Annotated in this window: 41 protein-coding genes, 1 tRNA gene and 3 pseudogenes; 18 read left to right on the forward strand and 27 right to left on the reverse strand. The window is 64.2% G+C overall.

What is annotated here, in order from left to right:
* Both VKI00_RS01495 and VKI00_RS01500 read left to right on the forward strand, forming a co-directional pair.
* Positions 1-1,030 (forward strand): cytochrome P450 (locus VKI00_RS01495; RefSeq protein WP_324434751.1); only part of this gene is annotated, 1,030 nt, incomplete at its 5' end.
* A gap of 75 nt (positions 1,031-1,105) precedes the next feature.
* Positions 1,106-2,017 carry an NAD(P)-dependent oxidoreductase gene (locus VKI00_RS01500; protein WP_324434753.1) on the forward strand — a complete coding sequence of 304 codons (912 nt, stop codon included), beginning with the start codon at positions 1,106-1,108 and terminating at the stop codon, positions 2,015-2,017.
* An 836-nt stretch (positions 2,018-2,853) separates the two neighbouring features.
* Here VKI00_RS01500 and VKI00_RS33655 read toward each other — a convergent pair.
* From VKI00_RS33655 to VKI00_RS01515, 3 genes are all read right to left on the reverse strand, one after another.
* Positions 2,854-3,234, reverse strand: a complete 381-nt coding sequence (locus tag VKI00_RS33655) for an alcohol dehydrogenase catalytic domain-containing protein (protein ID WP_414687095.1) — start codon at positions 3,232-3,234, stop codon at positions 2,854-2,856.
* A 296-nt stretch (positions 3,235-3,530) separates the two neighbouring features.
* On the reverse strand, positions 3,531-3,938 hold the full coding sequence (locus VKI00_RS01510; protein WP_324434756.1) for a PPOX class F420-dependent oxidoreductase: 408 nt from the start codon (positions 3,936-3,938) through the stop codon (positions 3,531-3,533).
* Between the two features lie 79 nt (positions 3,939-4,017).
* On the reverse strand, positions 4,018-4,584 hold the full coding sequence (locus tag VKI00_RS01515) for a PadR family transcriptional regulator (protein WP_324434757.1): 567 nt from the start codon (positions 4,582-4,584) through the stop codon (positions 4,018-4,020).
* A gap of 115 nt (positions 4,585-4,699) precedes the next feature.
* Here VKI00_RS01515 and VKI00_RS01520 point away from each other — a divergent pair, with 115 nt between their 5' ends.
* Positions 4,700-6,067, forward strand: a complete 1,368-nt coding sequence (locus tag VKI00_RS01520; protein ID WP_324434759.1) for a carotenoid oxygenase family protein — start codon at positions 4,700-4,702, stop codon at positions 6,065-6,067.
* A 112-nt stretch (positions 6,068-6,179) separates the two neighbouring features.
* Here the strand turns inward: VKI00_RS01520 and VKI00_RS01525 are convergent.
* The 4 genes from VKI00_RS01525 to pgm form a co-directional block, all read right to left on the reverse strand.
* Positions 6,180-6,252: transfer RNA gene (locus tag VKI00_RS01525), tRNA-Ala, on the reverse strand.
* 77 nt (positions 6,253-6,329) lie between these two features.
* Entirely contained in the window at positions 6,330-7,580 is a 1,251-nt protein-coding gene (locus VKI00_RS01530; protein ID WP_324434760.1) for an FAD-dependent oxidoreductase, read from the reverse strand.
* Positions 7,581-7,651: 71 nt separating this feature from the next.
* A complete protein-coding gene (locus tag VKI00_RS01535; RefSeq protein WP_324434761.1) occupies positions 7,652-8,920 on the reverse strand; it encodes an MFS transporter in 1,269 nt (422 codons plus the stop codon).
* A complete protein-coding gene (pgm, locus tag VKI00_RS01540; RefSeq protein ID WP_324434763.1) occupies positions 8,917-10,548 on the reverse strand; it encodes a phosphoglucomutase (alpha-D-glucose-1,6-bisphosphate-dependent) in 1,632 nt (543 codons plus the stop codon). The genes VKI00_RS01535 and pgm overlap by 4 nt, the downstream gene beginning before the upstream one ends.
* A gap of 101 nt (positions 10,549-10,649) precedes the next feature.
* Between pgm and crcB (VKI00_RS01545) the strand changes: the two genes are divergently transcribed.
* Complete coding sequence (gene crcB / locus VKI00_RS01545; RefSeq protein ID WP_324434764.1) at positions 10,650-11,045, forward strand: fluoride efflux transporter CrcB; 396 nt, start codon at positions 10,650-10,652, stop codon at positions 11,043-11,045.
* Entirely contained in the window at positions 11,042-11,401 is a 360-nt protein-coding gene (gene crcB, locus VKI00_RS01550; RefSeq protein WP_324434766.1) for a fluoride efflux transporter CrcB, read from the forward strand. Before crcB (VKI00_RS01545) ends, crcB (VKI00_RS01550) begins: the two co-directional genes overlap by 4 nt.
* A gap of 7 nt (positions 11,402-11,408) precedes the next feature.
* On the opposite strand, the gene VKI00_RS01555 is transcribed toward crcB (VKI00_RS01550), so the two are convergent.
* From VKI00_RS01555 to VKI00_RS01585, 7 genes are all read right to left on the reverse strand, one after another.
* Complete coding sequence (locus tag VKI00_RS01555; RefSeq protein WP_324434767.1) at positions 11,409-12,659, reverse strand: sulfite oxidase; 1,251 nt, start codon at positions 12,657-12,659, stop codon at positions 11,409-11,411.
* A 242-nt stretch (positions 12,660-12,901) separates the two neighbouring features.
* Entirely contained in the window at positions 12,902-13,252 is a 351-nt protein-coding gene (locus tag VKI00_RS01560; RefSeq protein ID WP_324434769.1) for a DUF488 domain-containing protein, read from the reverse strand.
* An 18-nt stretch (positions 13,253-13,270) separates the two neighbouring features.
* Complete coding sequence (locus tag VKI00_RS01565; RefSeq protein ID WP_324434771.1) at positions 13,271-14,227, reverse strand: LLM class flavin-dependent oxidoreductase; 957 nt, start codon at positions 14,225-14,227, stop codon at positions 13,271-13,273.
* 20 nt (positions 14,228-14,247) lie between these two features.
* Positions 14,248-14,721 (reverse strand): VOC family protein, encoded by a 474-nt coding sequence (locus VKI00_RS01570; RefSeq protein ID WP_324434772.1) that lies wholly within the window; start codon positions 14,719-14,721, stop codon positions 14,248-14,250.
* A gap of 17 nt (positions 14,722-14,738) precedes the next feature.
* Positions 14,739-15,488: an SDR family oxidoreductase gene (locus VKI00_RS01575; protein WP_324434773.1), complete on the reverse strand. Its 750-nt coding sequence runs from the start codon at positions 15,486-15,488 to the stop codon at positions 14,739-14,741.
* On the reverse strand, positions 15,485-16,723 hold the full coding sequence (locus tag VKI00_RS01580) for an MBL fold metallo-hydrolase (RefSeq protein ID WP_324434774.1): 1,239 nt from the start codon (positions 16,721-16,723) through the stop codon (positions 15,485-15,487). The genes VKI00_RS01575 and VKI00_RS01580 overlap by 4 nt, the downstream gene beginning before the upstream one ends.
* A 14-nt stretch (positions 16,724-16,737) precedes the next feature.
* Positions 16,738-18,009 carry a sulfotransferase gene (locus VKI00_RS01585; protein ID WP_324434776.1) on the reverse strand — a complete coding sequence of 424 codons (1,272 nt, stop codon included), beginning with the start codon at positions 18,007-18,009 and terminating at the stop codon, positions 16,738-16,740.
* Between the two features lie 125 nt (positions 18,010-18,134).
* Here VKI00_RS01585 and VKI00_RS01590 point away from each other — a divergent pair, with 125 nt between their 5' ends.
* Both VKI00_RS01590 and VKI00_RS01595 read left to right on the forward strand, forming a co-directional pair.
* On the forward strand, positions 18,135-18,701 hold the full coding sequence (locus VKI00_RS01590; protein WP_324434778.1) for a hemerythrin domain-containing protein: 567 nt from the start codon (positions 18,135-18,137) through the stop codon (positions 18,699-18,701).
* 26 nt (positions 18,702-18,727) lie between these two features.
* Complete coding sequence (locus VKI00_RS01595; protein ID WP_324434780.1) at positions 18,728-20,167, forward strand: protein adenylyltransferase SelO; 1,440 nt, start codon at positions 18,728-18,730, stop codon at positions 20,165-20,167.
* Here the strand turns inward: VKI00_RS01595 and VKI00_RS01600 are convergent.
* The gene (locus tag VKI00_RS01600) at positions 20,146-20,994 is read right to left on the reverse strand and encodes an oxidoreductase (protein ID WP_324434781.1); all 849 of its coding nucleotides are present in this window, start codon (positions 20,992-20,994) and stop codon (positions 20,146-20,148) included. The genes VKI00_RS01595 and VKI00_RS01600 overlap by 22 nt on opposite strands.
* 93 nt (positions 20,995-21,087) lie before the next feature.
* Between VKI00_RS01600 and VKI00_RS01605 the strand changes: the two genes are divergently transcribed.
* Entirely contained in the window at positions 21,088-21,663 is a 576-nt protein-coding gene (locus tag VKI00_RS01605) for a TetR/AcrR family transcriptional regulator (protein ID WP_324434782.1), read from the forward strand.
* Positions 21,664-21,907: 244 nt separating this feature from the next.
* Here VKI00_RS01605 and VKI00_RS01610 read toward each other — a convergent pair whose 3' ends face one another.
* Complete coding sequence (locus VKI00_RS01610; protein WP_324434784.1) at positions 21,908-23,668, reverse strand: N-acyl-D-amino-acid deacylase family protein; 1,761 nt, start codon at positions 23,666-23,668, stop codon at positions 21,908-21,910.
* A 79-nt stretch (positions 23,669-23,747) separates the two neighbouring features.
* Between VKI00_RS01610 and VKI00_RS01615 the strand changes: the two genes are divergently transcribed.
* Both VKI00_RS01615 and VKI00_RS01620 read left to right on the forward strand, forming a co-directional pair.
* Positions 23,748-25,082: an aromatic ring-hydroxylating dioxygenase subunit alpha gene (locus tag VKI00_RS01615; protein WP_324434786.1), complete on the forward strand. Its 1,335-nt coding sequence runs from the start codon at positions 23,748-23,750 to the stop codon at positions 25,080-25,082.
* Positions 25,066-25,677, forward strand: coding sequence for a TetR/AcrR family transcriptional regulator (locus VKI00_RS01620; RefSeq protein ID WP_324434787.1), 612 nt, complete (start codon positions 25,066-25,068; stop codon positions 25,675-25,677). Before VKI00_RS01615 ends, VKI00_RS01620 begins: the two co-directional genes overlap by 17 nt.
* On the opposite strand, the gene VKI00_RS01625 is transcribed toward VKI00_RS01620, so the two are convergent.
* On the reverse strand, positions 25,656-26,495 hold the full coding sequence (locus VKI00_RS01625) for a LysR substrate-binding domain-containing protein (protein WP_324434789.1): 840 nt from the start codon (positions 26,493-26,495) through the stop codon (positions 25,656-25,658). The two genes, VKI00_RS01620 and VKI00_RS01625, sit on opposite strands and share 22 nt — an antisense overlap.
* A gap of 4 nt (positions 26,496-26,499) precedes the next feature.
* Here VKI00_RS01625 and VKI00_RS01630 point away from each other — a divergent pair, with 4 nt between their 5' ends.
* Both VKI00_RS01630 and VKI00_RS01635 read left to right on the forward strand, forming a co-directional pair.
* On the forward strand, positions 26,500-26,790 hold the full coding sequence (locus VKI00_RS01630) for a hypothetical protein (RefSeq protein WP_324434791.1): 291 nt from the start codon (positions 26,500-26,502) through the stop codon (positions 26,788-26,790).
* A gap of 38 nt (positions 26,791-26,828) precedes the next feature.
* Positions 26,829-27,479: an HD domain-containing protein gene (locus VKI00_RS01635; protein WP_324434793.1), complete on the forward strand. Its 651-nt coding sequence runs from the start codon at positions 26,829-26,831 to the stop codon at positions 27,477-27,479.
* Positions 27,480-27,490: 11 nt separating this feature from the next.
* Here VKI00_RS01635 and VKI00_RS01640 read toward each other — a convergent pair whose 3' ends face one another.
* The gene (locus VKI00_RS01640; protein WP_324434795.1) at positions 27,491-28,969 is read right to left on the reverse strand and encodes a catalase; all 1,479 of its coding nucleotides are present in this window, start codon (positions 28,967-28,969) and stop codon (positions 27,491-27,493) included.
* Between the two features lie 391 nt (positions 28,970-29,360).
* Between VKI00_RS01640 and VKI00_RS01645 the strand changes: the two genes are divergently transcribed.
* Together VKI00_RS01645 and VKI00_RS01650 are read left to right on the forward strand one after the other, a co-directional pair.
* On the forward strand, positions 29,361-30,200 hold the full coding sequence (locus VKI00_RS01645) for an MBL fold metallo-hydrolase (RefSeq protein ID WP_324434797.1): 840 nt from the start codon (positions 29,361-29,363) through the stop codon (positions 30,198-30,200).
* Between the two features lie 153 nt (positions 30,201-30,353).
* Positions 30,354-32,845: pseudogene (locus tag VKI00_RS01650) on the forward strand (glycogen/starch/alpha-glucan phosphorylase).
* Between the two features lie 57 nt (positions 32,846-32,902).
* On the opposite strand, the gene VKI00_RS01655 reads toward VKI00_RS01650, so the two are convergent.
* The 3 genes from VKI00_RS01655 to glgX all read right to left on the reverse strand — a co-directional run bounded on the left by VKI00_RS01655 (position 32,903) and on the right by glgX (position 37,348).
* Positions 32,903-33,109, reverse strand: coding sequence for a long chain fatty acid-CoA synthetase Faa4p (locus tag VKI00_RS01655; RefSeq protein ID WP_324434813.1), 207 nt, complete (start codon positions 33,107-33,109; stop codon positions 32,903-32,905).
* Positions 33,110-33,252: 143 nt separating this feature from the next.
* On the reverse strand, positions 33,253-35,184 hold the full coding sequence (locus tag VKI00_RS01660; protein ID WP_324434799.1) for a potassium transporter Kup: 1,932 nt from the start codon (positions 35,182-35,184) through the stop codon (positions 33,253-33,255).
* Positions 35,185-35,215: 31 nt separating this feature from the next.
* Entirely contained in the window at positions 35,216-37,348 is a 2,133-nt protein-coding gene (glgX, locus tag VKI00_RS01665; RefSeq protein ID WP_324434800.1) for a glycogen debranching protein GlgX, read from the reverse strand.
* 176 nt (positions 37,349-37,524) lie between these two features.
* Between glgX and VKI00_RS01670 the strand changes: the two genes are divergently transcribed.
* Positions 37,525-37,998 (forward strand): hypothetical protein, encoded by a 474-nt coding sequence (locus VKI00_RS01670; protein WP_324434802.1) that lies wholly within the window; start codon positions 37,525-37,527, stop codon positions 37,996-37,998.
* On the opposite strand, the gene VKI00_RS01675 is transcribed toward VKI00_RS01670, so the two are convergent.
* From VKI00_RS01675 to VKI00_RS01695, 5 genes and pseudogenes are all read right to left on the reverse strand, one after another.
* Entirely contained in the window at positions 37,999-38,751 is a 753-nt protein-coding gene (locus VKI00_RS01675; RefSeq protein WP_324434804.1) for an SDR family oxidoreductase, read from the reverse strand.
* 62 nt (positions 38,752-38,813) lie between these two features.
* A pseudogene (locus tag VKI00_RS01680) lies at positions 38,814-39,350 on the reverse strand (carboxymuconolactone decarboxylase family protein); the annotation flags it as partial.
* 13 nt (positions 39,351-39,363) lie between these two features.
* On the reverse strand, positions 39,364-39,897 hold the full coding sequence (locus VKI00_RS01685) for a carboxymuconolactone decarboxylase family protein (protein WP_324434805.1): 534 nt from the start codon (positions 39,895-39,897) through the stop codon (positions 39,364-39,366).
* A gap of 16 nt (positions 39,898-39,913) precedes the next feature.
* Positions 39,914-40,798: a dioxygenase gene (locus tag VKI00_RS01690; protein ID WP_324434807.1), complete on the reverse strand. Its 885-nt coding sequence runs from the start codon at positions 40,796-40,798 to the stop codon at positions 39,914-39,916.
* Positions 40,799-40,839: 41 nt separating this feature from the next.
* Positions 40,840-41,811, reverse strand: a complete 972-nt coding sequence (locus VKI00_RS01695) for a zinc-binding alcohol dehydrogenase family protein (protein ID WP_324434808.1) — start codon at positions 41,809-41,811, stop codon at positions 40,840-40,842.
* Between the two features lie 124 nt (positions 41,812-41,935).
* On the opposite strand from VKI00_RS01695, the gene VKI00_RS01700 reads away from it, so the two are divergent.
* Positions 41,936-42,817: a LysR family transcriptional regulator gene (locus VKI00_RS01700; protein WP_324434810.1), complete on the forward strand. Its 882-nt coding sequence runs from the start codon at positions 41,936-41,938 to the stop codon at positions 42,815-42,817.
* Positions 42,818-42,832: 15 nt separating this feature from the next.
* Here VKI00_RS01700 and VKI00_RS01705 read toward each other — a convergent pair whose 3' ends face one another.
* Positions 42,833-43,087: a response regulator transcription factor gene (locus tag VKI00_RS01705; protein WP_324434815.1), complete on the reverse strand. Its 255-nt coding sequence runs from the start codon at positions 43,085-43,087 to the stop codon at positions 42,833-42,835.
* A 35-nt stretch (positions 43,088-43,122) separates the two neighbouring features.
* Here VKI00_RS01705 and VKI00_RS01710 point away from each other — a divergent pair.
* Both VKI00_RS01710 and VKI00_RS01715 read left to right on the forward strand, forming a co-directional pair.
* Positions 43,123-43,284, forward strand: a pseudogene (locus VKI00_RS01710) (SDR family oxidoreductase); the annotation flags it as partial.
* Positions 43,285-43,311: 27 nt separating this feature from the next.
* Positions 43,312-43,515: NAD(P)H-binding protein (locus VKI00_RS01715; RefSeq protein WP_324434811.1), on the forward strand; the 204-nt coding region annotated here is incomplete at its 3' end.

Consider the following 43,515-nt stretch of genomic DNA (forward strand, 5'->3'; position numbering starts at 1 on the left):
TGTCATCCCTCCGGGGATTCATCTCTCGGCGCACGGGGTCACGTCGGGACCGCTGTGGGACAGAGTCACCCGCAGCATCTTGAACATGGAAGGCGACGAACACCGTCGACTGCGGAGCCTCGTGTCCAAAGCTTTCACGCCGCGGGCGACGGCGGGCATGGACGACACGATCCACACCGTCGTCAACGAGCTCATCGATCGCGTCGCGGACTCGGGCCGCTGCGAATTCGTCGCGGACGTCGCACGGCCATATCCCATCCCGGTCATCTGCGCGTTGCTCGGTGCACCTCGTGAGGACTGGCAACAGTTCTCGCGGTGGGCCGAGGACATCTTTAAGATCGTGAGCTTCGACTGCGATCTCTCCGAGGAGGAGCCCTTTGTCCTGAAGGCGTGGGGTGAGTTCGACGACTACATCGACGACATGGTCGCGCGTAGGCGTCGACACCTGACCGAAGATCTGCTGTCTGAACTGATCGGCATCGAGGACGCGGGTGACCGCCTCAACGCCGGCGAGTTGCGCATGTTGGCGTTCAGCATTTTGGTGGCCGGCACCGACACCACGCGCAGCCAACTAGCCGCATCCATGCAGGTGCTTTGCGATCACCCCGAGCAGCTAGCGCTGCTGCGCGACCAGCCCGAACTGGCAATGCGCGCTGTCGAGGAAACCATGCGACATTCACCGTCGATGTGCAGCACGGTGCGAAGCGTCACCGACGACGTCGCGATCGTCGACTACACGTTCCCCGCAGGCACATTCATCTTGGTGAACACTTACGCGGCGAACCGTGATTTCGCCGTCTACGACGATCCGACGCGCTTCGACATCACCCGCGACGACCCACCACCCATCTTGACGTTTGGTGGAGGCGTGCACTACTGCCTTGGTGCCAATCTGGCGCGGCGTGAACTCGCCGAAGCGCTCAAGATCTTGGCCCAGCGCCTGCCAAACCCCCGTTGCACCGGGCCGGCGCCATGGAAGCCGCTACTCGGCATGAGTGGGCCGACAAGCTTGCCCCTGGAGTTCGGCTGATGTCCGACAAAATCGGATCGCTACGGCACTACCAAGAGACGCGACGCGCTCATGTCTGTCAAAGAGGGAGAAGCCATGCTTGAGGGTCGAAAAGTCCTAGTGACCGGCGCGACCGGTCAGATCGCTGGTCCCATCGCGGAGAACTTCGCGGAGACCAACGAGGTGTGGTGCGCCGCGAGATTCTCCGATCCGACGCGCAAAGCGCAACTCGAGGCAATAGGCGTGAAGACGGTGGCGTGGGATATGGACTCCGGCGATATGTCGGCGCTGCCTGACGACTTCACACACGTCGTGCATTCGGCGCTTCATGTGAGTCCGGACTACGACGCGTCAATCACCAACAACGCTGAAGCAACCGCTCTGCTCATGCAGCATTGCAGGAAAGCCAACGCATTTCTGCATGTTTCCAGCACGTGCGTGTACAAACGGCACGACGATCATCCCAATCACTTGTATGCCGAGACTGACCCGCTAGGTGGCCTGGCCAGTTATGCAGAGGTGTACCCGGTGATCAAGCTGACTTCCGAGGGGTCCGTCCGCGCGGCCGCCCGAATGCTCGAACTTCCGACAACGATCGCGCGGATGAATGTGGGATACAGCTGGACCGGCCACGGCGGGTTGCCCGTGATGATGTACCACACGATGAAAGCCGGCCAGCCCTGGCCGGTACCTATCGGTTACTACAACCTAGGCTCCCCGATCGGCGGCGTCGACATTGCCTTACAGGCGCACAAGCTTCTCGAAATCGCTAGCGTCCCAGCTACCGTCGTAAATTGGGGCGGCGATGACGCCGTATCGGATCGCGAGATGGGCGAGTACGTCGCCAAGTTGACAGGCATCACCTTGAACCTGGCTGAGGGCCCGATCAGCTTTGACTCCTTCCCCTCGGATAACAGTCGCCGCGAACAGCTCATCGGCAAGTGCTCGGTGCACTGGAAGGACGGGGTCCGAGACACTTTCCAGCGGCTGGGGATAGTCGACAAATAGGCCAGGGCTCGAGAAGTACGCGTAATTCTCTGCGCAAAATAGGGATTATTCTCGATGCGCGGAGGCCGCTCGCCGGTGCAGTCTGAGCAGGTTGACCGCCATTGACAAATCGTCGACGGGTATGCCAGCTTCCAGGACGCCATGGCAGCGCCAAATACAGGCGCATCTGACGCAGGCCTTGACGTGCACTTTGCGTCGCCTAAATTTACACCTTTGACCTGCGGTTTTTCCCTGGTGGAGCTAAGGGGACTCGAACCCCTGACCCCCACACTGCCAGGAGCGGGCAGACCCAGTGACCAGGCACGATCGGCCTGAAAGGATCGTGTAGGGAACGTCGCTGGGATAGCAACTGTCGTCACGGTTGTCGTCAAGGTTGTCGTCAACTCACAGTGCGAAACAGCGGCACTCCCACCGCTTCTTCATACCCGCGCTCCCGCGCTGACGATCGGATGCGTCAAGGGTGGCGAAGCCATCACGTAGTGACGTCGAAGACGCCCTTCACCCGGCCGATCGGGAAGTCAGACACTGCCGAATGAAGTAGCGCTTATCGGGCGACGTAGGAGCTGCTGGGGTTGTGGTGGTCCGCTTTGATGTGAGCTTGCATGAGCTTGTTGTCGGTGGCGAACAAGAAGTTCGGTTTCGCGCGGGCCGCATGGCCTCTTCGTCCCGAACGCTGATTCGATGTACCAGGAATGGTCAGCCAGTGTCATTGATCTGCACCGATGTGATCGTCAATGGTGTCGAGTGCCCCGTCGTATTGATTTGTCGGCTGCCTCCTTGCTGCCAATCGGCCTCCCGAGTCGACGCAGCGACGACTACGGTGGTCCCTGTTGCAGTCAGTTGTATGACTGATTCCCTTTGGACGTACAGCACCCCCCGTGCTGGTGCCCCGCATCACTCGAAGGCTCCCGATGGATACCCCGACAGACCTCGTCGTCACCGGGACGACGGTGCACACGCTCGACCCGCAGACGCCCACCGCCGAGGCGTTCGCGGTCCCTGGCGGCGTCCATACCTGGCACGTGCGGCATCGGCACGTCCTTTAGCTCTGCCGCCCGTGCGCCATTGCGCCGAAGCGTGTCGGTTGGATTGACCGCAGCCGCATCGACGCGGATGCGCAATTGGCCGGGGCCGGCATCGGGTTGCGGCAGGTCCAAGACGTGCAGCACCTCTGGGTCACCGAATTCGGTCGGGCCGACAGCTCGCACCCGCGCCACAACACTCCAGCGGGCCAGACATATTCCTGCTGGGCAAGATTCGGCACATCTTCCGCGCTTCCCGAAGGCGTAACCAACACCTTGTTAGCAATCCCAGTGTCCGGCAATGGCATTGCGGTGGCGGCAAGCTTCCCTAGAACCCGACCGCCAGCTGCAGCCGCCGACGAACGGGCCCTGCTACTGCCACGCGGCCCTTACGACTTCGGCATCAGTTTGCATAGCCAACGGCGCGCATCGGCTGAACCACCTTGCCGAATCTCAAACCGGCCGCGCGAATTTCGGAGTAATTCGGCGCTTCACCGTTGACCCGTGATCTTCTCGGGGGTGATGCGCGCGACCAGTCGGGCGGCGTCGTTGACCGATGCAGGCCAGAACGTCAGATAGTCCTGACCGGTGTACTTGCGGGACAACTCGTCGGGCAGTTCCCGGCCGGGATCGGGCGTCAAACTGACATTGCCGCGGACCTCTGCGTAGAGGTAGGGGTTATCTGGCGCGCTGATGACGAGGGTGACCCGCGGGTCCCTCATCATATTTTTGCCTTGCTGTCGATCCACTGTGGTGGAGACAAGCAGGTCGTCGCCGTCTCGCTTGACCCACACAACGGTCAAATGCGGTCGGCCGTCGGGCAAGATCGTAGCCAGCGTCGCGAAGACCCTACCGTCATCGACATATTGCTTAACATCGTCAGGAAGAGCCACAGCCACCCTCCCACAAACAGATGTCGGGCGACTCGCATTCCCAACGGCATCGACACGTCCCCCACGGGGTTGAACCGTAGCAGCCTTATAGTCCAGTCGAATTGGCAGGTAATTTCGGCGCCGGTAACCGCTTTTTGTGGCGATCGAGCCCGTCGATCACTCGGGTCGCCCACTCGGATTGCATCCGGGTGAATTGCAGCCCGTTCTCCAAGGCGGCGCGGGCGAAGAAGTCGGCGTCATCGTCCGACCAGTCCTTGGAATCGCGGATCTGCTCATAGCGAGCGTGCTCGGCGTCTGCGAAGGAGCGCAGCGACTCCAAATACTCACGCGCCTGCGCAGGAGTGAGGTCGCCAAGCAGGAACACCCGCAGAAGTTGAGCGCTGCGAAACGGCGGGTCGTCCTGCGGCGAGGTCATCCACCGATGCAGCTCCGCGCGGCCGGCATCGGTGATGGCGTACTCCTTGCGGCCGCGCGGCCCGACGTCGGACACCTTGATCAGCCCGGCGTCGGCCAGCTTGCCCAGCTCGCCATAGAGCTGACTTTGGGTGGCCGGCCAAACATTGGCCATCGACTCCTGAAACCTCTTCAGCAGGTCATACCCGCTGGCGGGGCGCTGGGCGAGCAGCCCCAACGCGGCATGTCGCAGACTCACCACGACAGCCTAACAGGTCTCTATTGACAGGTCTATATTGACATGTCATCAACGACATGTCAGCATAGACATGTCATAGCAGGAACGTTATCGATAAGCACAGTAGGAGATCACCATGACCCAGCCAGCCGAGACCGTCGTCCCGTTTTTCCGCACCGGCAGCTACGCCCCGGTCAGCGACGAATTGACCGCCTTCGACCTGCACGTGGACGGCGCCATCCCGCCCGAGCTCAACGGCTGGTACCTGCGCAACGGCCCCAACCCCCGCCAGGACACCGATCACTGGTTCACCGGCGACGGCATGATTCACGGCGTGCGCCTGGAGAATGGGCGGGCGGCCTGGTACCGCAACCGCTGGGTACGCACCGAGAGCTTCGACCAGCCCGCCCCCATGTACAACCCCGACGGCAGCCGCAACCTGCATCGAAGCGTCGCCAACACCCACGTCATCCGGCACGCCGGCAAAACACTGGCACTGGTGGAGGCAGCACTGCCTTATGAGATCACCAACGAGTTAGACACGGTGGGTGCCTACGACTTTGGCGGCAAGCTGGTCAACTCCATGACGGCCCACCCCAAGATCTGCCCCACCACCGGCGAATTACACTTCTTCGGCTACGGCAGCCTGACCGACCCGCATGTCACCTACCACCGCGCCGACGCGTCGGGGCAATTGACTATCAACCGCGGCGTCGACGTCAAGGCGCTGACCATGATGCACGACTTCGCGCTCACCGCAAAGCACGTGATCTTCATGGACCTGCCGATCGTGTTCAACCTCGACATCGCGAGAAACAGCAAGGGCGACATCCCCTTCCGGTGGGACGACAATTACGGTGCCCGGCTCGGCGTGCTGCGCCGCGACGACCCCTACGGTCCGATCCGCTGGTTCGACATCGACCCGTGCTACGTCTTTCACGTCGCCAACGCCTACGACAGAGGCAATTCGATTGTGCTGCAAGCTGTCCGGTATCCGGAACTGTGGCGTGACAACGACAAGTGGCATACCAACAGGGGCTTCGGGACCGAGGGCGTGATGTGGCGCTGGGCCATCGATCTGGACCGCGGCAGCGTCGACGAGCACCAAATCGACGATCAAGGAGTTGAGTTCCCCCGCATCGACGATCGCCTCGCCGGACTGCCTGCCCGGTATGCCATCACCGTCGGCAGCCAAGACGGCGTTGCGCCCGTGCCACGCAGCGGCAGCCTGGTCCGCTACGACCTGGACCGGGGCAGCGCCGAGGAGCATCTCTTCGACAATGACGGCACGCCGGGCGCACCCGGCGAGGCGGTGTTCGTCCCGGCCGGGCCCGGGGCCGACGAGCTCGCCGGCTGGTACCTGTCCTACGTGTACGACCCGGTGCGTAACGGCAGCGACCTGGTCATCATCGACGCATCGAACTTCACCGGTAAACCCGTTGCCCGCGTGCACCTTCCACAACGCGTACCGCACGGATTCCACGGTAACTGGATCACCGACTGACCAAGCCGGGGTGCAGCGGTAGGACAGAGTTAGGCATTCGGCCCGGTCGACCCCCTCGCCCGCGAACAAGAAACCCGCCCTCGATCAATGGTCAGGGCGGGTTTTCTGTCTGTGGAGCTAAGGGGACTCGAACCCCTGACCCCCACACTGCCAGTGTGGTGCGCTACCAGCTGCGCCATAGCCCCAGATGTTGTGCCCATCGAAGCTACACCACGGCCTGCCAGCCTTCAAAGTCGCAGGTCACGCGGCCCGGGCGATCGCGCTAGCGCAGCGGGTCGAATTCGCTCAGCCCTGGCGGCTGCTTGCCGGTGGTGATCTGCTCGGCCAACAGCCGACCGGTCGCCGGGCCCTGCTTCATGCCCCACATGCCGTGCCCACCCGCGACGAAGATCCGCTTCTCGGCCAGCTGGCCTATCAACGCACGTCCGTCTGGACTCAATGGGCGCGGGCCCACCCATATCTCGTCGCGCTCGGCCCAGCGAACCCCGTCGAGAAATTGGCTCGTCGAATCGACCATGGCGTCGACGACGGCGGCGGACGGAGGCGCCTCGGGACGACGTAGCTCCATCATGCTGGTGACCCGCAGCTTGCCGTTCAACGGCGTGCACGCTACCCGCACGTCCGGCAGATAGATCGGCCCGGAAACCGGCCGCTCCACTGGCACCGTGAAGGAGTAGCCGCGCCCGGCCTGCACCGGAACCCGGACCCAACGTCTTACCAGTCCCGGCAACCATGCACCGGTCGCGATCACCGCCACGTGAGCCGTCAACGCAGGACCACTAGTGGGTTGCACGGCGACGCCGTCGCCGGAGATCCGCACGTCGGCGACGTCCACGGTGTCCATTGCCGCACCCCGTTCGACGACTGAGCGCGCCAGTGCGTGCACGAACTTTCCGGGATCGACGAACCGCTGCCCGTTGATGTGGACACCGACGGCCACCGCGCTCGACGCCAGCGGCACTAGCTCGCGGACCTCGGCACCGCTCAATTGCGTGGCGGAGCTGGGCTGCCCGGCGTCCCGTAGCCGTTGCAGTTGCTCGAGCAGGTGTTCGGCGTCGGCGGAGGTGCGGAACAGCGCGGTGATTGGCGCATCGGTGATGGGCGCGTCTACACCGTTGGACACCAGCACGTCGTAGGCCGCCATGCACTCGTCGTTGAGCGTCAGGTTCGCCCGCACCGCTCGTTTCCACGACGACTCTCGGCAATTCGTCGCGAACCGCAGCAGGAATTTCCACAAGGCCGGGTCGATGCTCGGCGGAATCCGCACGGGTGCAGCGCGATTCGGCAGCGATCGCAGGGCGTATCGCAGCGTTCGGGGGTCGTTGAGCGGAATGCTCAGCGCCGGCGCGATCCATCCAGCGTTGCCCCAGGAGGCGCCCGCCGCAACACCTGTGCGGTCGACTACCGTCACCGAGACCCCGTGCTCTTGCAGAAACCACGCCGTCGACAATCCGACGATGCCGGCACCCACCACGATCGCTGATCGCGGTCGGATCCGACTAATGCCAACCATCAACAACCTCCCGGGCGTCGCCGTCGCTGTCCATGGTGGCGCGGATCCGCGCGCAGTGCGGTCGACGCTGCTCAGGCCAGTTCCGACGCGGTCCCGGTCTCCCATTCACTCGGCGGCGGCGTGTGACCCGCTACCCGCGTTTCCGGTGCAAACACCCAACCCACCCCGGCGGCTAGCAGCACGACCCCGCTGATCCCAAATCCCCATGCGTAGCTCAGGTGCTCGGCGATCTGAGCCACCGACAACGAACCGACGATGGCGCCCAGATCAACCATCATCTGAAACGTCGACACCGCGGTGCCCGTGCGTGCAGTACTGCCGAGGATGTCGGCGATCGCCGCCTGCTGCGGCGAGGCGAAAACGCCCGAGGTCGCGCCCGCCACGCACGCCGCAACCAGGAAGACGGGCACTGACGACGACGCGCCCAACCAGATGGTCGACACCGCGGAGGTGAGCAGCCCGCCGATCACCAGGCTGCGCCGGCCGATCCGGTCGGACAGATAGCCGCTGGGCCACACCACGAGCAGGTTGCCGAGCGCGAACATGCCCAGCACCAGACCCGTCATCCTGGGCCCGCGGCCCAACACGTCCGAGACGAAGAGCGGCACCACGGCCATTCGCAATCCGAACACCGCCCAGCCTGTCGCGAAGTTCGATGCCAGCGACGCGCGGTACGCGCGGTGCCGAAGCGCGGCACGCACCGTCACCGCCGGCTCGGCGTGCTCGGCCGGCGCGCCCAGCGTCGAGCGGCGCAAGCTGTAGGACACCACGATCGCGGTGATCAGCACCAACACCCCGTAGATCAGAAACGGTGCTTTGAGCCCCAAACCCGCGGTGAGACTGCCCACCAGTGGCCCGGCGACCGACCCGATCAGAAACGAGGTCACGAACAGCCCCGCGACCCGCCCGCGCGCGTCGGCCGGGCTGATCCGGATCATCAGACCCAACGCGGAGATGAAGAACATCGTCGACCCGATGCCGCCGATCGCCCGGTAAACCAGTAGCTGCCAATAGGTTTGAGCGAACGCGCATACCGCGGTGGAGACCGAAACGATCAGCAGCCCGGCCACGTAGACCCACCGCTCCCCCAGCCGCTGCACCAGCAACCCCGTGGGCGGGGCGGAGAAGAGCCGCATCACCGAGAAAATCGTGATCGAGAACGTCACCGCGCCCAGGCTCACCCCGAACGTCCGGGCGAAGGCCGGCAACACCGGCGACACCACACCGTAGCCAAGCGCGGCCACCGCGTTCGCCGCGATCAGCACCCAGGCTTCGCGCGGCAGCCTCGTCGATTTGCGACTCCACCCGCCGAAGCGGGCGCGTCGAGTGGCGAGGGTCACCCGATGACTTTATCCACAACCTCCTGGGCTGCCTGCTGAACCTCGGCTAAATGCTCCGGGCCGCGGAACGACTCGGCATAGATCTTGTAGACGTCTTCGGTGCCCGACGGGCGTGCGGCGAACCAGGCGTCGGCCGTCGTTATCTTCAGCCCGCCCAGCGGCGCGTCGTTGCCCGGCGCCCGGGTCAGCTTCGCGGTGATCTGCTCTCCGGCCAGCTCGGTGGCGCTGACTTCGTCGGCGGACAGCTTGGACAGCCGGGCCTTCTGCTCGCGGCCGGCGGGCGCGTCGATCCGCGCATAGGTCGGGGCGCCGTATTTCGCGGTCAGCTCCGCATAGCGCTGCGACGGCGAGACACCGGTGACGGCCAGAATCTCGGCGGCTAGCAACGCCAGGATGATGCCGTCCTTGTCGGTCGTCCACACCGAGCCGTCGCGCCGCAGGAACGACGCCCCCGCCGATTCCTCGCCGCCGAAGCCGATGGTGCCGCCGATCAGGCCGTCGACGAACCACTTGAACCCGACCGGCACCTCGATGAGCTTGCGGCCGATGCCGGCGACCACCCGGTCGATGATCGACGAACTGACCGCGGTCTTGCCGACGGCGATGCCGTCCGGCCACGACGGCCGGTGCGTGTACAGGTAGTCGATGGCCACCGCCAGATAGTGGTTCGGATTCATCAGCCCCGCATCGGGCGTGACGATGCCGTGGCGGTCGGAGTCCGCGTCGTTGCCGGTGGCGATCTGGTAGCGGTCCCGGTTGGCGATGAGCGACGCCATCGCGTCCGGGGAGCTGCAGTCCATCCGGATTTTGCCGTCGTGGTCAAGCGTCATGAACCGCCACGTCGCGTCGACCAGCGGATTGACCACGGTCAGCTCGAGGTTGTGCCGCTCGGCGATTGCGGCCCAGTAGTCGACGCTGGCCCCACCGAGCGGGTCGGCGCCGATCCGGATTCCGGCCTTGCGGATCACGTCGACATCGACGATGTTCGGCAGGTCGTCGACGTAGGCGTCCATGTAGTCATGCCGCTCGGCAGTCTGCAGCGCGCGGGCCAGCGGCACCCGCTTCACCGCCTCGCCCTTTCGCAGAATCTCGTTGGCACGCTTGGCGATTGCGTTCGTCGCGTCGGTTTCGGCCGGGCCGCCGTTGGGCGGGTTGTACTTGAAGCCGCCGTCATAGGGCGGGTTGTGCGACGGCGTCACCACGATCCCGTCGGCCAACGCGTCGGTGCGGCCGCGGTTGTAGGTCAAGATGGCGAGGCTGACCGCCGGAGTCGGCGTGTACCGGTCGGCCGAGTCGATCATGGCGACGACGTCGTTGGCGGCCAGCACCTCCAGCGCCGAGACCCAGGCCGGCTCCGACAGCCCGTGCGTGTCGCGGCCGATGAACAGCGGCCCGGTGGTGCCGTGCGCGGCGCGGTACTCGACGATGGCTTGAGTGATCGCCAGGATGTGCGCCTCGTTGAAAGCGCCGTTGAGCGCCGAGCCGCGGTGCCCCGAGGTACCGAACGCCACCTGTTGGGCGACGTCCTCGGGATCCGGTTCGATCGTGTAGTAGGCGGTGATGAGATGAGGCAGATCGACAAGGTCTTCGGGCTGGGCCGGCTGACCGGCACGGGGGTTGGCCACCATGGCTGCTAATTCTGCCTGCGCTCGCCTCCCTCTGGGCTGCGTAAGTCTGGAGTTCCGCCATACGCTGCGTAGCGCAGCGGCAAACGAAAGGAATCAAACCAGTGGCAGCCCCCGACTACCGCGAGTTGGCCGCCGTCTTCGTCGGTGGCGCGCTGGGCACCCTGGCGCGTACCGGCCTGAGCAGCCTGGTGGTCACCGATCCAACGCGCTGGCCCTGGCCGACGTTCACGGTGAACATCGTCGGCGCCTTCCTGGTGGGCTACTTCACGACGCGGTTGCTCGAGCGGTTGCCGTTGTCGAGCTACCGCCGGCCGCTGCTCGGAACCGGGTTGTGCGGCGGCTTGACAACGTTCTCGACCATGCAGGTCGAAACGCTGAAGATGATCGAACATCACTGCTACGGCCTGGCCGCCGGATACACCGTCGCCAGCATCGCGGTGGGGTTACTGGCGGTGTACCTTGCCACCGCGATGGTGCGACGGGTGCCGGTGCGATGATCGCCTGGGTCGGCGTGCTGGTCGCCGGCGGATTCGGTGCGGTGCTGCGGTTTCTCGTTGACGGCGCGGTGGCCCGACGGGCGGCGCGGTCGTTTCCGTTCGGGACGCTGGCGGTCAACATCAGCGGCGCCGCACTGCTCGGCCTGCTCGGCGGCCTGGCGTTGAGCCGGCACGCCGCATTGGTCGCCGACACGGCCTTCGTCGGTTCCTACACCACGTTCTCCACCTGGATGTTGGAAACCCAGCGGCTCGGCGAGGAGCGTCAGGTCCGTGGCGCGGTCGCCAATCTTGTCGCAAGCATGGTGTTGGGCATTGCCGCCGCGCTGCTCGGGCAGTGGGTCGCGGGTCGACTCTGAACCTGCCTCAGAGCGAGGGGAACTGGATCGGGCACTCGATCTGGTTGCCCACCGTCAAAGTGCCCTTCGGATACACGTTGACGTCGACGCACTGCGGCTTGGTGTTGTCCATCGCGTAGTAGTCGTGCACGTAGTCGTCGGGTTTCGACATGTTGCCCCGCTCGTCCTTGGCGCGACACCGCAGCGTGTACTGGCCGGGAATGACGTTTTCCCAAGTGAACGACCAGCCGACCCAGGCCCATTTGCCGACTGCGGCGTTGTCGAGCTTGGCGAACGACCAAGTATCACCGCCGTCGAGGCTGACTTCGACTTCGGTGATGCGGAGCCCGCCGGCCCAGGCGCGGCCGCGCAACTCGACGGCATCCGTCTCCTCCAGGTGGCGGATACGGCAGAGGAAGTCGGGGATTCCGGGTGGGATCATCATCGCGCGGACCTGTTGGAAGGTGGCAGGAATTCGGTTGGGGTCGTTGTCACTTGACGCGTAGCTGTACCACTTCATCTGGTTCTTGGTGAGCCGCCAGTCGATCGCTTCAATCGAGCCGAGCCATTTGACGTTGGCCATCCCCAGCCAGCCGGGGACCAGTAGCCGAAGCGGGAAACCGTGCTGCGGCGGCAACGGCAATCCATTGATCTCGTAGCACAGCAGGACGTCGTTGGCGGGGTCCATCGCGTACTCGACGGTCAGGCTGCGCTGAAAGTGCTGCACTTCCGCCCCATTTGGCGGACCCTGGATGCCCGTATCCAGCCCGGTGAACAGGATCTCCACCGCGCCATCTTCGATTCCGGCCTCCTCCAGCACCCCGCTCAGCGGCGTGCCCGTCCACTCCGCGGTCCCGATCGCGTCGTGGTTCCACGGCACGTGCGCCCACAGACGCCACCGCTGGCTCGCGCGTCCGTTGCCGCAACATTCCATCGTGGCCGGGATGGTGACCTTCGGCCGACTGCGGATGTTGTCCATGTCCAACGCGAGCGCGTTTTTCACCAGACCGTCGACGTTGAGCCGATAGGTCGACTCGTCGAGCATCGGGATGTCGTAGTGGATCAGAAGGTAATGCATCCCAATCGGGGTAATTGGATAGGCCATGCCCTCGAGTTGCATGCCGTGACAGCGGCTCTTGCCGGCAACCTCCATCACTGTGAAATTGTCCAGCCGGTCAGTGTGCGCAAAGTCGCGGTACGGAGGCACGTCGGCGTCGAGGTCGACGTGCAAGTCGAAACGCTTGGCGTTGGCGGACGGGTAGCTTGTTTCCTCGCTCATGGCTTCTCCTGAGCTCGTTGCAATCGCCTGCGGCTTAACTAGGTTCGACTATTGACGCGATTGCCGCCGTTATCCATAGCGCAAACCATAAATCGGTGGGCGCGATTCACGCTGCGAAAAGGCGCGAGACCGTACAAGCGGAAGATTCGTCGCTGGCGACAATCATTCGCGGAACCTCAAGCGCAAATTGCTCGTAGCCGAGTTTCTAGCCAGAATCTGAACGCAGATCAAAACATTGGTTGCTAGCCGAGCAGCGTTGCCAGCACCGCGGCGTGACTGCCTTCCACGTGGCGGGTGGCGGTCACCAGCGTCACGACGCCGCTCTTGGTCAGCCTGCGCAGTTCGTCGAGCGCCTGGCTGCCCTGCAACTCCTCGCGGTATCGCGCGGCGAAGTCGTCGAATCGCTCCGGCTGGTGGCTGTACCAGACGCGCAGTTCTTGGGACGGCGCAACCTCTTTCAACCAAGTGCCCACCCGCGGATCGTCTTTGCGGAATCCTCGCGGCCACAACCGGTCCACCAGCACGCGCCGCCCGTCGTCGGGGCCCGGGTCGTCATAAACTCGGGCCACGCGGATATTGCGCTTGACGCCCATCCGGCCAGGGTAGCGCCGTCAGGTGAGCGCGGGCACGACCTTGTCGACGAGCAACTGGACCGACTTCCACGCCTCGTCGACGGGCATACCGCCGACCAGTGGGTGCAGCACAACCGGTCCGTAGTCGGTGGCCCTGGCTTCCGAGCGGACCTCGGCGATGAGCTGGTCGGGGGTCAGGAAGCGGTACCGTCCCGACGCCCGCACCTCCTCCAGCGTCTGAACCCCGGGCAGGTGCATGAGCGAGCGTTGGTCTTTCGACCATCCGCCGTAAGTGACTGCCTCCCAAAGGACGTGCTCACCAAGCTCGGCCCAGGCCCGGTCCGGATCTTCGTGCAAGTAGATCATTCCGCGGTTGACCGGCCCGGGCATGATGACCAGCGGCGATATCCCGACATCGGCACACAGCTGGCGATAGTATGCGGCGACATCGGGCACATGGTCGGCCAGGCTGAGGGGAAGACGAAAACGCGCCGCCCGCTGCGCGGTGACGCGCGCGCCTCCCCCGACGTACAGCGGTGGATGCGGCCGTGTCCACGAACCTGTTGCCGACCAGACGGACAGCATCCGCTCGATCAGGCTGTCCATCAGCTTGCCGCGCTGGCTGAAATCGACTCCCAGCGTGTCATATTCGATGGTGCGGTAACCCAAGCCAATCGTGGTGTGCAGTCGGCCGCGGCTCATGTTGTCGACCAGCGCGATGTCTTCGGCCAGCCGGACCGGATTCCACAACGGCCCGAGCGCGCAGTCCACGCTGGCGATCAGCGTCGAGGTTCGCGCCAGGAACATCCCCGCCGCCATGATCGGATTGCAGCTCCACCCGTGCCCGGTCGCGTGATGCTCGTCGACGCTGATCGTGGTGATCCCCCGCGACTCGCCCCATTGCGCGAGTTCGAGTGCGGCACGGAGCAGTTCGCTCTGTGTGCGCGGGTTTCCTTGCGGCGAGGCGAAGTTGAACCGCAGCACCGTCAATAACATGTCCGACCTCCGGTCAGGCTCTAAGCCGGCGGCGCCGCCGATTGTAGGAAGGCGGGAAAGTCGGGAAACAGTGCGCGGTCGACGATCTCGATGCGGGTGCCGGACGCGTCGATGTAGTAGGCGAATAGTGCCAGATCCGGCGGAGATGTGGCGGCGGTGGCTTCGAACGTGAAGCCGTTGGCTTCCAGCATCCGGGCGGTCTCGGCAAGGTCGTCGGTGAAGTACCCGAGGTGATGAATGGAGTTGCCCGGAGCCGCGGTCCACGGGCTGTCGGGCACCTGCTGGATCAACTCCACGTGTGGACTTTGCAGCGAGTAGACGAACGTGGAGGTGAGTTCGCGGGTCCCGTTCGCGGTGCGGAACGGCAGCGTGTATGTCAGCGGGGTGATCCAGCGGTAGCCGGCCAGTGCGCTGAGGCGGGCTATCGCGGCATCGAGATCGGGCACCACGATGCCGGTGTGGTAGAGGTCCTCGGGTCGTAGTGCGAATGCCATCGTGCTCCTTTGCGATTTCAGACGCAGTCCGATGCGCCGTCGACGACGAACACCGCGCCGCTGGTGTACCTGCTTTGCTCGGTGCACAGAAAAGCCACCGTGGGTGCAATCTCCTCGACGGATCCGAAGCGCCGCAACGGGATGTGAGCCAGTTCGGACTCGACGAGTTCCTTGGCGATGTGCATCGGCGCGGTCATCGGCGTGTCGATCGTGCCGGGCGCGACGGCGTTCACCCGGATTCCCTTGCCGGCCCACTTGACGGCGAGATTCCTGGTGACGTCGATGACCCCGGCTTTCGCCGCGCCGTATCCGGGCACCAGCGGGACGGCCCGCAGCGCTGACATCGACGCCAGGTTGACCACACTCGCGCCTCCCGTGGCGGTCGACGCCCTCAGCGCGCGGTAGAGCCCGACGGTCAACCGGTACGGACCGGTCAGGTTCAACGCGACCGACGCCTCGAACCCGTCCGGCTTTGATTCATCAAGGCCGTCTGGGAAATTCGCGCCGGCGTTGTTGACCAGAACGTCGAGCCGGCCGAAGTTCTCCGCCAACGCATCCACCGAGTCGTGGTCGGTCATCCGTAACTGGCGATAGGCCATCCCGGACAGATCGACGTCGTAGTCGGTTGCGGCCGCCTTGGTTCCGGTGATGGTGACCTCTGCACCGGCGTCGCGAAACAGCACGGCGGTCGCGTAGCCGATCCCGCTGGTGCCACCCGTGATCAGCGCTTCGGTGCCGGTGAAGTCGAAGCTGACTTGCGCTGTCATGTGTTTCTCGCTATTTGTTCGGTGAGCCAGGCCCTTTCCCAGAAGTTGGTGGTGTCGGCCAAGAGCTTTTCGTGGGCCTCTCGCAGCACCGCGCGCGCCCCCGAATGGTTTGCGGGTGACAGCTCAGCGAGATGGATGGCGTGCAGCGGCCGGTCGGCGTCCAGATGTTCGCGCGCGCGATCCACCAACGCGTCGGCACCGGCCAGTTCGACCACGTCGGCGCTGACGGCGTCGAAACCCACCGGATACAGCTCGGTCGTCGACCGGTGATGGAACCAGCCCGAGTAGTTCTCCCAAATCGCCCGCACATCCCAGGCGACCTTCCCATAGCCTTGGCCCACTTCGTATTCCGCGGGCAAGGTGATCTCCCGCATCAGGGTTGCGACATCTTTGCCGGCGTTCATTCCGGCGACGGTCTGGTCGTGAAGGTACTGGATGGCGTTGCGCAGCCGGGTCAGCTCGGCGTTGATACGCTCGGCGCCCGAGATCGGTTCGAAGTGGCCGGTCACCAGCAGTTCGGGATGCAGGTCGCGAACCCGTTCCACCGACGCGATCGCGGCCAGTGCGTCGCGGTACCGGTCGCCGCGCATGGTGACCAGGTTGGGAATGTGCCCGAACAGCGGGCCGAAGGTATTCCCGCACAGGCAAATCCGCTCTCCGGGAAGCCATATCACCAGCGAGTCGTTGGTCTCGCCGCCGGGTACGGAGATCAACTCCATGCGCCGTCCGCCGACCTCGAGCGTGAGGGTGTCTTCGAAATCGAGGTCGACGGCCGGAATGCTCTGAGCCGGCAGACGCTTGGTGCCGAGACGCCGCTGGATGGCCTGGATGCCGGTTGCCAACGTGTCCTTGAAGGCGAACGCACTGCGGCTGGCCCGGTACGGGATGAGGCGTTCGTTGTCGTCTCGCCATAACGTCCAGTTCGCGTGTGCGACAACCGTTGTATCCGGGTCCCGCACGCTGTCCAAACCGCCGACATGGTCGACGTGGCCCTGGGTGAAGATGATGTAGCGCACCGGTGAGGAGTCGACAGCGTCGAAGTTGGCGCGGTGCACCGGGCCTTCGAAACCCATGCCGGTGTTGACGATCACCCGGCCGTCTCCGGTGGTCAGCAGGTAGGAATTCGATAGACCAGGCGAGCACCACAGCCCCGGGGCGATCTGCTTGGCCTTTTCGGCGGAGGCCGGGCGCATAGCGTCGGCACCCGGCCGGCTGCGATAGACCGGTTCGAACATCGCTGTTGACTCCTTCATTCGGGGCGGACGTCGAACCGGTCGAAATAGAAGTCGAACCGGGCCCGGAGTTCGTCGGGCGAGATACCGAAGTGGCGTTGCAGGTCGTAGCGGACACGGCCGTGCTTGCCGCGCGGATTGCCGTCCAGGTAACGCTGGAAGCCCGCGCGCACCTTCGGTGTCAATTCGACTCCGCCACGGCGGTAAAGCTCGTCGAGCAACGGCATTTCGTTGCCGTCGAGGTGGTGGAAGCTGATGTCGATGCTGCGTTCGGGCGGCACCAGGTCGCGGTCGCGCACGCACGCGCTGAGCAGCCGGTGCACCCGGTCACTCCAGTAGTCCAGCAGCCAGTCCGGTTCGATGCTGGTCCGGCGCAGGCGATCCGAGTAGGCCATCATCGTGATCGCCGACTGGATCACTGCGACGGGATCGCGGTGTGTGAAGGCCACCGTCGCGTCGGGAAAGGTGGCCATCAGCGGGCCGAGCTGCTCACAGTGCTGCGGACTTTTCAGCACCCAGGTCTGTGGGCCCCGCAGGAATGTCAACGCCTGCAAGACTTTCTTCAAGTAGGCGTAGTGCCGATTCTGGTCGAGGCCCAGGTAGAAGTCTCGCCAATCCGGCACGCGGGCATGCCATTCCAGAACGTAGCCGGCCAGATCCATGTCGAGGAGTTCGACTTCCTCCTCGATCGCCTCGGGGAACCGGTCGTGCATGGCGGCCACCACCGGAGCGCTCGCCATCAGCGCGTCGTGTTCGGACTTGGCTCGCGCGTAGCGGGGGTCGACACCGAAGATGTCTGGGCCCTGACCGAGCGCCGGGATCGGATCCTGGCTCTCCCAATACGGCAGCGCGCGCCGACGTGGATCGGCGGCGATGAGATTTACCAGATGAGTGGTGCCGGATCGCGGCATTCCGACGACGATGAACGGTTTCTCGATTTCGATCGACTCGATCTCGGGATACCGCGTGATGAGGTCGGCTAGCGAGAGCCGGTTGCGCAGCAGGCGAACCACTCGTTGCCGCAGCGAGGAACGGGTGAGCTGAGTCAGACCATGGTCGCCTTCGATCGCGGCCACGTGCGCGGTCAGGCGGTCCCGGAAGCCGTCGCTATCGTCCAGGTCGTCGCCCACCGAGGCCTGGTCGATGGCTTCGGCGAGCATCTGGTCGATGTCGAATTCGACGTGTCTGGCCTCGGTGAACTCCAGAATCTGACGCTGCACGTCGGTCAGCCGGGGCGACGTCAGGTCGTCGAAGTCGATGTCGTCTACGTCGCCGACCGCGGAGCCCACGCCAGCAGACTAGCGCCCAGTGGCGCGGCGTTTAGCCGCATCGTGTCGGGGTATGCCGATTAAAAAGCGGGTGCGCATCCCATCGCCCGCATTAATCAGCTTTTCCCGGTACTGGAGGTACGGAAATGGCCGACATGATTATTCAATCGCCCGACGAAGTGATCGCGTTTCTCAAGGCACAGCACAACCTCATCGAGGACATGTTCGACCAAGTCCTACTCGCATCGGACCCGCAAGCTCGCGAGAAGCCATTCGTGCAATTGCGGCAACTGTTGGCGGTGCACGAGACGGCCGAGGAAATGGTGGTACATCCTCGGGTGCGCCGCGAGTTAGACGCCTTCGACTCGGTCGTCGATGCTCGGCTCGAAGAGGAGCATGACGCAAAGGAACTGTTGTCGAGGATCGAGAAGATCGATATCACCTCACAGCAGTTCATCGATGAGCTCACAAAGCTGCGGGATGCGGTGCTGGACCACGCCCAGCATGAGGAGAGCTACGAATTCCCTAAGTTGCAACAGGGACTCGACGCCGACGAGCTCAAGCGGCTGACAACAGCAGTACGGGCGGCTGAGGCCATCGCGCCAACCCGTCCGCATGCCGGCGTGGAATCGGCGATGTTGAATTTTGCCGTCGGACCGTTCGCGTCGATGCTCGACCGCGCCCGCGATTTGATTGGACATGCCCTCGGCTAAAGCAGCGTCTCCGTAGTGTGGGTGACGTGAGCGTCGCCCCGGATACGACCGTTGCTCTGCAAGACCGCTTCTTGCGCGACTTGCCGGAGATGGCTGTCCGCTGGCACGCCGAGACCTTTCCAGACCTGCGGCTGCTGGCGCTCAACGAGCCGCTGGCCGCCGAGCTTGGCCTCGACCCGGCCTGGTTGAGCAGTCCCGACGGACTGCGCTTCTTGGTGGGCAACCTGGTTCCCGGCGGCGCCGCTCCGGTAGCGCAGGCCTACGCCGGGCATCAGTTCGGCGGCTACGTGCCGCGGTTGGGCGACGGGCGGGCACTGCTGCTGGGCGAGCTCGTCGGCGCCGACGGCCGCATTCGCGACATTCACCTGAAGGGTTCGGGCGCCACGCCGTTCGCCCGCGGCGGTGACGGCCTCGCCGCGGTGGGACCGATGCTGCGCGAATACGTCATCGGCGAGGCGATGCACGCGCTGGGCGTCCCGACGACGCGGTCGTTGGCCGTAGTCGCCACCGGACGGCCGGTGCACCGCGAGACGCAGCTGCCCGGCGCCGTGCTCACCCGCGTCGCCAGCAGCCACCTGCGGGTCGGGAGCTTCCAATACGCCGCCGCCACAACCAATTTGGATCTGTTACGACGGCTGGCCGACCACGCGATCACACGTCACCATCCCGAGGCTGCGGACGCCGATCACCCTTACCTCGCGCTGTTCGAAGCCGTGGCCAGGGTCCAGGCGTCGCTGGTGGCCCGATGGATGCTGATCGGCTTCATCCACGGGGTGATGAACACCGACAACATGACAATCTCCGGCGAAACCATCGACTACGGGCCCTGCGCCTTCATGGAGGTCTACGACCCCGACACGGTCTTCAGTTCGATCGATCACTGGGGGCGCTACGCCTATGGCAATCAGCCCGTCATCGCCGGGTGGAACCTCGCCCGCTTCGCCGAGGCGCTTCTTCCGCTGCTCTCCGACAACGCCGAAGAGGGCATTGCCCTCGCGGAAAGCTCGTTCGCGGCATTCCGCGCCGAGTACGACACGGTCTGGACGTCGGGGATGCGAGCCAAACTCGGCCTGCCCGCCGACGTCGACCTCGCGGTCGTCACTTCGCTAGTCGACGAGTTGCTGCCTCTGCTGAAAGAGAGCCGGGTGGATTACACCTCGTTTTTCCGCCAACTCAACGAGGCGGCCGGCGGCGAGACCGGGCCGGCTGGCTTCGACGACTGGATCTCACGCTGGCGAGCGCTGGGTCCGGACGCCGCGTCGATGGATAGCGCCAACCCGATCTACATTCCGCGCAACCATCTCGTCGAGGAAGCCCTGACCGCCGCGACGGCGGGCGACATTGATCCGCTGGAGCAGCTCCTCGCCGCCGTGACAAAGCCTTATAGCGAACGACCGGGCCTCGAGCGCTATGCGGAACCGGCCCCCGAAGACTTCGGCCCCTATCAAACCTTCTGCGGCACCTGATGCGATTTCGGCGCTGAGCCCAGCTTGTTCGCTGTGCGAATTCCGCTGTCCAGCAAGCCAGCCGGAGCGTACTTCTTCAGCAGGGACAACCGCCGTGCCAGGGGTCCGGCCGGGTACCGCAGCTTCGGAGTGCGGTCGGTGGCTGCCTTGAGCACGACTCGTGCGACGACGGCGGGGTCATCCCCAGCGCGTACCGACTTGGCCAGAATGTTCTTGACGTGCTCGCGCACAGGCGCATAGCTATCGATCGGCGAATCGGCGTCAGTCGCGCTCGCCTCAAACGCGGTATTGGTGTAGCCGGGTTCGACGACCGAGACCCGCACACCGAATTCGCGAGTTTCATGGTCGAGGGATTCCGAATAGCCTTCGACCGCGTGCTTGGACGCCGAATACAACGCGCCGTAGGGCGCCGGCAAAAATCCCAACACCGAGCCGATGTTGATGATCCGACCGCTGCGCTGCGCCCGCAGATACGGCAGCACCTCGCGGGTCACCCGCACCAGCCCGAAGAAGTTGGTGTCGAAGAGCTGCTGAGCCTGGGCGGTCGAACTCTCCTCCGCGGCGCCGAGGACGCCGAATCCGGCATTGTTGACCAGAATGTCGATCCGACCGGCCCGCTGGACAACTGTCGACACCGCCGCAGCCACCGATTCGGGATCGGTGACGTCCAGCTGCACGAGCTCCACGCCGGCAATCGGCTCGGTGTTTCGCGGATTGCGGCTGGTACCGAAGACTTCGAAGCCCTTTGCGGCGAAGGCGGCCGCGACCGCGTGACCTATTCCCGAAGAAGCCCCGGTAACCAACACCACGGGCGACCGTTTCGTCATGTCCACTCCTAGTAAACCGATTGGTGTACTTCCATTCGGCCGCCACGCTACACCACTTGACGCCCGATGTAAACCGGTCGGTATACTCCTGTCATGAGCAAGCAGCAGGTGTCGAGCAGGGGCGGCCGTGGCGCACGCCAGCGCATCCTGGATGCTGCGGCGGAGTTGTTTTACCTCGAGGGCATCAACGCCACCGGCGTCGAGCGACTCGCAGCCAAGTCGTCGGTTTCTAAACGCACTCTCTACCAACATTTTCCGAGCAAAACGGCGGTGGTCGAGGAGTATCTGCGCAGCATCGAACAAGGCGTCGCCAATCCCCTGCAGGGCGCTGATCAAACGCCGCGCGAGCGACTTCTGGCCGTCTTCGAAGCGCCCACCGCCCGCGGCGGACCGCTACGCGGCTGCCCCTTCCACAACGCGGCCGTCGAGGCAGCCGGAGGCATGCCGGGAATTCAAGAAATCGTTAGCGCAAACAAGCGCGCCTTCATCGGGAGACTGACCGAGCTCGCCAAAGAGGCGGGCGCCGCCGACCCGCAACTCCTGGGCAACGAGCTCGGCGTGCTCTATGAAGGTGCCGCCGCACTGACCACGTCGCTCGACGACTCCTCGCCGTGGGCGCCGGCTCGCGCGGCAGCCGAGACGCTGATCGATCAAGCGCTCACCCGCTGATCCTCGAACCGACGGCTAGGGCGCTCGTTCCGCGGCGTACCTGGCAGCCGCTGCCACATCTGCCCCACGAATTTCTGGGTGGAGCCAACACACAGTTTGCCCGCCTCCGAGCGACAACCCAAGACACGCAATGAATTTGTCGCTTAGGCGGGCACAACGAACACCCCAAACCCGGCGAGACTCCTGTGGCTGATGTGATGGTTGCGGGTGAGACACACGCCGAGCGGCACGACGTCGGCAACGCCTAGCGTGCCCCACGCACCAACCGGCCGGGGCGCGCGCCGGTGTCGACGTTGTCGCGGCGGGTGACGACGCCGTTGACGATCGTCGCGGCGTAGCCCGAGGCACCCTGCACGAGTCGGTTGCCACCGGCCGGCAAGTCGTAGGCCATCCGAGGGGCGTGCAGCGTGAGCGCATCCATGTCAACCACGTTGACGTCGGCGCGCTTTCCGATCTCGATGACGCCGCGATCGGAGAGCCCGAACAGCTGCGCGGTGTCGTGCGACTGTTTGCGGACGACGTATTCCAGCGGCAGCTTCTCGCCGCGGTGACGATCGCGCGCCCAGTGGGTAAGCAGGAAGGTGGGATACGACGCGTCGCAGATCATGCTGCAGTGCGCGCCGCCGTCGGATAGACCGACCACGCCCGCGGGATGGGTGAGCATTTCCCGGATCGCGTCGTGGTTGCCGTGCGAGTAGTTGTAGAAGGGCAGCATCAGCATCGACGTTGCGTCGGATTCCAGCATCAGGTCGTAGAGCGTGGCCAATGGGTCCTCACCTCGCTCGGCGGCGATTTTCTCCACGGTGCGCTCGTCGGTCGGCTCGTAGTCAGGGGGATCGCCCAGCGCGTAGAGCCGGCCCAGCGAATATTGCGCGAGGGCAAACATGTTGTCGAACAACAGGTTCGGGTCCGGTGGCAGGTCGTCCTCGGAGAGGATCGCCGTCTTGACGGCCGGATCGGCCAGACGCTGCGCCAACTCCTCGCGACCGCATTCGGCTTTCAGCCGACGGAAGGTCGGGCGGTGGGTGAACGCGTGATGCCCGGGGAAGCCGAACAGCATGCCGAACGGTCGCGCCGCGATCTGGGGATACAACCGACTGCCCGCTTCATGAGCGGCGGCCGAGATGTCCATCTGTTCGCGCCACAGCTCCGGCGCGGCGTCCACCTGGATCATGCCGAACGAGATCGGCCGATCGATCTCAGCGCCGAGCCGTTGCATCCAATCCAGTTCCTTTTTGGGCGCGATGATGTCCTCACCCGCGACGCCTTGCGGGGCCAGCTCGAAGACGGCTTGGCCGCCGGCCGCCATGGCCCGGCCGAGTCCGAACAGCTCGTCCTCAGCGGCATAGGTTCCGGGCACCGGCTCGCCGTCGATGGCGCGGTGACCGATGGTCCGCGAGGTCGAGAAGCCCAGGGCCCCGGCCTCGATGGCCTCCTGCACGAGGCGCGCCATCGCCGCGATGTCGTCAGGTGAGGCGGGCTCGTTGCGGGCGCCGCGCTCACCCATCGCGTAGGCGCGGACCGCACCGTGCGCTATCTGGCTGCCCACGTCGACGGCGAAGTCCTTTCTTCCGACCGCATCGAGATATTCCGGGTAGCTCTCCCAGCCCCAGGAGATGCCCTCGGTGAGTGCGCTGCCGGGAATGTCCTCAACACCTTCCATCAGGCCGATCAGCCAGTCCTCTGTGCCCGGCCGCACCGGCGCGAACCCGACCCCGCAGTTACCCATGACGACAGTGGTCACGCCGTGACTGCTGGACGGCTCCAGCTTGTCGTCCCAGCTGACCTGGCCGTCGTAGTGGGTGTGGATGTCGACGAATCCGGGCGCGACGATCTTTCCGGTTGCGTCGATGGTTTCGGCGGCCTCGCCTTCCAATGGCGTGCTTCCGGGCCCGCGACGATGAACCTCGACGATTCGGCCGTCTTTGACGGCAACATCGGCGTCGTATCGGTCCGCACCCATTCCGTCCACAACGGTGCCGCCGGTGATTTTGAGGTCGAACACGATTACTCCCTTGGTCTGCCCCGCTCGCCGCTACAGTGGACCAATGTAACACCGTTACAGACGCGACGGGAGGGCTTCGATGACGACCCACGCAGCGCGCGATGTGCGGCTTGAGGATGCGATCGGCGCGCCGCCACAACGCCCGACCCTGGTGCCCGCGGAGCGCTACTACTCCCCCGCGTTCGCAAAGCTCGAAGTGGAGCGGATGTGGCCGAAGGTGTGGCAGGCCGCCTGCACAGTGGATCATGTCGCCGAACCCGGCGATTATTTCGAATACCGTTGCGGCCCTTATTCGGTACTTATCGTGCGCGGCGACGACGGGATGCTTCGCGCTTTTCAGAACGTCTGCCGTCACCGCGGCAATTCGCTGTGCGCCGGCTCGGGTGCGGGCTTGGGTGAGCTGCGCTGCGGTTACCACGGCTGGACGTGGGATCTGCGCGGGGTTCTCAAACGGGTCCCGAATCGCAAGGGATTCGGAACTCTGCAGATGTCGGAGTTTCCGTTGTTCGCGGCCCGTGTCGAGGTCTGGGAGAGGCTCGTCTTCGTCAACCTCGACGTCAACGCGGCGCCGCTGAGCGACTTTCTAGAGGCGGTGCCGGATGACATCGCATGGCTCGGGCTCGGCGACTTCCGGTGCTACGGGACCATGACCATCGAAGTCGAGGCGAATTGGAAGACGATCGCCGACGGGTTCAGCGAGACCTATCACGTCCAGACGTTGCATCCCGAGTTGCACCGCTGCATGGATGATGTCTATGCCCCGCAGGTCATTTGGGGGCACACCGGCAAGTCCGAGCAGCTCTACGGTGTGCCGAGCCCGCACCTCAAGCAGACACCCAGCGACGCCGAGGTGTGGGACTCCTATGTCTGCACTCAAGGGGCGCTGATGGGCGTTGCGGAGGGCACCCCGTTCCCGGGTATCCAGCCGGGCCAGTCGGTCATGGACGTAATCGCCCAGCGGACAAAGGCTTTCGCTGCTTCGCGCGGGGTCGACCTGAGCTGGGCCAGCACCGACCAGATGATGCGTCTGCACCAGTACAACGTCTTCCCGAACATGACGCTGCTGGCCAACGCCGACCATTTGACGGTCATGACTTCACATCCGGGGCCCGATCCCGATCACGGCGAGTTTGTCATGTTGTTGTGGACGCGTATGCCGCCGGGTGCGCCGCGGATCAAGCCCGCCGATGTTCGGATGACGGCCAATGAGGCCGAGCCCGGTCTGGTAATGACGCAGGACATTAACGTGTTGGCGGGACTTCAGCGCGGTCTGCACCAGCCCGGGTTCACGCACTTGACGTTGTCCAACGAGGAACGACGAGTGATCAACATGCATCGCAACCTGGAACGGTATCTGGGGCTGCCGGAATCGGCCCGCATAAAGGGGGGTGAGACCAGTGACGGAGCCGATTAGCGCGGAAACCGTCCTCGACACCGCCGCCCGCCTGATCGAACTGCACGGCGTCGAGACATTCACGATGCGCGGCCTCGCCGAGGAACTCGGGGTGGCGGTCACCTCGATCTACTGGCATGTCGGCGGCCGAGACAAACTCTTCGACAGCCTGGTCGACCGATTGCTCAGCGAGATGGCACACCTGCCCGTCGAGGGTGACACCGCAGTCGAACGCATTGCGTCACTTGCGCGCTCGCAACGCCGGGCGCTGATCGACCGACAACACCTGCTCGCTATCGCGCACGAACGCGACCGGACGCCGGTGCTGTTTCTGCCGATTCAGCAGACGTTGGCGGCGCAGCTAGCCGAGTTGGGCGTGACCGGAACCGATGCCGCACTCATCCTGCGAGCGGTGCAGGTTCATGTCATATCGTCTGCGGTGATGCAGTTCTCGGCTGTTCGCGGGGCCAAACACGAAGAGGAGGACCCCTCGCTGTGGGACGACGACTGGCCCGACCAAGCACTCGTCCAGGCGCTCCAGTCCCCCACCGACTACGACGCGATCTTCGAATACGGCCTCAACGCGCTGCTGAGTCAGATGCCCTCGGGCGGTTGAAACGACGCGATCAAACGGCCGACATCGCGTCGCCGCGACTCCGCGGGCCACACCACCCAGGTGCGGCGCACCACTGGTTTGCCGACTAACGGTGACCACGTCACGTCGTCGGGCAGCGGTTGCAGCCCGTTCTCGGGTGCCAACGCGAAGGCCTGTCCAGTGCTTAACGCCGCGACCTTGACCGCAGCGATCAGCACTTGATCATCGGGCACCGGCGACCCGATATCGACGCCGTGGCTGCGCAGGACGCCCGTCAGCTCGTCATACCAGGCGGGGCTGCTGGGACGGGGGAAGCCGACCCACTGCAGTTCGGCCAGCTGGTCTAGCTGGACGCCGTCGGAACCGGCCAGTCGCGCAGCAACTTTCGATGAGATGAGTACGCCAAGAGGTTCTTGGACGACCAGCATCGCGTCGAATTCCGATCCGGAAGGGCGTTCACGGACCAGACCCACGTCGAGTTGATCACTGCGCAGGGCCTTGATTTGTGCGGCCGTCGAGAGGTGCTGCGGGACGACGCGCGTATTTGGGGATTCCACCGCGAATTTGGCGAGCGCCGTAGGCAACACGTCAGGATCCAGCTCCAACGGGACGCCAAGCCTGATGACCTCGCTGGATCCGGTGCTATAGGTGCTCATCGTCCGCACGGCCTGGTGATAGCGAGCCAGGACCGCACGCGCCTCGACGAGCAACGCCGTTCCTGCCTCGGTTGGGCGTACGCCGGTGCTGGTGCGCTCTAACAGGGTGACGCCGAGTTCGCGTTCCAGAGCGCTCACCGTCTGCGATAGCGCCACGCTCGGCGTCCAGACCGGACCAGACACTCCGATGAGCCTGGCCGGCTACCTGGCCGACCACTCCGATCTGTGGGATCGCATCGTCGCCAAGCACGGCCTTCGCCCACTGAGTCTGCACCAACTGGTCGGTCACGGTGATCAGCACGCGGATTTCGCGTTCGCCTACGGCGCACCCGAAGGGCCGCGCGCCTTCGTGAGTATCGTCAAGCTGCGCCAAGCCGGGTTCACCGAAACCATCGACACCGAGGATGCGTTCCGCAACGCGCTGCAGTCGCTCATCGATCACAAATTTCTCCCACCCGCAGCATTGGACGCCGCCTAGGGAGTTGGATTGACTGCAGCCACCCGAAAGGACCCGTCATGACCGCTGCACCCCCGCAGTCCATCGCCGGCATTGCCATCCCCGACACCCCGCTCACGCGTGAAATCACCGAGTACATCCGCGACACCGAAGACGAGCTGTTGTTCAACCACTCCCGCCGGGTGTTCCTCTTTGGCGCACTGCAAGGTCGTCGACGTGGTCTGCAGCCCGACCTCGAATTGCTCTACACCGGGGCGATGTTCCACGATATCGGACTCACGGAGGGCTACCGGACGTCGATGCTGCGCTTCGAGGTCGACGGCGCGAACGCGGCACGGGATTTTCTCCTGGAGCGTGGCTTCGACGAGGCCACCGCGCGTAAGGTCTGGCTTTCCATTGCGCTGCATACAACGCCCGGCGTGCCGGAGTTCCTAGACCCGGAAATCGCGCTCGTCACGGCCGGAGTCGAGACTGACGTCCTGGGCATCGGTCGTAACGACCTATCCGCCGAGGCGATTGAGGCGGTCACCGCCGCGCATCCTCGACCCGACTTCAAGAATCGGATCCTCCGGGCGTTCAACGACGGCATGAAGCACCGGCCGCACAGCACCTTCGGGACCATGAATGACGATGTGCTGCAACACTTCGACGACTCATTCGTCCGCGACAACTTCGTTCAGATCATCCTCAACAACAGCTGGCCGGAATAGGAGAACGACGGCTAGGGCGATCCCTTTCGCACTGCGGCTTCGATCTTGTCGCCGGTTTCCTTATCTATGTTTTTCCAGTACTCGAACGCACGCTCCAACACCTGCTCGGAGACCCCTTTGAGCAGGTGCCCGGCGACGTTGGAGACCAGCCGCTCACGCGCGGCATCGTCCATCACCTCGCGAACCAGGGTGCCGGCCTGAGTCCAGTCGTCGTCGTCGGCACGCAGGGTGTAGGCGGTGCGGACCATCTCCCCGTCGGTGTGCCAGAGCGCCTCGGCGGTACGCGACGGATCAGCTTTGGGTCCGCCCTTGGAATTTGGCGCATACACCGGATCGCTGACCGGGATGATGCGCATCGCACCATCCTTTGAATAGGAATGCACCGGACACTTGGGCGCATTGACCGGGATCTGCTGATAGTTCACTCCGAGGCGGGCCCGATGAGCGTCGGCGTAGGAGAACGTGCGAGCCAACAGCATCTTGTCCGGGCTGAACCCGGTGCCCGCCACCTGGTTGCTAGGCGCAAACGCCGCCTGCTCGATCTCGGTGTGGTGATCGGTGAAGTTGCGGTCCAACACCAGCTTGCCCACCTCGATCAGCGGGTAGTCGGCATGCGGCCACACCTTGGTCAGATCAAACGGGTTGATCCGATAGGTCTTGGCATCCTCGAACGGCATGATCTGCATCTTCAGCGTCCAGCTCGGGTACTCGCCGCGCTTGATCGCCTCATGCAGGTCGCGGGCGTGGTAGTCGCCGTCCATGCCGGCGAGTCGGTCGGCCTCGTCCTGGGTCAGGCATTGGATGCCCTGGTCGGAGACGAAGTGGTATTTCACCCAGGAGATCTGCCCTGCGGCGTTGATCCAGCTGTAGGTGTGCGAGCTGTAGCCGTTCATGTGCCGCCAGCTGGCCGGGATACCCCGGTCACCCATCAGCCAGGTGACCTGGTGCGCGCTCTCGGGGGAGAGGGTCCAAAAGTCCCATTGCATGTCGTTGTCGCGCAAGTTGTTGTCGGCGCGGCGTTTCTGGGAGCGGATGAAGTGTTGAAACTTCATCGCATCGCGGATGAAAAAGACCGGGGTGTTGTTGCCGACGATGTCCAGGTTGCCTTCGGAGGTGTAAAAGCGCAGCGAGAACCCGCGCGGGTCGCGCCAGGTGTCTGGGCTGCCGCGCTCGCCGGCCACAGTCGAGAACCGGATCAGGGTGTCGGTCTTGGTGCCGGGTTGAAAGACTGCGGCGCGCGTGTAGGCACTGACGTCGCCGGTCACTTCGAAATGCCCGAACGCTCCCGAGCCCTTTGCATGCGGCTGACGCTCCGGGATGCGTTCCCGGTTGAAGTTGGCCATCTGCTCAATCAGATAGTGGTCCTGCAGCAGGATCGGCCCGTCGGTGCCGATCGTCAGCGAGTGATCATCACTGGCGACCGGAATCCCCGCGTCTGTGGTCGTCGGGTTGAGCTGCTGGTTGCTCTGCTCGTTGTTCATGGGATTCATGTACCCAGTTTCGGACCTCAACCAACGGCCCGGCTGCGCAAGATCAGCCATTTTTCCCACAAATCGCGACGCCGGATGCAAATCCCGATCGGGGCAGGCGCTGCCCTTAAAGGAGGCAGCGCCTGCCGCTAGAGCACCGACAAGGGCAAAAGGCACAACAGAGCAGGCCAGAACGTGATTTCACTCCGCGGATGGAGTCGGCCAACGTCCGAACGACAGACGCTCGAAGCAGTGCTTTGGTTGGTGGTCATGCGTATTCTTTCTGTGCTGATGATGGGTGATCTGCCGCCGGGCACAACACGACCGTTTGGGGACGTAGTCCTGCGGGCCATGGCCGTTGCCGATCGCCGCTATAAGCGAAGTTGATGGCGGGCCGGCGGGAGACCACACTATGACGTCGTTAGAGCTAACCAGCAGTGGCACAGCAGATTTCGACAAAGGCGGCGTCTACTTCATCGGCAACGCGACCACATTGATCCGCTTCGGCGGATTGACAATCCTGACCGACCCCGCCTTTTTACACAAAGGCGAGCACGTCTTTTTGGGTCATGGCATCTGGGCCCGGCGCGAAGTCGAGCCGGCCTGTCAGATCGCCGACCTGCCCCCGATCGATTTGATCGTCTTGTCGCACTACCACGGCGATCATTTCGACGACGTCGCCGCCCGAGAGCTCGACAAGAAACTACCCATCATCTCCACGGCAGACGCGGTGGACAAACTCAGCGCTCTCGGCTTCGAGCACGGTCATCCCCTCGAGACCTGGGAATCGTTGGAGGTGCACAAAGGCGACGCGACGGTGACGATCACCGCGATGCCCGCCAAGCACGCCACCGAGGAAGCCGTCAACGAGCTGCTGATGCCGGTCAACGGTCACCTGCTCGACTTCAGCCGCAACGGCGATCACCTCTACCGGCTCTACATCACCGGCGACACGATGCTCGTCGACAGCCTCGATGACATCCCACGGCGTTACCCCGACATCGACCTCGGCCTGATCCACACCGGTGGCACGACCTTCCTTGTCACGGTGGTCACAATGACGGGTGAGCAAGGAGTGCAGGCCGTCGAGATCACCAGGCCTCGCACCGCCATTCCGATCCACTACAACGACTTCTCGGTTTTCCTGTCGGGGCTCGACGATTTCAAAAAGGCCGCCCAGGCCTCGACCGCCGACACGAAGTTCGTCTACCTAGCGCACGGCGAGACCTACACCTTCACGCCCAACGCGTGACCGCAATGCTTTTTCTTTGCGCTTCCGTGGGCTTGCGTTCACGAAGCGGACGTTAATTGCGTGCCCGGAGTGCAGACATCGCTGCGAGAATGACGGCCTGCGCGCCGCGGCGCGCATAGCTGCGGTGCCGCCAATTTAGGACTAGGACTGACCATGACTGATGTCGATCACACAAGGCCCGCCGACCTCGTCGAGCACTCCCGCACCGGGATGGGCGCGCAGGCGCTGCAGCGGGCGATCACCGATCACCTGCGCTATTCGGTCGGCCGGCCGGCCGCGGCGCTGCGGCCCGAGCACTACTACCGGGCGCTCGCGCTGGCCGTGCGTGATCGCATGCAGGACCGTCGGGTGGCGTCGACGCAGACCTCGCTGGATCTCGGCCGTAAGGTGACCTGCTACCTGTCGGCCGAGTTCCTGATGGGTCCGCAGTTGGGCAACAACCTGCTGAACCTGCGCATGGAGCGGACGGCAAAGGCCGCGCTGGCGGCGATGGGTCAGAATTTCGACGAGGTCCTGGCGTGCGAGGAGGAACCGGGACTAGGCAACGGCGGCCTCGGCAGGCTCGCCGCGTGCTACCTCGACTCGCTGGCCACCCTCGAACGTCCCGCGATCGGCTACGGCATCCGCTACGAATTCGGCATCTTCGACCAGGAGATCCACGACGGCTGGCAGGTCGAGCAGACCGACAACTGGCTGGACCACGGAAACCCTTGGGAGATAGCCAAACCCGACGTCAACTACCTGGTCAAGTTTGGCGGCTACGCCGGGCACTACAACGACGAAGCCGGCCACGACCGCGTCCGATGGGTGCCGAGACGTTTGCTGAAAGGCGTCGCCTACGACACGCCCATCCAGGGTTACGGCGTCAACACCTGCAACGTGCTGACGTTGTGGAGCGCACGAGCCGTCAAGTCGTTCGCGTTGGAAGCCTTCAACACCGGCGATTACTACGGGGCGGTCGAGGACGAGGTCATGTCGGAGACGGTGACCAAGGTGCTGTACCCCAACGACGAGCCGGAGGCGGGCAAGCAGCTGCGCCTACTCCAGCAGTACTTCTTCGTGTCCTGCTCACTGCAGCACGTGCTGCACATCATGGACGATCTCGCCGACGTGTCCATCAAGGAACTCCCCCGGCGATTCGCCTTGCAGCTCAACGACACCCATCCGTCGATCGGGGTTGCCGAGCTGATGCGGTTGCTGGTCGACGAGCGCCAGCTGGACTGGGAGGAGGCGTGGGACATCACGGTCGCGACGTTCGGCTATACCAACCACACCCTGTTGCCCGAGGCGCTGGAGACTTGGCCGCTGGAGATGTTCTCCGAGTCGCTGCCCCGCCACCTCGAGATCATCTACGAGATCAACGCCGGTTCCTGGACGAGGTGCGCGCCAAGTTCCCAGCTGACGAGGACCGGGTACGCCGGATGTCGCTGATCGGCGAGAACGGCGGCAAGAACGTCCGGATGGCCCACCTCGCGACCGTCGGCAGCCACGCCATCAACGGTGTCGCCGCGCTGCACTCGGACCTGCTGAAAGCCAGTGTGCTCAAAGACTTCTACGAGATGTGGCCGGAGCGGTTCAGCAACAAGACAAACGGGGTGACACCACGCCGCTTCCTTGCGCTGGCCAACCCCGGGCTGCGGGAGTTGCTGGACCGCACCGTCGGTGACGACTGGCTGACCGATCTTGGGCGCCTGCGCGGGCTGGAGCCGTTCGTCGACGATGCCTCCTTCCGTCAGGAATGGCGCGACATCAAACGCAGCAACAAGGCGCGCCTGGCCAAATACATCCGCTCGGCAACCGGCGTCGAGCTGAACCCGGACTGGATGTTCGACGTCCAGGTCAAGCGCATCCACGAGTACAAGCGCCAACATCTCAACGTCCTGCACATCATCGCGCTGTACCACCGTTTCAAGCAAAACCCCGGTATGTCGATTCCGCAGCGGGCCTTCATCTTTGGCGGCAAGGCCGCCCCAGGATATTTCATGGCCAAGCGGATCATCAAGCTGATCAACGCCGTCGGGGAAACGGTCAACGCCGACCCGGAGATCAACCGGCTCCTGAAGGTGGCATTCGTGCCGAACTTCAGCGTGAAGAATGCGCACATGATCTACCCGGCCGCTGATTTGTCCGAGCAGATCTCGACCGCGGGTAAGGAAGCGTCCGGCACCGGGAACATGAAGTTCATGATCAACGGCGCCCTGACCATCGGCACGCTCGATGGAGCGAACGTCGAGATGCGCGAAGAGGCTGGACCGGAGAACTTCTTCCTGTTCGGTCTGACCGAGTCCGAGGTCGAGGCAGTCAAAGCGAAGGACTACCACCCGGCCGAGTACATCGACGGTAGCGACGAGCTGCGTGCGGTGCTGGATCTGATTGCCAACGGGACGTTCTCACACGGCGACACCGAGGTGTTCAAGCCACTAGTGGACAACCTGCGCTACGACGACCCCTTCCTGGTCTGCGCCGACTTCGTGTCCTACATGGCCTGCCAGGAGCAGGTGAGCGTCGCATGGCAGGACCGGGACGCCTGGACGAAGATGTCGATCTTGAATACCGCTCGCAGCGGAAAGTTTTCGTCGGATCGTGCCATCGCCGAGTACTGCGACGACATTTGGAGTGTCTGGCCGCTGACCGTCACCATGTGAACCGGGCGGTTAGCTCGACCGCGTCAAGCCCCGCCGCGCAGCGAAAGCTACTTGGCGCTAACCAATCTCGCGCGCGACGAAGATGGCGATGTAACCGAGCGGGATGCCCGTTCGGGCGGCGATGTATTCCCGCGCCGCCAACTCGACCGTCGCCCGACGGCTCGCGCGGGTGACCCCGCCAATTTCGGGTATCCGGACGATCCACCCGTCCGCCTCGCGACTGACTTCGATGTCGAAGCATTGACCGACCGTCGGGAAGTTCAGACGTTGGGAACGACCGCTGCGCAGCGATCGTGTGCGCCGCAGAGTGGGCTGAATGGGCATATCGAGTTTCCCTGAGTCGACAACGATCCGGCGCAAGGGTAATCCGACCAGCGGCCAGAAACCTAATCGGCACCCGCAAGGGCTCAAACCTCGATCCGCGACCCCATGATCAGGGTTCGGTCCTGGGGCAGACAGAAGGACTCGGCAGCGTCGGCGCTCAGGTGCGACGTGGCGATGAAGAGATTCGTACGCCATGCGGGCATGGTCCGTGCCTCGCCCTTTATCAGTTGGATCTTCGACAAGAAATACGAAGCGTCATCGATCGAGATCGATCCCTCGGTTTTCGTCGGCTCGAGGAGACGTAACGCGTGCGGGACGTCAGGCGTCTCCATGTACCCGAAACGTGCGGTCACGTGGATGATTCCGTCGTCAGCGTGGCCGAGCGAGTCGACTTCGACGCGCTCAGAGTCGCTGGCCCGCGGGATTGGTAACACTTCGATCGTGACGATCACAACCTGCCTGGCGAGGACGTGGTTGTGTTCGACGTTTGCGCGCAGTGCCAATGGCGCGGTGTTACTGCTGCGGTTGAGGAAAACCGCCGTGCCAGGGACACGCAGTAGCCCGTCCCTGGATAGTTGATCGACGAACGCCTCAAGTGGTCCCTCTGCGACCTCACGCCTGCGGCTGACGATGGTGCTGCCGCGCTGCCAGGTGATCATGACCGTGAACGTTGTGATGGCGATCAGCAGCGGCAGCCACGCGCCGTGGACGAGCTTGGTCAGGTTCGCCGCCACGAATAGCAGGTCAACACCCAACAGTGCGCTGCCGCCAACAACGATCAGCCACAGCGGAACCCGCCATCTTGCGTGCGCGATATACAGGTACAGCATCGTCGTGATGGTGATCGTTCCGGTCACCGCCATTCCATAGGCATAAGCCAGTGACGCTGAGCTGCGGAAGGCGAACACAAGTATCAGGACCGCCACCATGAGCAGGCCGTTGATCCATGGCAGGTAGACCTGGCCGACGGTCGATGCCGAGGTGTGCACCACCCGCAATCGGGGAAGGTAGCCGAGATGGGCGGCCTGGGACGCAAGCGAAAAAGCTCCCGTGATCACCGCCTGCGACGCGATGATCGTCGCGGCGGTCGCCAGCAACACCATGGGCAATCGCGCCCAGCCGGGAATGAGCAGAAAGAATGGCGCACTCACCGCGGCCTTGTTGGCAGCCACCAGCGCACCCTGCCCGAGGTAGTTGAGAACCAGCGCCGGTAGAACGACCAAAAGCCAAGCGGCGGTGATCGCTTTACGCCCGAAGTGACCCATGTCGGCATAGAGCGCCTCCGCGCCGGTAACCGCAAGGACAACCCCGGTCAACGAGAAGAACGCCGTCCCAAAATTCCCCACCATGAACTTCACTGCGTAAACCGGGGAAAGCGCCGCCAGTATCTGCGGATGGTCGATGATGCTGCTCACGCCGCAGGCACCGATTGCGACAAACCAGCCGACCATCACCGGCCCGAAAAGGCCTCCCACGACACCCGTTCCGCGGCGCTGCACCGCGAATAGCGCGACGATGATGACGACGGTGCTGGGCACGACCCAGTCCTCCAGCCCCGGACGGACCACCTTCATGCCCTCCACCGCGGACAACACCGAGATTGCCGGCGTGATCATGCTGTCACCGCTGAACAAGGCGGCACCGAACACGCCCAGAGTGGCAAGCACCACCGCAGTGCGGCCGCTGCGCGCGCCCATCCGGCGCACGAGCGCGATGAGCGCCATGATGCCGCCCTCGCCGTCGTTGTCGGCGTGCATCACCAGCGTGACGTAGGTCAGCGTCACGATGATCATCACCGACCAGAAGATCAACGACACGACGCCGTAGACGTTGTCCGTGGTGATCGGCACAGGGTGGGGGTCGCCCGGATTGAAGATCGTCTGGACCGTGTAGATCGGGCTAGTGCCGACGTCGCCGAACACGACACCGAGTGCGCCGATCACAAGGGCCAGGCGACCCGTTTGCCTGCCGCTGCGCGCGCGAGCCGGGGAAGTGGATTCAGGCGTCGTGGGCATTGTGTGGTCCCCGATCGGTGGTTCCGGATTCTCATTTGACCTGATTGTCGGTCGGGAAGCCAGTCGAGCCGAGTCTCGACGACTGCAAGACCACGGCCGAGCGCGGCCCCACCGTAAGCTCCTGCACGACCGTAATCTTCCGCGCAGGGTCGAAGCTGTCGCAGGCAATGTCCCAGCGTCTGCCGCGCAGATCGTCCGGCACAGTGAAGGTCAACGGCTCCCACCATCCGTTGAGCAGGACGAAAAAGTCGTCATCGATCATCGGCGTTCCGTCGGGACCCTCATCCGGATCCGTTGAGCCGTCGATGAACAACGCGACGCTGCGAGCAATCGGGTCTGACCACTCTTCGGCAGTCATCTCGGCACCTGAGTTTGTGAACCAGCGCAGGTCCGACGCCGCCGTGCCGGTGTGGTAACGCCGCCTACGGAATGCCGGATGACGCCGACGCAATGCGATGAGTTCCGTTGTGAAATCTAGCAGTTCACGATCGACTGTCTTCCAGTCGAACCAGGTGATCTCGTTGTCCTGGCAGTAGGCGTTGTTGTTGCCCCGCTGAGTGCGCCCGAGCTCGTCGCCCCCCAACAACTGCGGTACCCCCGCCGAGAGCAACAGCGTCACAAGAAATGCCCGCTTTTGCCGAGAGCGGAGGGCCAGTACGTCAGGATCGTCGGTGGGGCCCTCGGCTCCGCAGTTCCAGGAGCGGTTGTCGTCGGTGCCGTCGCGGTTGCCCTCACCGTTGGCATCGTTGTGTTTGTTGTTGTAGGAGACCAGGTCGGTCAGCGGGAAGCCGTCGTGCACGGTGACGAAGTTGACCGACGCGCTGGGTCGGCGTCCCTCATCAGGGCGGTCGTAGATGTCAGCCGAACCGCACAGGCGCGTGGCGAAATCCCCCAGCAGCCCGTGATGACTGCGCCACCAGTCGCGCACGGTGTCGCGGAAGCGTCCGTTCCATTCGCTCCACAGCGGCGGGAAGCGGCCGATGTCGTAACTGTCCATGCGGCCGACGTCCCACGGCTCGGCGATGAGCTTGACCTGTGAGATGACCGGATCCTGGCTCACCACATCGAAGAACGCCGAGAACGGATCGAAGTCGCCGGCCGTTCGTCCGAGGGTCGGTGCGAGGTCGAAACGAAAGCCGTCGACGCCCATCGTCGAGACCCAGTAGCGCAGCGAATCCGTGATCATCCGCAGCGTGGTTGGGTTGGCCGTATTCAGCGAATTGCCCGTCCCGGTCGTGTCGATGTAGCGACTCGGATCGCTCGGGTCGAGGTGGTAGTAGGCGGTGTTGTCGAGGCCGCGGTGAGACAGCGTTGGACCCCCGGGCCCACCCTCGGCGGTGTGGTTGAACACGACGTCGAGCACCACCTCCAACCCTGCCGCGTGGAGGGCCTCGACCATTCTCCGGAACTCCGCCACCTGGCCGCCGCGACGGCCGGCCCGTACCGCAGCCGAGTACGCCGCGTGCGGCGCGAAGAAGCCGATGGTGTTGTAGCCCCAGTAGTTCGTCAACCCCCGCTCGACGAGGAACGACTCGGGCACGTTGTGGTGAACGGGCAGCAGCTCGACAGCGGTGACGCCGAGACGGACGAGGTGGTCGAGCGCCGCCTCGTGCGCCAAGCCGGCGTAGGTGCCGCGCAGCTCAGGTGGCACATCGGGATGCGTTGCGGTGAATCCACGGACGTGCACCTCGTAGATGATCGTGTCGGCGAGCCCATGCCCCGGACCGGGCATGGGCGGAATGGGCGGCAGCGGCGCCGTCACCAGGCTGCGCGGCATGTGGGCGGCTGAATCCAGCAGGCTGGGAGCCGCGGCGTTATCCGTTGCATAGTCGAATAATTCGGGCCCGAACCGGCATTCACCGTCGATCGCGCGGGCATAGGGGTCAAGGAGCAGCTTGGCGGGGTTGTAACGCAGGCCCCGAGCGCGATCGTAGGGGCCGCTGACCCGGAAACCGTAGGCCTGGCCCTCCCTCACGCCGGGCACGAAGCCATGCCAGATGTCGCCGTCGCGTTCCGGCAGCGCCAGTCGGGTTTCGGCTCCGCTGTCGTCGAACAAGCAAAGCTGCACCTGATCGCCTTTCGATGACACTGCGAAGTTCGTCCCATCCGGCCTGCACCTCGCGCCCAACGGGGCGGGTCTGCCGGGCAAGATTGACGTGGTCATCGGTACTCCTTACCATCGACGAGCCGCTGAACTACCTCCGACGCAGTGGGGCTTGCACTGAATCGTGCCGCGCGGAGCCTTCACTGACTAGGTCGACGTCCAATGCGTTGCGAGTTCAGCTAACCACCCCCGACGGCACCGAGTTGGCGCACGCCCACCAAAAGGTTGGTGCTGCTGTGTTACTCGGATTCAAGAACGGGGGCAAAGGCGACTACACGCTGTCCAACACCGCGGGCGATGAACTCGGTATTGCGGTGGCTCGAACCACAACCGTCGTAAGGCAGAACATACCGGTGGGAAAAATTCCGCCGGCTGACGGCGCAGCACGGTTCGAAACCGGTGGCGGCACCACCCTTGCAGTGGTAGAGCCGCACAGCGGTTCCAAGGCCGACAGCGCCTGGCATCATCGGATACTCTCGGCCGCCGGCGACGAACTCGGTGTCCTCACCCTGATGAGGGCGCAGAACGGTTGGACCGGTATCGCAGCAGAGACCACACTGTGGCTACTCAACGAAAACGTCGGCGCCCTGAAACCACCGTCAGCCGGAGTGCTGCTGGAGCTCTCCTCGCCAGTGGCTCCCGAGGTTGGCGACGTGTTGGCAGCGGCGTGTGTTGACTTTTCGGTGTTACCGCGCGGGTACATCGCATAGTCATTGGTAGCCAGGCAAATCCGGGATGCCGGTGGCTGTCAGCCAACCGCCGCCGTCCACGACCAACGTCGCTCCGGTGACGTACGACGCCGCGTCACTGGCCAGGAACAGCACCGCGTCGGCAACCTCGGTGGTCGAACCGGAACGCCTCAGCGGAGTCTGGATGGCGCGGTGTTGGTCATCGCCGGCAATTCTCTTCACGCCCTCGGTTCCTGACATCGCCCCGGGGGCAACGATATTGACGCGAACCCCGTCGGGCCCCCATTCGATCGCAGACGCGCGGCTCAGCGCGTCAATTCCGGCCTTGGCCGAAACGACGTGCGCTTGCAGCGCCATGCCGCGGTACTGAATCGCCGCGCTGATGTTCACCACCGCGCCGCCGTGCTCGCGCAGCCATAGCTCGTAGGCGGCCTTCGATACGTTGAATGTCCCCAACAGGTCGATGTCGACCACGGCCTTGAATCCGTTTGGGCTGAGGCCGCTGATCGGGACGGGGAAATTGCCGGCCGCATTGTTGACGACGACGTCGAGTCGACCGAAGGTTCGCAACACTTCCTCAATGACAGCCGTCACCTCGTCGTGCCGGCGCACGTCGCAGACGCCGTAGCAGGCCTCAATCCCCGCTTCCCGCAACGCCGCAACCGCGGCTTGGAGGTTGGCTTCCTTCCGGCTACAGATGGCGACGCGAGCCCCGTGACTGCCCAGTACCCGAGCGATCTCCAATCCCAACCCGGTAGCGCCGCCGGTGACCAATGCGACCTTCCCCTGGAGAAGATCGGACCGGAACGGACTCTGGCGGGTGGTGACGGACGTGCCGGCGGGATCGGCAGCCGCGCGGATTCGTCGAGGTCGACTTGCAGCGCGTTGAGCATCAGCGCCAGTCCCGAATACCGCCCGATGACCACCAGTACTTCGACGGTGGCCTCCGACCCGAGGGCGTCTTGCACTTGGTCGAATACTTCGGCCGAGACGCCGCGTGTGGTCAGCAGTTCGGTCGTCAGGTGTAGCACCGCGAGTTCGACAGGCTCGAAATGAGCTGTTTGCCAGTCGGATTCGGAAGTGATGGCGTTGATCTCGTCGGTGCTGACCCCGGCCGTGCGGGCCACGTCGCGATGTTGGCCAAGCTCGTAGGGGCAGTCCATCAGATAGGCGGTGCGCAGGACGACGAGTTCGCGCAGCCGGACGGGCAACACCGGACTGGTCAGGGCGGCCTGCCCGGCCAGCATCCAGCCGGTGAACACCTTCTCGGCGTTGGCCAGGGCTCGGTAGACGTTGAGATTGCCCCGCGCAGAGGTCAATTCGCGGGCCTGCTCGGTCATCTCTTCTGGCCGACGGTAGGCGATTCGGGTCATCTGAATTCTCCTGTCAGTGTTGGAATCTTGCCGTGGCGTCGACGTCGAGGTCCGCAGCGTTGAGCACCAACGCCAGCCCGTAATAGCAGCTGATGATCATTAGCAATTCGGTCAGCGCCTCGTCGCCGAAGGCGGCCTGGGCCGCGGCGAAGGTGTCATCCCGCAGTCGGTGGGTGGTGCACAACTCGGTGGTGAAGTCGAGCGCAGTGCGCTCGGTGTCGCTGAAGCCGGCCGCGTCGGGGTGATCGGTGTCGAGGATGGCGTTGATCTGTTGCTCGGTCAGGCCGGCGTCGCGGGCGATCCCTACGTGCTGGCTCAGCTCGTAGCGTGAGCCCTGTAGGTGGGCCACCCGCAGGATGACCACCTCCCGCATCCGCCGGCTGAAGGTAGGACTTTCGAACAGCTCGTCGACCATCTGCGTCCACCCGGCGAATACTTGCGGCGCGTTGGCGAGCAATCGGAACACGTTGAGATTGCCGCGTCGCGCCATCCATTCGCGGGTCGATTCGGGTTGCTCGTCGATGCTGATGAGCGGTATCCGTGACATTGACTTCGTCCCTTTGCTATTCGGCGTTGGTGGCGAGGGTGAAGGTCCAGTCCAGGGTCACGAACGGCTCGTCGACCGTCGTCCCGTCTGGGGCAACCCCGGCCTCATGACGAACGTAATCCGCTTGCAGCGATTCCACATCCGCGAAGACGGCGTCGCGGCCGATGTAGGGGTCGTCTCGCCAAAAAAGCTGGGTGATCAGCGGTTGGTAGCCGTCGGCGTGGAACCAGAAGTGCGTATGTTGCGGGCGCATGATGGATCGGTTTGCGGCGCGCATGATTTCCCCGCAGGGGCCGTCGGTGGGTACCGGGTAATAGCGGGGCGTGATGGAGCGGTACCAGAATCGCCCATCGTCGTCAGTGGTCAGCAGTGCCCGCATGGCGAACTCGTCGTGCAGCTTCTCGGACTGTTGAACGTCGTAGAAGCCCTCTCCATCGCTGTGCCAGGTGTCGACATGGGCGCCGGCGATCGGCCTGCCCTGTTCGTCGACGACCCGACCGGTGACGAACATCGGTGTACCGTCCACGCCGTCGGAGATGTCGTCCCCATTGGCGGCGGTCGGACGGCCCTCGACGTAAAACGGGCCCAGCAAGGCCGAGGCGGTGACCGATGACCCGCTGTGCTGGTTGATCCTGTCCAGCAGCATGCTGAAACCCAGGATGTCGGATAGCAGCATCACCTCTTGACGGGTTGGGCTGGAGATTTTGCCCACTCGCTCAAGGAAATCCATGGCGGTGAACCACTCGTCACCGGTCAGCCGCACCTCGCGCGCGAAATCGTGCAGGTGCTGCACCAGGCAGACGAGCACCTCCCGGAAGCGCTGATCGGTCGACGTGTCGAAGGTCCGCTGGACGGCCTCGGTAATGGTTTGTTCGTTCAGGTCGGACGACGCGGATGACATTGGCCTTGCCTCTCTTTGCGAGTGGATGTTTGACGTTGATCTCAGGGCCGGATCACGACGCGGCCGACGGTGTGGTCGGCAACGGCCTGGTACGCCGCGGCCGCATCGTCGAGCGAATACGTTTTGGCGATGGGAAGTGGCCGAAACTCACCGGACTCGAAGTAGGGTGCCATCTGCTGAAGGCGCCGCGCCGAGTCGACGACAGTGAGCTTTGTGCTGTCTATGCCGAGGATTCGAGTTTCGTTGTGGTACAGGTCCAGCAGGTCGATTTCGACCGCTCGCGAACCGACGACGCTGATCACCACGAGCCTGCCCCGAAGGGCCAGCGCGGCCAGCGCGGCTGGCGTGGTCACGCCACCGACGGTGTCATACACCACGTCGACACCCCTGCCATCGGTGAGCCGCTTGATCTCGGCGCCGACATCTGCCGCCGGGTCGAACGTGACGAAGTCGTCGATGACAGCCGCGGCGGCGGTCTCCGGGCGGGGCCGACGACGGTCCACTCCAACCACTTTGGCGCCGAGCGCTCGCGCGATTTGCGCCACCGCTCCCCCTACACCACCGGAAACCCCGAAGACGGCTATGGTTTCGCCGGCCGCCAGCTGTGCAACTTCCACCGCCCCGTACCACGCCACGACAAAATTGACCCCGACGGTGGAGGCTTCGTCGAAGCTGAGCCGCTCGGGCTTGCGCACCAACGCTTCCACCGGCACCGACATCAACTCGGCGTGTGACCCGTCTCGGGTGAAGCCGGTGTCTCCGCCGGTGCCCCAGACGGCAGCTCCTTGCCATTCGGATGGCCCACTGATGACCACACCGGCGAAATCACGCCCGGGCGTGCGCGGCAGCACCGTCCAATTCATCCCCCCGGCAACGTTCTTCACGTCAGATGGATTGACCGACGCCGCCTCAACCCGGATCACCGCTTCTTCGGCTGTCGCGGTCGGATCCGGCAGGTCCGCAACCTGCAGCACACCGGGGTCACCGAACTCGGTAAAACGCAAGGCCCGCATGGGTCCGTCCTCCTATGAACCGATCGTCTGCTATCCGACGCTTATAGCCAACACCCGAATCAGCCATCGCGTCCAACGAAGGAAAGAGAACATTACTATCGCGGATCGCGATATGATGGTCGGCGTGGAACTCCGGCACCTGGAGTACTTCGTCGCAGTGGCCGCCGAGCTGAACTTCTCGCGAGCGGCCCAGCGGATTCACGTCGTGCAGTCTGCCCTCTCGGCATCGGTCGGCAAATTGGAGAAAGAGCTTGGCATCGAGCTATTCGACCGTTCCAGGCGCCAAATCGCACTCACCGCGGCCGGCGAGGTCTTCCTTCAGCACGCCCGGGAAGTCATCCACACCGCCCGCCGGGCCCGGACCTCAGTCGACGCATTCCGTGATCAGCTCACCGGCAACGTCACCCTGGGCACCCTGATGTCGTGGGGAACGTTGGATCTGCCTGCCGCCCTCGAAGAGTTCCGCCGCTCGAACCCGTTGATCACCGTTCGCCTGCGGCAAAGCCTGACGGGTTCGGCCGGGCATCTAACCGCTATCGCCGACGGCCAGATGGACCTCGCCCTGGTGTCGATCAAATCGCCGGGTTCCCAGCTGGTAGCGATGCGTGAGTTGATGAGCGAGCCGATGGTCTTCGTCTGCGAATCCAGCCACGCATTGGCGGGTCGCGCCAGGGTACAACTCGCCGACCTCGCGGGACACGACTTCATCAACTTCCCGCGCGGGTGGGGGATACGGCAGCGCTTGGATGCCGGCTTCGCCGCTGCCGGCGTCGAGCCGGTCAGCGCCTACGAAGTCGCCGATTACGCGATCACCGCTGAGCTCATCCGACACCGACTGGCGACTACCATCCTGCCCAACAGCGTGGCCAACCGGTTCCCTGAGCTGCGCGCGGTTCCGCTGCAGCCATCCATCACCTGGACGCTGTCAATCGCCTACGCGGCATCCCAACACGCCAGCCCGGCGATCAATGCGCTCATCGACACCCTGGTCCGTCACGTCGGATGACGCGGACCGGATCACTTAGTTCAGGTCACCGCGTTCCCGTAGCGCATTGACCAACTGCACTCGCGACTGGACTCCAAGCTTGGAATATGCCGAACGAAGGTGGGTACCAACAGTATTCACCGATATCCCCAGCGCCTTGGCAGCGGATTTGTCGGTGTGGCCGTCGGCGAACAAATACACCACCCGCCGCTCCCCCTCGGTAAGCGACTGAGGCTCCGACCCGTTGTAATCGCTGACCCACTTTGCGCGCCGGACGCCCGCTTGCCTCATCACGCGCTGAACCGTTGCCCTGCGTGCGAAGGCACTCGATAACTCAGTTCCGCGCCGATCGCATCGCGGGTATCCCACTGGGCCGGTTCGGCGAGCCTGACGAAATCGCCAATGCGGCATTGTTTCTGGCCAGCAACCTGGCAAGCTTTATCACTGGGTCCACCGTCACCGCTGACGGCGGAGCCAACGAAATCTGACCGATATATAGGCATGAGGTCGCGGTTATGACTCGCACTCCCAGTTACCTGATCACCGGTGCCGGCGGCGGCGTCGGCGGGGTCAGTCGGCTAGTCGTCGAGCAACTTCTCAGCCATGGCGAGGCCGTGCGGGCGATGGTGCACCGCGAGGACTCGCGCGCCGACGCGCTGCGCGCACTCGGAGCTGAGGTGATCGTCGGAGACCTGACCAACCCGGTGGATGTCAGCGCG

The sequence above is a fragment of the Mycobacterium sp. genome (genome assembly GCF_035314665.1).
In the GTDB taxonomy this organism is placed as follows: Bacteria; Actinomycetota; Actinomycetes; order Mycobacteriales; family Mycobacteriaceae; genus Mycobacterium.

Excerpts from the sequence above, each read along its gene's own strand:
- pgm (WP_324434763.1), bottom strand. The coding sequence starts at position 10,548 with ATGGTGGCCAACCCCCGTGCCGGTCAGCCGGCCCAGCCCGAAGACCTT.
- VKI00_RS01555 (WP_324434767.1), bottom strand. The coding sequence starts at position 12,659 with ATGAGCGAGGAAACAAGCTACCCGTCCGCCAACGCCAAGCGTTTCGAC.
- VKI00_RS01575 (WP_324434773.1), bottom strand. The coding sequence starts at position 15,488 with ATGACAGCGCAAGTCAGCTTCGACTTCACCGGCACCGAAGCGCTGATC.
- VKI00_RS01590 (WP_324434778.1), top strand. The coding sequence starts at position 18,135 with ATGGCCGACATGATTATTCAATCGCCCGACGAAGTGATCGCGTTTCTC.
- VKI00_RS01600 (WP_324434781.1), bottom strand. The coding sequence starts at position 20,994 with ATGACGAAACGGTCGCCCGTGGTGTTGGTTACCGGGGCTTCTTCGGGA.
- VKI00_RS01640 (WP_324434795.1), bottom strand. The coding sequence starts at position 28,969 with ATGAATCCCATGAACAACGAGCAGAGCAACCAGCAGCTCAACCCGACG.
- VKI00_RS01570 (WP_324434772.1), bottom strand. The coding sequence starts at position 14,721 with ATGGCATTCGCACTACGACCCGAGGACCTCTACCACACCGGCATCGTG.
- VKI00_RS01635 (WP_324434793.1), top strand. The coding sequence starts at position 26,829 with ATGACCGCTGCACCCCCGCAGTCCATCGCCGGCATTGCCATCCCCGAC.
- VKI00_RS01685 (WP_324434805.1), bottom strand. The coding sequence starts at position 39,897 with ATGTCACGGATACCGCTCATCAGCATCGACGAGCAACCCGAATCGACC.
- VKI00_RS01660 (WP_324434799.1), bottom strand. The coding sequence starts at position 35,184 with ATGCCCACGACGCCTGAATCCACTTCCCCGGCTCGCGCGCGCAGCGGC.
- glgX (WP_324434800.1), bottom strand. The coding sequence starts at position 37,348 with ATGACCACGTCAATCTTGCCCGGCAGACCCGCCCCGTTGGGCGCGAGG.
- VKI00_RS01580 (WP_324434774.1), bottom strand. The coding sequence starts at position 16,723 with ATGTTCGAACCGGTCTATCGCAGCCGGCCGGGTGCCGACGCTATGCGC.
- VKI00_RS01705 (WP_324434815.1), bottom strand. The coding sequence starts at position 43,087 with ATGAGGCAAGCGGGCGTCCGGCGCGCAAAGTGGGTCAGCGATTACAAC.
- VKI00_RS01560 (WP_324434769.1), bottom strand. The coding sequence starts at position 13,252 with ATGGGCGTCAAGCGCAATATCCGCGTGGCCCGAGTTTATGACGACCCG.
- VKI00_RS01695 (WP_324434808.1), bottom strand. The coding sequence starts at position 41,811 with ATGCGGGCCTTGCGTTTTACCGAGTTCGGTGACCCCGGTGTGCTGCAG.
- VKI00_RS01520 (WP_324434759.1), top strand. The coding sequence starts at position 4,700 with ATGACCCAGCCAGCCGAGACCGTCGTCCCGTTTTTCCGCACCGGCAGC.
- VKI00_RS01615 (WP_324434786.1), top strand. The coding sequence starts at position 23,748 with ATGACGACCCACGCAGCGCGCGATGTGCGGCTTGAGGATGCGATCGGC.
- VKI00_RS01645 (WP_324434797.1), top strand. The coding sequence starts at position 29,361 with ATGACGTCGTTAGAGCTAACCAGCAGTGGCACAGCAGATTTCGACAAA.
- VKI00_RS01500 (WP_324434753.1), top strand. The coding sequence starts at position 1,106 with ATGCTTGAGGGTCGAAAAGTCCTAGTGACCGGCGCGACCGGTCAGATC.
- VKI00_RS01565 (WP_324434771.1), bottom strand. The coding sequence starts at position 14,227 with ATGTTATTGACGGTGCTGCGGTTCAACTTCGCCTCGCCGCAAGGAAAC.
- crcB (WP_324434766.1), top strand. The coding sequence starts at position 11,042 with ATGATCGCCTGGGTCGGCGTGCTGGTCGCCGGCGGATTCGGTGCGGTG.
- VKI00_RS01530 (WP_324434760.1), bottom strand. The coding sequence starts at position 7,580 with ATGGTTGGCATTAGTCGGATCCGACCGCGATCAGCGATCGTGGTGGGT.
- VKI00_RS01630 (WP_324434791.1), top strand. The coding sequence starts at position 26,500 with ATGAGCCTGGCCGGCTACCTGGCCGACCACTCCGATCTGTGGGATCGC.
- VKI00_RS01605 (WP_324434782.1), top strand. The coding sequence starts at position 21,088 with ATGAGCAAGCAGCAGGTGTCGAGCAGGGGCGGCCGTGGCGCACGCCAG.
- VKI00_RS01690 (WP_324434807.1), bottom strand. The coding sequence starts at position 40,798 with ATGTCATCCGCGTCGTCCGACCTGAACGAACAAACCATTACCGAGGCC.